Origin of the sequence: Paracoccus pantotrophus (assembly GCF_008824185.1) — a bacterium.
Classification (GTDB): Bacteria; Pseudomonadota; Alphaproteobacteria; order Rhodobacterales; family Rhodobacteraceae; genus Paracoccus; species Paracoccus pantotrophus.
In genome coordinates, this window is the sequence record NZ_CP044423.1 from 57,672 (window position 1) to 113,380 (window position 55,709).

Sequence of the window (55,709 nt, forward strand, 5' to 3'; positions counted from 1 at the left end):
CGACGATGCGGTGGCTGGCATGGCCGCCGACGCCGACGCCGCCGCCCATGACGAAACCCTGCATGAAGGCGACGATGGGCTTGGGATAGTCCTTGATCCGGGCGTTCATGCGGTATTCGTCGCGGAAGAACTCGCGCCCGACCCGGTGGTCGCCCGCAAGCCCGGCGCGATAGACCGCCGCGATGTCGCCGCCCGAGCAAAAGGCGCGCTCGCCCTCGGCGTCGATGACGACCAGCGCCACTTCGGGATCGTCCTGCCATTCGCGCAAGGCGGCGTCGATGGCCAGCGCCATCTCGTGGCTCAGCGCGTTCAGCGCCTGCGGGCGGTTGAAGGTCAGCCGGCCGGCGCGGCGGTCCTTGCGGATGATCATGTCGGATTCGGGCATCTCGGCCATCAGTCACGCTCCGCCAGCAGGGCGCGGCCGATGATCAGCCGCATGATTTCATTGGTGCCTTCCAGGATCTGGTGCACGCGCAGGTCGCGCACGAGCTTCTCGATCCCGTAATCGGCCAGGTAGCCGTAGCCGCCATGCAATTGCAGGCACTGATTGGCGACCTCGAAGGCGCGGTCGGTGACATGCAGCTTGGCCATGGCGCAGAACTTGGTGGCGTCCCGCGCGCCCCGGTCCAGCTTCCAGGCCGCCTGGCGCAGGAAGATGCGCGCCGATTGCAGCGCCGTCTCCATCTCGGCCAGCCGGAACTGCAGCGCCTGGAACTGGTCGAGCGTCTGGCCGAAGGCGCGCCGCTCGCCCATGTAGCGCAGGGTCGCGTCCAGCGCCGCCTGCGCACCGCCAAGCGCGCCGGCCGAGATGTTCAGCCGCCCGCCGTCCAGGCCCGCCATGGCATAGGCGAAGCCGCGGCCTTCCTCGCCGATCAGGTTCTCCTCGGGGATCACGCAATCGTCGAATTGCACCTGCGCGGTCGGCTGCGCCTTCCAGCCCATCTTGTGTTCCAGCGCGCCGAAGCTCAGGCCCGGCGTGCCGGCCTCGACCACCATGGTCGAGATGCCGCGCGGCCCGTCCTGCCCGGTACGCACCATGACCAGGTAGCAATCCGAATAGCTGCCGCCCGAGATGAAGGCCTTGGTGCCGTTCAGCTTCCAGCCGCCCTCGACCCGCTCGGCGCGGGTGCGCAGCGCCGCGGCGTCCGAGCCCGAGCCCGGCTCGGTCAGGCAATAGGAGAACACCGTCTCCATGCTGCACAGGCCGGGCAGCCAGCGCGCCTTGTTCGCGGGGGTGCCGAACTTGTCGATCATGCCGCCGCACATGTTGTGGATCGACAGGAACGAGCCGACCGAGGGGCAGGCCATGGCCAGCGCCTCGAAGACCAGCGTGGCGTCCAGCCGCGAAAGCCCGGTGCCGCCGTGATCCTCGCCGACATAGACGCCGCCGAAACCCAGTTCGGCGGCCTTGTGCCACAGCGCGCGCGGGATGGTGCCCGCCTCTTCCCAGGCGCGGGCATGGGGCGCGATCTCCGCCGTCCCGAAATCCCGGGCCAGATCGAATATCGCCTGCTGCTCTTCGCTCAGCGCGAAATCCATGCTCTCCCCCTCATGTCTTTCGTGTTGATGTGTCTTGTCCGGTCATGGCCGGGAAATGTTGCGCCAGTTTTGCAGGTTTGCGCGAAACGGCGGGGGCGGCAACCGCGCCCCGGCTTCTTTCTTGTCCAAATATCCCGGGGGAGCGTGCCCGGCACCCCGTCGAGGGGTGCAGGGCACGCGGGGGCAGAGCCCCCGCCCGCCCGTTCAATCAGTCCATGGCCTTGAAGTTCAGCGCCACGCCGTCCTTGATGCCCGAGAACCAGCGCGCGGTGACGGTCTTGGTCTTGGTGTAGAAGCGGAAGGCGTCCGGGCCATACTGGTTCAGGTCGCCGAAGGCCGACTTCTTCCAGCCGCCGAAGGTGTAATAGCTCAGCGGCACCGGGATCGGGAAGTTGATGCCGACCATGCCCACGTTCACCCGGCTGGCGAAGTCGCGCGCCGTGTCGCCGTCGGCGGTATAGATCGCCGTGCCGTTGCCATAGTCGTTGTCCATGACCAGGTTCAGCGCATCCTCGTAGCTCTGCGCCCGCACGGTCGAGAGCACCGGGCCGAAGATCTCTTCCTTGTAGATCTCCATGTCGCGGGTCACGTTGTCGAAGAGCGAGGGCCCGCAGAAAAAGCCGTTCTCGTAGCCCTGGATCTTCAGCCCGCGGCCGTCCACCACCAGCTTGGCGCCCTGTTCCACGCCGGAATCGATCAGCCGGCCGATGCGCTCCTGCGCGGCCTTGGTGATGACCGGGCCGAAATCCACGTCCGCGCCGGCGGTATAGGGGCCGACCTTCAGCTTCTCGATCTTGGGGATCAGCCGCTCGATCAGCGCGTCGGCGGTCTTGTCGCCCACCGGCACCGCGACCGAGATCGCCATGCAGCGTTCGCCCGCCGCGCCGAAGCCGGCGCCGACCAGCGCGTCCGCCGCCTTGTCCAGGTCGGCATCGGGCATGATCAGCATGTGGTTCTTGGCGCCGCCGAAGCATTGCGCGCGCTTGCCGTTCGCCGCCGCGCGGCCATAGATATATTGCGCGATCGGGGTCGAGCCGACGAAGCCCACCGCCTGCACGGTCGGATGGTCGAGGATCGCGTCCACGATCTCCTTGTCGCCGTTGACGACCTGCAGCACGCCGTCGGGCAGCCCGGCCTCTTGCGCGAGCTTGGCCAGCATCAGCGAGGTCGAGGGCACGCGCTCGGAGGGCTTGAGGATCATCGCGTTGCCGGCCGACAGCGCCGGGCCCATCTTCCACAGCGGGATCATCGCCGGGAAGTTGAAGGGGGTGATGCCCGCCACCACGCCCAGCGGCTGGCGCATGGAATAAAGGTCGATGCCGGGGCCGGCATTGTCGGTATATTCGCCCTTGAGCAGCGCCGGCGCGCCCATGCAGACCTCGATCACCTCAAGGCCGCGCTGCACGTCGCCGCGGGCGTCGGGCAGGGTCTTGCCGTGTTCGCGCGAGACCAGCTCGGCCAGCGCGTCCATGTTGTCCTGGATCAGCTGGCCGAATTTCATCATCACCCGCGCGCGGCGCTGCGGGTTGGTGGCGGCCCAGGCGACCTGCGCCTTCTCGGCGCTCTTCACGGCGGCGTCCAGCTCGGCCGGGGTGGCCAGCGGCAGGCGGGCGATCACCTCGCCGGTCGCGGGATTGTAGACATCGCTGAAGCGGCCCGAGGTGCCCTTGACCTCTTTGCCGTCGATCCAGTGGCTCAGTTCTTCCATGGGTGCCTCCCGAGGGGTTCAGGTTTCGGAGGGATCATAGACTTGCAGCATTGCCGGAAAAAGAGGAAGTCTGGCAAAAGGGTTTTGCATTTCTGCAAAGGCGACGGGCATGGACTGGGACGACCTGCGCATCTTTCTGGCCGTGGCGCGGGCCGACAGCCTGTCGGGGGCGGGGCGGCGGCTGGGCATCGACGCCTCGACCGTGGGCCGGCGGGTGGCGCGGCTGGAAGGCGCGCTGGGCGCCAAGCTTTTCGTCAAGACGCCGCAGGGCTATGGCCTGGCGCCCGAGGGCGAGCGGCTCTTGCCCCATGCCGAGGCGGTCGAGGCGGCGCTGAGCGGCGCCGAAGAGGCGCTGAGCGGCCCCGGCGACCTGACCGGGCAGCTGCGCATCGGCGCGCCGGACGGCTGCGCCAACTACCTGCTGCCGCAGGTCTGCGCGCGCCTGTCCGAGGCGCATCCGCGGCTGGAGATCCAGATCGTCGCCCTGCCGCGGGTCTTCAACCTGTCCAAGCGCGAGGCGGACATGGCCATCGCCGTCTCGCAGCCGCAGGCCGGGCGGCTGGTGGTGCAGCGGCTGACCGACTACCAGCTGCACCTGGCGGCGCATGAGGACTATCTGCGCGCCCATCCGCCGATCCGCTCGCGCGAGGATCTGCGCGGCCATCGCATGATCGGCTATATCGCCGACATGATCTTCGACCGCGAGCTGGACTACCTGACCGAGACGGGGGCGGAATGGGCGGCGCTGACCTCGAACTCGGTCTCGGTGCAGATGCAGGCGATCCGGGTGGGCGCGGGGCTGGGCATCGTGCATGACTTCGCGATTCCCTTCTGCCCCGGCGTGCGGCGGGTGCTGACCGACCAGGTTTCGCTGACGCGCAGCTTCTGGCTGATCCGGCATGCCGACGACCGCCGCTCGCAGCGGATGAACCGGCTGGCGGATGCGCTGGCGCAGGGCATCCGGGCCGAGGTGGCGCGGCTGCAGGCGCTGGTCATACCTTGATCGCTGCACTGCAACATCGGGCTTGACGCAAGCCGAGGTTGAGGTGACGCTGGGCGCCAGGACGCTTGCGCCAGCCCTGCTTGCGCCAACCCTGAGGAGGAACAGCGATGCTCGTCAACCAGATCCTGTCGATGAAGGCCAGCGGCGAGATTTTCACCGTCGCCCCGGAAACCAGCGTGGCCGAGGCCACCAGGCTGCTTTCGGAAAAGCGCATCGGTGCGATCGTGGTGTCCGAGGATGGCAAGATCCCGCTGGGCATCCTGTCCGAGCGCGACGTGGTGCGCGAACTGGGCAAGCGGGGGGCCGCGATCCTGGAGCAGCCGATCACCGAGCTGATGACCCGCAAGCTGGCGACCTGCACCACCGGCGAGGATGCGCTGGTGATCCTGGACCGCATGACCCAGGGCCGCTTCCGCCACCTGCCGGTGGTGAACGAGCAGGGCGAGATGGTCGGCATCGTCTCGATCGGCGACGCGGTCTCGGCCCGGCTCAAGGAACTGGCGGCGGAAAAAGAGGCGCTGACCGGGATGATCATGGGCAACTGACCCGGCCCGCCCGCCCGCCGCGCGCAAGGCGGGCCGGGCGCATGGTCTTGCATTCCTTGGCGAAACCCTGTTTGACTGCCGGCATTCGGCGAGGAGACGGCAACCCATGCGCATCGGGCTTTACCCAGGCACCTTCGATCCCATCACCCTGGGCCACCAGGACATCATCCAGCGTGCGCTGGAACTGGTGGACCGGCTGGTGATCGGCGTTGCCATCAACCGCGACAAGAGTCCGCTTTTCGCGCTGGAGGATCGCGTCGCCATGGTGCGCGAGGAATGCGACCGCATCGTCGCCAGGCGCGGCGGCGAGATCGTGGTCCATCCGTTCGAGAACCTGCTGATCGACTGCGCCCGCGATGTCGGCGCCACGGTGATCGTGCGCGGCCTGCGGGCGGTGGCCGATTTCGAATACGAGTTCCAGATGGTCGGCATGAACCGGGCCATGGACGACAGCATCGAGACGGTCTTCCTGATGGCCGATGCCCGGCGCCAGGCCATCGCCTCGAAACTGGTCAAGGAGATCGCGCGGCTGGGCGGGGACGTGTCGAAATTCGTCTCGCCCACCGTCCGCGAGGCGCTGATGGCGCGCTTCGCGCGCTAAGGCTTTTTCTTTGCCGCGGGCCTGCTAACCTTCGTCGCATTGACGGAGGAGCAGATGGTATTTACCGATTCGGATCCCAAGCCCATTCCCAGTCCCATCCCCGAGCCCGAGCGGCAGCCGCTGCCCGACCCCTTGCCCGATCCGGGCCCGGACGAGATCCCGCTGCCGGCGGTGATCGGGCTGGAGGCCATTCCGGCGGCGCTGGCGGCGGGCTGGCGGGATTTCCGCCGCGCGCCCGCATTCGGCCTGCTGTTCGCGGCCTTCTATGTCGCGGGCGGGCTGGTGCTGACCGCGGTCGCCACCGCGGCAGGGCAGGAATGGTGGCTGATGCCCTTTATCGTCGGCTTTCCGCTGATCGCGCCCTTCGCCGCCGTCGGGCTTTACGAGGTCAGCCGGCGCATCGAATCGGACCGGCCGCTGATCTGGCGCGAGGTGCTGGCCGTGGTCATCGCGCAAAAGGACCGGCAGGTGCCGTCCATGGCCATGGTCATCCTGCTGATGTTCATGTTCTGGGTCTTTGTCGCCCATACCACCTTCGCGCTGTTCATGGGCGTCTCGGCGCTGACCAACATCACCTCCTCGCCCGAGGTGCTGCTGCAGGGCCGCGGGCTGGTCATGCTGGCGGCGGGCACGGCGATCGGGGCGGGCTTTGCCGCGGTGCTGTTCTCGATCACCGTGGTCGGGCTGCCGCTGATCCTGGACCGCGAGGTGGACCTGATCTCGGCCATCATCGCCAGCTTCCAGGCGGTGGGGGCGAACCTGCCGGTGATGCTGTCCTGGGCCGTGGTCATCGCCGCGCTGCTGTTTCTGGGCATCGTGCCGCTGTTTCTGGGGCTGTTCGTCGCCCTGCCGGTGCTGGGCCATGCCAGCTGGCACATGTATCGGCTGCTGATGCCGGACCCCGAGCCCGAACCATGAAAAACGGCGGCCCGAGGGCCGCCGATCATTGCGGTGACGCCGGGATCCCCAGGATCACTCGGCGTCGTCATTGGCCGCGCGGGCCGGCGGCGGCGCCAGTTTCGGGGTCACGCCATTGGCCAGCGGGTCTTCCTGGCGCTGGACCGAGCCTTCGAAATGGGCGCCGGATTCGATGGCGATGGTCTTGTGGATGATGTCGCCCTCGACCCGCGCGGTGGCGGTCAGGCGGACCTTGAGGCCGCGCAGGCGGCCGACGATGCGGCCGTTCACCACCACTTCCTCGGCGACGATCTCGCCGCGGATGGTGGCGCTTTCGCCGACGATCAGCTGGTGGGCGCGGATGTCGCCCTCGATCGTGCCCTCGACCTGGATGTCGCCCTCGGTCCGGATATTGCCGGTGACGGTCAGGTCGGAGGACAGCACCGAAGGCGCGGTGCGTGCCCGCGGGGCCGCGGCCGGCGGAAGGTCGTAACTCGTGTCAAGGCTGCGCGCCGATTCGGGCTCGGGGGTCGGCTGGGTGCGGGGGCCGGGTTCGGTAACACGGGTCTTAGAAAACATTTTGGGCTGCCTTGATGAAGCTCATGGGATTCACGGCACGGCCGTTCACGCGGACTTCATAGTGAAGATGCGGGCCGGTCGATCTGCCGGTATTGCCCATATCACCGATCTGGCTGCCGCGCGATACCTTTTGGCCCACCTTCACGCGAATCTTGGACAGGTGGCCATAGCGGGTTTCGGTGCCCAGCTCGTGCCGGATCTTGATCAGGTTGCCATAGCCGCGTTGCCAGCCGGCGAAGATCACCGTGCCCTCGGCCGTGGCATAGATCGGCGTGCCGACCGGGGCGGCCATGTCGATGCCCTCATGCGCGCGGCCCCAGCGGCGGCCGAAGGGCGAGGTATAGCGGAAGGCCGATTTCACTGGCATGGCCAGCGGCATCTTCTCGACCGCGATGCGATAGCTGTTCATCTGGTCCAGGGTGATCAGGATCTCGCTGGCCTTGGCCTCGCCCTGGCTGATCTCGGCATTGCCGCTGGAGGAATAGCCGACCGGGTTCAGCGGGCCGCCCTGGCCGACATAGCCGCGGCGCACGGTGCGCAGGATCTCGTCCGGGTTCATGCCGACGCTGCGGAACATGTCGTCCAGCGGCTTGACCGAGACGGTCACGGCGTCTTCCAGCTGCGACAGGATGGCGTCGTTGCGGGCGATGATCTGGTCGCGCTCCAGCGTGACGGCCTCGGCCAGGCGGCGGGCGTCCTCGGCCTGCTGCACCGCCTCGATGCGCTGGCCGGCGGCCTGTTTCAACTCGCCCGCCAGGATGTCCAGCGCGGCCTGCAATTCGGCGGTGCGGGCGGGGCCGGCAGCGCCTTCGGGCGCGGCCAGCGCCTCGGCCTGCTGGCGGGCCTTGACCGCGCCGTGCAGCTCGGCCTGCACCGCGCCCAGGCCGGTTTCCAGCTCGCGGCGCTGCGCCTCGGTTTCCAAAAGCAGAGACTGCATGTGCGAGACCTGGTCCAGCGCCACGGCGAAGCGGTTCTGCGCCGCCACCGCCTCGGCGGCGCGGCGGTCGCGTTCGGCGGACAGATCGGTCAGCCGCGCTTCCAGCGCGCCTTGCGTCAGCCGGGCCTGCTGGCGCACCGAGCCGGCGCCGATCGCGTCGATGACCAGGATCGAGCTGGCGATGATCGTCCAGCCGAAGACCAGCGCGAGGCCGCCCAGGGCAAGAAGCTGCGTGGCCGGACGCAGCCGCAGAAAGCGGGTGGTCTTGTCCGACTTCAGGAATAGGCGCTGTTCTGGCAGCCAGCGCTCAAGCACCGAATTCAGGCTGTGGGTGATCCGCAATGTCCCAGGTCCATGTTGTTTCGGCCGACCTGCCGGGCAAAGGCGGTCATGGCTGCGCACGGATAAATCCGACCTGTGATCAAAGCGCAACAGGGGCGGAGGGTTTATGTGCCGCTTGGGCGGATTGATGCCGATCGCCCCCGCCAGGCGGGTGGATCTGTGCCGGAGCAAAGGCCCCTTTTGATACAACCGTGGATTGCAAGACTGAACCAGTCCAATCAATATGTGAAAGTTTGAAGATAATTTGATGCACTGGTCGGTTCGATCCGCATCCCGCGTGGCGGCGGGGGCTTGCGGCGGCCGGCCAGGATTTCTGCCCATGAATTAGGCAGGCCGGTCCGGCCCAGGGGCAGATCGGGCGATGGCGCGCGGGATTCGCCCCCGGGGCGGCGGAACCGCGCGGCTTGCGGCGGCGTTTGCGGCGGTTTCAGGCGATCTCATAGGGCAGCGGGCCGGGGCGATCCGCCGGGATGCGGATATGGCGGTCCACCGGCGGCACCGAACGCTGGTGGCAGTTCGGCCGCGGGCAGATCCGGCAGGACACGCCGATCGGCTCGAACAGCTGCGGATTGCCGATGTCCAGCCCGTCGGCATAGACCACGTCGCGGGCATGGCTGATTTCGCAGCCCAGGCCGATGGCAAAGCGGCGCACCGGCGCGCCGAAGGCGCCGGCGGGCTTGGACACGTCCCGCGCCAGCAGCAGGTAACGCTTGCCGTCCGGGGTCTCGGCCAGCTGGCGCAGGAAGCGGCCGGGGGTCTCGAAGGCCTGGTGCACGTTCCACAAGGGACAGGCGCCGCCGAAGCGGGCGAATTGCATGCGCGTGGCGGAATGGCGCTTGGTGATGGTGCCGGCCTGGTCGACGCGGACGAAAAAGAACGGCACGCCGCGGTCGCCGCCGCGCTGCAGGGTCGAGAGCCGATGCGCCACCTGCTCCAGAGAGGCGTGGAACAGATGCGCCAGCCGCTCCAGATCGTGCCGTTCGGCCCGCGCGGTGGCCAGGAAGCGGGCATAGGGCATCATCGCCGCGCCGGCGAAGTAATTCGCCAGCCCCAGCCGGGCGATGTCGCGGGCCGAGGCGCTGCGGAACCGCGCCAGTTCCAGCGTCGCCTCCAGGAGGTCGCCGCGCGTCTCCAGTGCCAGCAGGTGCAAGAGCTGGAAGGCTTGCGTGGCGGGCTCGGCGGCGGCGTTCAGGGTGATGCGCTTGCCGTCGCGCAGATAGACCGGGCCGCTGCCCAGCTCGGCCATCACCACCTCGATGCCGCGCTCGGCCAGGGCGGCGATGGCGCGGTCCAGCGGGCGCAACTCGGGGCGGATGCGGGCGAAATGCTCGGCGGCGTGGTCCACCGCGTCGATATAGTTGTCGCAATAGTGGAAGAAGTCGCGCACCTCCTCCCAGGGCGAGGGGGTGGCGTTCTGCGCCCCGGCCCCCAGCGCCTCGTCCAGCGCGGCCAGCCGTTCCTGCCCCTCGCGATGGGCGCGATAAAGGTCCAGGAAGGCGCGCGCCAGCGCCGGCGCATTGGTCGCGGCCAGCCGCAGGTCGGCGCGGGGCGGCGCGCTGTCGAACAGCGGATCGGCCAGCGCCTCGGCCATGTCCATCACCATGCGCTCGGCATCGCCGACCGCCATGGCACCCAGGTCCACCGAGAACTCGGAGGCCAGCTTCAGCAGCACCCCGGCCGAGACCGGGCGATGGTTGTTCTCCATTTGCGACAGATAGGGCAGCGACACGCCCAGCCGGTCGGCAAAGGCGCGCTGGGTCAGGCCGGCGCGGGCCCGCGTCTCGCGCAGGGCGACGCCGGCATAGATCTTTTGTGTGGCCATGCGAGTCCTCTTTGCAAAGCAGCCATACGCTTTGCAAAGGCGTTGCCGCAAGGGGGATCTAGCGGCCGGCGATGACCTGCCTTTCGCGGATCATGACCCAGAGGATGAAGCCGATCGAGGCCAGGGCCGACCCGGCCATGATGACCAGAAGCGGCGCCGCCCCCGATTCGTCGTGCAAGAGCGCGCCGGCCAGCGCCGCCAGCCCGGCGCCGCCCGCCACCGCCATGGCGCCGCCCAGCCCGCTGGCGGTGCCGGCGAGTTCGGGGCGCACGCTCATCATCCCGGCATTGGCATTGGGCAGCACCATGCCGTTGCCCAGCCCCATCAGCCCGACCGCGCCGAAGAAGACCAGCGGCGTCAGCCCGCCCATCAGGTCCACCGCCAGCGCCAGCGCCAGGAAGACCGAGCAGATCAGCGCCCCCGACAGGATCATCCGGTTCATGCCGATGCGGGTCGAGAACCGCGCCGAAAGGTAATTCCCCAGCGCATAGCCGATCGAGGGGCCGGCGAACCAATAGCCGACCTCGGCCGGCGACAGGTGCAGCACCACCTGGCCGACGAAGGGCGCGCCGCCCAGATAGGCATAGAACGACCCGGCGCTGAGCGTCGCCGCCAGCGCATAGCCCCAGAACCGCTGCGAGCGGGCCAGAACCGGATAGGTCGCGACCTGCCGGCGCAGCGGCACGCCGCCACCGCGCGCCGTCTCGGGCAGGTCGAAGGCGCAAAGCGCCATGACCGCCAGCCCGGTCAGGCCCATGGCGACGAAGCTGGCGCGCCAGCCCAGGGTCTCGTCCAGCACGCCCCCCAGCGTCGGCGCGATCATCGGCACCAGCGACATGCCCATGGTGACATAGCCGATCATGCTGGCCGCCTGCTCGGCCGGCACGATGTCGCGCACCACGGCGCGGCTGATGACGAAGCCGGTGGTGGCGACGGCCTGGATCAGGCGGAAGACCATGAACCAGGCGGCATCCCTGGCCAGCAGCGCCCCCACGGTCGCCAGCAGGAAGATCGCAAACGAGCCCAGCACCACCGGCCGGCGGCCATAGCGGTCGCTGATCGGGCCGCAAAGCAGTTGCAGCACCGCGCTGACCCCCAGGAAGGCCGAGACGGAAAGCTGCATGAAGCCGTATTCCACGCCGAAATCCCGCGCCATGGCCGGCAGCGAGGGCAGGAAGATGTTCATGGAAAGCGCCCCGGCGGCCGAGATCGAAACCAGGGTCAGAATGCTTGGCCGGCGGGGAAGGGAGGGGGTCGCGCTGCTCATGCCCGCACCTTTGCCCGGTCGGCGGGCAAAGGCAATCGCCTGTTTACAGGGCTCTGTTTCGCGTCAATGCGCAGAACTGCCGAAATCGTGGAAGATCAGGAAGGCGCCCAGGCAGATGCAGGCAAAGCCCGCCGCCACGTTCCAGGTCAGCCGCTCGCCCAGCCAGGCCCAGGAGAACAGCACGAAGACCGACAGGCTGATCACCTCCTGGATGGTCTTGAGCTGCGCGGCGTTGAAATGGCCGTAGCCGCTGCGGTTCGCCGGCACCTGCAGCACATATTCGAAGAAGGCGATGCCCCAGCTGACCAGGATCACCAGCAGAAGCGGCGCGGCCTTGAATTTCAGATGCCCGTACCAGGCGACGGTCATGAACAGGTTCGACAGGATCAGCAGGCCGATGGTGACGAAGGGCACCGGCAGGTTCATTCAGCGCGATCCCAGCTGCGATGCTTTTCCAGGTTGCCGAAGCGGGTGAAGCGGCCCTCGAAGGACAGCTCGACCGTGCCGATCGGGCCGTGGCGCTGCTTGCCGATGATGACCTCGGCCTTGCCGTGGCAGGATTCCATGACCTGCTGCCAGGTGGCCATCTTGTCGAGGTCGTGGTCGGCGGGCTTTTCGCGCTCGCGGTAATATTCCTCGCGGAAGACGAACATGACGATGTCGGCATCCTGCTCGATCGAGCCGGATTCGCGCAGGTCGGACAGCTGCGGGCGCTTGTCCTCGCGGCTCTCGACCTGGCGCGACAGCTGCGAGAGCGCGATGACCGGGATGTCCAGCTCCTTGGCGACGGCCTTGAGGCCCTGGGTGATCTCGCTGACTTCGTTCACGCGGCTGTCCTTGGCCGAGGCGGCGCGCAGCAGCTGCAGATAGTCCACGATCAGCAGGTCCAGCCCCATGGTGCGCTTGAGCTTGCGGGCCCGCGCCGCCAGCTGGTTGATCGGCAGGGCGGGCGTGTCGTCGATGTAAAGCGGGCAGTTCTGCAGGTCGTGGGCGGCCTTGACGAAGCGGCGGAACTCGTCCTCGGTCATGTCGCCGCGGCGGATCGCCTCGCTGGGCACCTCGGCGGCCTCCGAGAGGATGCGCGCGGCCAGCTGCTCGGCCGACATCTCGAGGCTGAAGAAGCCGACGACGCCGCCCGCCACCGTGCCATGCGTGCCGTCGGGCAGCTCGCCCAGGCGATGCGCCTTGGCGACGTTGAAGGCGATGTTGGTGGCCAGCGAGGTCTTGCCCATCGAGGGCCGCCCGGCCAGGATGATCAGGTCCGAGCGGTTCAGCCCGCCCATCTTGCCGTCCAGGTCGACCAGCCCGGTCGAGATGCCCGACAGCCCGCCGCCGCGGCTGAAGGCGGCATTGGCGGCGTTCAGCGCCCCGGTGACGGCGGCCAGGAAGCTCTGGAAGCCGCGCTCGGCCACGCCCTGCTCGCCCAGCTTGTAGAGAACCTGCTCGGCCTCCTTGATCTGCTCCTCGGCGGAATCGCTGACCGTGACGGTGGCGGCACGCGCGGCGATGTCCTGCCCCAGCCCGATCAGCTCGCGGCGCAGGGCGAATTCGCGGATCATCTGCGCATAATCGCGCGCGGCATGGGACGAGATCGCCGCCCCGGCCAGCCGCGCCAGATAGGCCGGGCCGCCCAGTTCCTTCAGGCCGGCGTCATGCTCCATGAAGGCCTTGATCGTGACCGGGCTCGCCAGGGCGTTCCTGGCGATGCGCTCGGCGCAGATCTCGTAGATGCGGCGGTGGACCGGGTCGTAGAAATGCCCGGCCTGGATGATGCGCGAGACGTGGTCGTAGACCTCGTTATTGGTCAGCAGCGCGCCCAGCAATTGCTGCTCGGCCTCGATCGAGAAGGGCACCGCCTGGGCGGCGGCGGCCTCGGCGATCTCGCCGGGCTTCCTGATTTCGACGGCGCGCAACTCGCTCATCCCATGGTCTCCGACCTTCGACTCGGCTGGGAGCCGTTATCCACCTTATGCGCCCCGCGGTCCATCGGGATATGCTGTGGATAAGCTGTGGACGGAATGCCGCCCCTCGCGCCGGTGGCCAGGGCGGCATGGGTATTTGGGCAACAGAGAAGAATGGAGCGCCGCGCCCGTCTTCTTCGTTCATCAAATACCCATGCGGCCGTGCCGAGAGGCGCCGTGGTTGCGCGTCTGGCGCCGGATCAGGGATGCGCGGCCTGCCAGGCGCGGGGATCGGTCAGGAAGCTTTCGACCTCGGCGAGCGTTGCCTGGTCGTAGAAGCCCTGCGCCTTGGCCTCGGCCAGCACGTCCCACCAGGTGCAGAGATGGTGCAGCCGGACGCCATGGTCGGCCAGGCGCTGCGTGGTTTCCGGGAAGATGCCGTAATAGAAGATGACCGCCGTATGGCCGCAGGTGGCGCCGGTCTCGCGGATCGCGTCGACGAAGCTCAGCTTCGAGCCGCCGTCGGTGGTCAGATCCTCGACCAGCAGCACGCGCTGGCCCTCGGTCATGGCGCCCTCGATGCGGGCGTTGCGGCCGTAGCCCTTGGGCTTCTTGCGCACATAGGTCATCGGCAGTTCCAGCCGCTCGGCCACCCAGGCGGCGAAGGGGATGCCCGCCGTCTCGCCGCCGGCGACGTTGTCGAAGGCGGCGAAGCCCGCCTCGCGCAGCACCGTCGCCGCCAGGAAATCCATCAGCGTCGCGCGGATGCGCGGAAAGCTGATCAGCTTGCGGCAGTCGATATAGGTCGGCCCCTTCAGCCCCGAGGCATAGGTATAGGGCTCGGCGGCGTTGAAATGCACCGCCTTGATCTCCAGCAGCATGCGGGCGGTCAGCCGGGCGATTTCCTCGCGCGGGGGAAAGGGCAGGGTCATGCGGGATCCTCGAGGTGCCAGTAGAGCGGGAAGCCGGGGTCGAAGACGGTGACGGTCTCGTCGCCGGCCGGGATATGGGTCGGATATGCGGCAGGCGTGTCGCGCTTCACCAGGCGGATGCGGTCCTGGTTCGGCGCCATGCCGTAGAAGCCGGCGCCGTGGAGCGAGGCGAAGCCTTCCAGCCGGTCGAGCGCATCCTCCTCCTCGAAGACCTGCGCGAGGATCGACATGGTGTTCGGCGCGGTGAAGCAGCCGGCGCAGCCGCAGGCCGATTCCTTGGCGCGGTCCGGGTGCGGCGCCGAATCGGTGCCCAGGAAGAAACGCGCGTCCCCCGAGGTCGCGGCGCGGCGCAGCGCCAGCCGGTGGGTTTCGCGCTTGGCGACCGGCAGGCAGTAGTAATGCGGCCGGATGCCGCCCGCCAGGATGTGGTTGCGGTTGATGACCAGGTGATGCGTGGTGATGGTGGCGCCGATATCCTCGTTCGCCGCGACGTAATCCACCCCGTCCGAGGTGGTGACATGTTCCATCACCACCCGCAGGCCGGGGGTGGCGCGGCGGATCGGGTCCAGGACGCGGTCGATGAACACGGCCTCGCGGTCGAAGATGTCCACCGCCGGATCGGTGACCTCGCCATGGACGCAGAGCGGGATGCCGGCCTGGGCCATGGCCTCGAGCACGCCGCGCACCTTGTCGAAATCGCGCACGCCCGAGGCCGAATTGGTGGTCGCCCCGGCCGGGTAGAGCTTGACCGCCGAGATGATTCCCTGCGCATGGGCGGCCAGCACATCGGCCGGATCGCTGGTTTCGGTCAGGTAGAGCGTCATCAAGGGACGCAACGTCATTTCCGGGGCCAGGGCGGCGCGGATGCGGTCGCGATAGGCCGCGGCCTGCGCCCCGGTCACCACCGGCGGCACCAGGTTCGGCATGATGATCGCCCGGCCGAAATGGCCGGAAAATGAAGCCACTGCCTGCAGCATGGCGCCATCGCGCAGATGCAGGTGCCAGTCGTCGGGGCGTCGGAGCGTCACGGATTTGGTCATGATTTTCCCTCTATACCGGGTGCGGCAGCAAGGCCATAGGGCAAAGATCCCGTCCACCGGGGCTCTTGGCATTTCGTCGCCATGGGCGCAGCCTTGCCCGCCTGTTGTTCGCTTAAAGGGAATTCGTGATGGGTTTCGGCAAGATGAATTATGCGGCGATGCAGGCGCCGCTGCTGCTGTGGCAGCAGATGGCGCGCATGGCCTGGGAATCGCAGATGGTCATCGCCCTGCGGACGGCGGGGATGATGGGGCTGTTGCGCCAGGACGCGGCCGAGCCGCAGCGCATGGTGGTCGAGAAGGCCGATGCCGCCTCCGAGGCGCTGCATGCCGCGCTGCGCGCCGCCGGGCGGGGCGAGCGGGCTGACCGGGTGATGGCGGCGGCGCTGCGGCCCTATCGCAAGCGCACCCGCGCCAATGTGCGGCGCCTTTCGGGCAAGGACTGACGGGCGACCGGCCAGGCCGGCCCGCCGGAAAGGAAGAACGCGCCCCGGCGAGGGCGCGTTTCGGTTTTCGGATCGAGCCCTTGCGGGTTCAGATGCGGGTTCAGATCAGCTTGCCCATGGCGACCGCGGTGTCGGACATGCGGTTCGAGAAGCCCCATTCGTTGTCATACCAGGTCAGGATGCGGCACAGCTTGCCCTCCATCACCTTGGTCTGGTCCATGTGGAAGACCGAGCTGTGGCTGTCGTGGTTGAAGTCCGAGGAGACCAGCGGCTCGTCGGTATAGCCCAGGATGCCTTTCAGCGGGCCGTCGGCGGCGGCGCGGATGGCCTGGTTGATTTCCTCGACCGAGGTGTCGCGGGCGGCTTCGAAGACCAGGTCCACGACCGAAACGTTGGGCGTCGGCACGCGGATCGCCACGCCGTCCAGGCGGCCCTTGAGTTCGGGCAGCACCAGGCCCACGGCCTTGGCCGCGCCGGTCGAGGTCGGGATCATCGACAGCGCCGCGGCGCGGGCGCGGTAGAGATCCTTGTGCATGGTGTCCAGCGTCGGCTGGTCGCCGGTATAGCTGTGGATCGTGGTCATGAAGCCGCGGGCGATGCCGATGCTGTCATTCAGCACCTTGGCCACCGGCGACAGGCAGTTGGTGGTGCAGCTGGCGTTCGAGACGACGATGTCGTCCTTGGTCAGCGTGTCGTGGTTCACCCCGAAGACGATGGTCTTGTCGGCATTGTCGCCGGGGGCCGAGATCAGCACCCGCTTGGCGCCGGTCGACAGGTGCGGCTGCACCTTTTCCTTGGAGGCGAAGATGCCGGTGCATTCCATGATGACGTCGATGTCGCCCCAGGGCAGTTCGGCCGGGTTGCGGATCGCGGTGACCTTGATCGGGCCGCGGCCGACGTCGATCGAATCGCCCGAGACCTTGACCTCGGCGGGGAAGCGGCCATGGACCGAGTCGTAGCGCAGCAGATGCGCATTGGTTTCGACCGGGCCCAGGTCGTTGATCGCCACGACCTCGATATCATTGCGCCCCGATTCGATGATCGCGCGCAGCACGTTCCGACCGATCCGGCCAAAGCCGTTGATCGCTACCTTGACAGCCATAGGTTTCCTCCGCCGCTGATGATGTTCGCGCTGCAAATAGCCCGCATCGCCGGGGAAATGCAAATGCCTGCGAGCGGAAGGGGCGGAAACCGGGCCGAAAGGGCCATGCCGGGGCATTGTTGCGACATATGGTCGCTGCCGCGGCGTCCGGCCGGCGGCGCGGATGTCTGGCGCCGGCGGGGCGGGCCGCCTGCCGCGAGGGCCGATGCTGCAGAGCGGCGAATCGCCGCGCCGGGCGCCTCAGCGCCAGAAGCTGAGATATTCGATCAGGCCGGCGAATTCCTTGCCCAGGAACAGCGGCAGGTTCCAATGCAGCACCAGCGCATCCGCGGCGAAAAGGCCCAGGATCAGAAGCCCCAGCACCAGCGCGATCCGATTTGTCATGCCATCCGTCCCGTCCTTGCCGTTTTCCTGGCCCGCCGTCCCCTGGCCCGCCGTCCCCTGGCGCGATGCGCCGCTCCCGCCCCCTGCTAGGGCAGAGGCCGGGGCCGGGCAAGCCTTTGCGGCTGGCCGCCGGACGCGGTGCCGCGATCGGCGAGGGCACCAGCGCCGGGCGGCCTTGACGCGATGTGCCGGACGGCCCGGCCGTCGCGTGCCACGGGCCCGGTTGCCATGCGGTCCCGGTTGCCGTCTGCCATGTGCCGGCAGGCGGCGCGCCCGGCCTGCCTGGATGCCGTGCCGGGTGACCCGGACCGGATGCCGCGCCGGGCGGCCTGCTGCTGCGCGAAGCCGATGCGGTACGATGCCGTGCGGGGCGACCCGTGCGGCGCGTGGCGGCCCGGGGCCGCGTCGGGTGGTCGGCGAGGCCGCGGCGCGTGGCGGCGGCCTTGCCACGGCCTGCCGGATCGCGGGTGCCGGCGCCCATCAGCCGGGCGGGGCTTGCGGTTCTTCCTCCTCTCCCTCCTCCTCGGTCTCCTGGGCGATCAGGAACAGGTCGCCCGCCGCCTCCATGCGGCGGATCGTGACCACGACCTGGTCCATCGCCTCCTCGGCATCGCGGGCCGAGACCTTGCCGAGCGCCTCGATCTCTTCGCGCATCGATTCGGCCAGGCGCGAGGAAATGCCGCCGAGCAGGAAATCCACGGTCTCGCGCGCCGGGCCGCGGGCGCCGGCCAGCGCCTTGAGCAGCACGGGATTGTCCACCTCGCGCAGGATGCGGGCGATGTCGCGCCGGTCGATGCGGCGCGGGATATGCGCCCAGGTGAAGATGGTCTTGCGCACCTCGCCGGCAAAGGCGGCATCATCGTCCTCGAGCCCGGCCAGGACGCTGTCGCGCATGCTGGAGGGCGAGAAGTTCAGGATCGCGCCGACCTTTTCGCCGGCCTTGCCCTCCAGCGCCGGCTGCGGCACGGCGTCGGCGGCCTGGATCAGCGCCCGGCCGATGCGTTGCAGCGCCTCGGGGGTGATGCCGCCGGTCAGCGACATGGCATAGGCGATCTGGCGGGCGCGTTCCTGGTCCAGCAGGCCGAACACCTCGGCCGCGCGCGGCACCGGCAGTTTCGAGAACATCACCGCCCCGATCTCGACCGCTTCGGTCCGGGCCAGTTCGGCCAGGAGCGCGGGCGGCAGGGCGGCGATGCTGTCCCAGGGATCGCCGGCCCCGTGCAGCGCCGCCATGCGCCGCAGCTGGTCGGTCGTATCGGGCGAGAGATGGCCGTCGAGCAGGTCCAGGGTGCCGTCGATGTCGCCCGGAAAGGACAGGCCGACCGCCTCCAGCCGGTCGCAGAACTCGGCCACGATGGCATTGCGCGTCTCGCGGTCGATCATGCCCATCAGCGCCATTTCCTGCGCCAGGTCGGTCTGCAGTTCGGGCGGCAGCCGGGCCAGGTCGATATCCCCGCCCTCGGCCAGCACCAGCCGCACGATCACCGCCGCCTTTTGCCGCGGACTGAGCCCCGCCGTCGCCCCGAGCGCCGGAACACCCATGGATTGCCCCCGATTCCAAACCTGTCGGGGGCAATCTGGCAGGGAAAAGCGAACAGGCGGTTAATGCGCGCCGTTTTCCCCGAAGACCCGGGCGAAAATCGTGTCCACATGCTTGGTGTGATAGCCGAGGTCGAACTTCTCCTCGATCTCGGCGGGGGAAAGCGCGGCCGTCACCTCGGCGTCGCCCAGCAGCTCGGTCTTGAAATCGGCGCCCTGTTCCCAGACCTTCATGGCGTTGCGCTGCACCAGGCGATAGGCGTCCTCGCGGCTGACGCCGGCCTGGGTCAGGGCCAGAAGCACGCGCTGCGACATGACCAGCCCCTTGAACTTGTTCATGTTCTTCAGCATGTTCTCGGGGTAGACCACCAGCTTTTCGATCACGCCGGCCAGGCGGTTCAGGGCGAAGTCCAGGGTGATCGTCGCATCCGGGGCGATGCCGCGCTCGACCGAGGAATGGCTGATGTCGCGTTCGTGCCACAGCGCCACGTTCTCCATCGCCGGCACCACGGCCATGCGCACCAGGCGGGCCAGGCCGGTCAGGTTCTCGGTCAGGACCGGGTTCCTTTTATGCGGCATGGCCGAGCTGCCCTTCTGGCCGGGGCTGAAATATTCCTCGGCCTCCAGCACCTCGGTGCGCTGCATGTGGCGGATCTCGATGGCGATGTTCTCGATCGAGCTGGCGATCACGCCCAGCGTGGCAAAGAACATCGCATGGCGGTCGCGCGGGATGACCTGGGTCGAGATCGGCTCGGGCGAGAGGCCCATCTTGGCGCAGACATGTTCCTCGACCGCCGGGTCGATATTGGCGAAGGTGCCGACCGCGCCCGAGATGGCGCCGGTCGCCACCTCTTCGCGGGCGCGCAGCAGGCGTTCGCGGCCGCGCGCCATCTCGGCGTAGAAGCGGGCGAAGGTCAGGCCCATGGTGGTCGGCTCGGCATGGATGCCGTGGCTGCGGCCGATGCGCACGGTGTCCTTGTGCTCGTAGGCGCGTTTCTTCAGCGCGGCCAGCACCTTGTCCATGTCGGCCAGCAGGATGTCGGCGGCGCGCACCAGCTGCACGTTCAGCGTGGTGTCAAGCACGTCCGAGCTGGTCATGCCCTGGTGGACGAAGCGCGCCTGCTCGGCGCCGATATGCTCGGCCAGGTGGGTCAGGAAGGCGATGACGTCATGCTTGGTCACGGCCTCGATCTCGTCGATGCGGGCGACGTCGAATTCGACGTCCTTGGCCTTCCAGACGGCCTCGGCATTCTCGCGCGGGATCACGCCCAGGTCGGCCTGGGCGTCGCAGGCATGCGCCTCGATCTCGTACCAGATGCGGAACTTGGTCTCGGGCGACCAGATGGCGACCATTTCGGGACGGGCATAGCGCGGGATCATGCGGGGCTCCTTGGGTTTGCCGGGGTTTTAGCGACAAGGCCCCGCACCCGCAACCGCAGCCGGCAGGGGCACGGCGGCCCCTGCACGGCCGCTGCCGATTCAGGCCAGGACCAGCGGCTGGCCGTTCTGCGCATGGCGCTGCGCCAGCTTGCGCGCCTTGCGCCCCGAGGCCAGCATCCGCGCCCCCTCGGGGGCATGGCTGCGCGCGGCCAGTTCGGGGAAGATGGCAAGGATTTCCCCGACCGCCGGGGCGGGCAGGGCGGCAAGGGCCTGCGGGCCCAGATAGAGCGATTCGGTCGCGGCGCCGTTGGCCCGGACCACCTCGTGCCGGTCGAAGAGGATATGGACATATTCCACCTCGGCCAGGTCTGTGGCGCGCTCGACGCCCTCGATCTGCAAGAGCTGCTTGGCGGCGACCAGGATCTCGTCGGTGCCGAACATCCGCTGCGCGATGCGCGAGCGCAGCAGGATCCGGTGCTGCGGCGAGACGGTCAGGTTCGCCGAGGGCATGTTCGGCCCCAGTGCCCCGGCCTTGATGCGGACGGGCATCAGCCGGGCGTCATGGGCGGCCAGCCGGTCGGCGGCAAAGCGGCGGCGGCCGATCCAGCGGACCGGCTGCGGGCCGTGGTCGGCCGTCAGCACCAGATCGCCCACCGACAGGCATTCGACCGGAACCGGGCCATCGGGCGTGTCGATCAGCGTGCCGGCGGTGAAGCAGGGAAAGACGTCGTCGTCGTCAAGGACCAGCGTGCCGGCGGGATTGTAGGCGATGTTGACCACCAGCGTGTCAAGCAGGTTCTGCACCGCTGACAGAACCGGGCCGGTCAATACACCGCCGAGGTCCGAGATGTTCACATTCGCAAGATTGATTTGCTGTCCAAGGATGGTGCCGGTGATCTTGACGCCGATATGGTCCTTGTCCAGGGGCTGGTCGGAGACGAAATAGGTGTCCTCGCCGTCCACGACGAAAGAGCCGTTGATCGGGTTCAGTTGCACCTTGAGCTGGGCAACCAATGGAACGCCCACGCTGGCCGCTGCCGAGGACAGCGTGCCGGTGCCTGCGAAGGTGCCGCCCGACAGCAGCGGATTGCCCTCGCCATCCACCAGCGAGACATCGTCGCCCCGGCGCAGCGTGGTGGCCTGCGAGGCATCCACGTCATATTGCGCAAATTGGGTCGAGCCGGCGAGTCTGTTCAGCAGGAGATTGCTGCCGAGACTGAGAACCGGGGTCGCGGCCTCCAGGTCGATGGTCGCATCAGGTATTTCAGTGAAAAAAGGCATTCTAGGATCCTGTAGCAGGCCGGGTCTTGCCCATGCCGGAGGCTGAAAGCAGGCATCCGCCGATCAGGGGGCCGGTGGCTGCCGCGCGCCATACAAAAGACGGTTCGCAGGGCATGGCAAGGGGCAAGCGCGGTTCCGCGCCCAGATTCTCGCATTTTTTCAGACAAATTGATCCTTTTCGCGCTTTTGCCGGGTCCGACGGATCGGACCGGTCCGCTGGCCTGCATCTGCGGCCGGCGGGCTCTTGTCACGAAAGGGGCAGCGCATGGGTCAAGGCGATGGGTCCGGCCTTTGGCTGACCCGGCCTCGGCCGGTGGCGCCCCGTGTTCGACGCCATCAGCGTGCGGCACCGTGGCGGCCTTGCGCGCGGGCCAGGCGTCGCTGCGCCTGGGCGTGACCGGTGCTTCGGCGCCGCATCGCGGGCGGGAAGGCGGTCCTGCGGCGGCGGCATGGCGGACGGCCCGCGCCGCCCGCTTTGCGGCGGCCCGTCCCGCCCCAGGGCAAGGCCTTGGAGACCGCGGCGTCGCAGATCCTGCCGGTGATGCGCCGGATCGCCGCTTGTTGCCCTTGATCCGAATGAAAAAGCCGCCCCGAAGGGCGGCTTTCCGTCGCTGTCCCAGCCGTTCAGCAGCTGTAATACATCGCGTATTCGATGGGATGGGGGGTATGCTCATAGGCATAGACCTCTTCCCATTTCAGCTTGATGTAGCCTTCCAGCTGGTCGCGGGTGAAGACATCGCCGGCCAGCAGGAAGTCCATGTCCTTCTCCAGTTCCTCCAGCGCCTCGCGCAGGCTGCCGCAGACGGTCGGGATCTCGGCCAGCTCCTCGGGCGGCAGGTCGTAGAGATCCTTGTCCGAGGCCGGGCCGGGGTCGATCTTGTTCTTGATGCCGTCAAGGCCGGCCATCAAGAGCGCCGCGAAGGCCAGGTAGGGGTTCGCGGCCGGATCGGGGAAACGGGCCTCGACGCGCTTGGCCTTGGGCGATTCGGTCCACGGAATGCGCACGCAGCCCGAGCGGTTGCGGGCCGAATAGGCGCGCAGCACCGGGGCCTCGAAGCCGGGGATCAGCCGCTTGTAGCTGTTGGTCGCCGGGTTGGTCAGCGCATTGAGCGCCTTGGCGTGCTTGAGGATGCCGCCGATGAAATACAGCGCCTCCTGGCTGAGGTCGGCATATTTGTCGCCGGCGAACAGCGGCTTGCCGTCCTTCCAGATCGACATGTTCACATGCATCCCCGAGCCGTTGTCGCCCTTCATCGGCTTGGGCATGAAGGTCGCGGTCTTGCCATAGGCGGCGGCGACGTTGTGGATGACGTATTTGTATTTCTGGATGTTGTCGGCCTGCTCGACCAGCCCGCCGAAGATCATCCCCAGCTCGTGCTGGGCGGTGGCGACCTCGTGGTGGTGCTTGTCGACCTTGATGCCCATGCGCTTCATGGTCGAGAGCATCTCGCCGCGGATGTCCTGGGCGGCGTCGATCGGGTTCACCGGGAAATAGCCGCCCTTGTGGGCCGCGCGATGGCCGAGGTTGCCGTCCTCGTAGACGGTGTCGGTGTTCCAGGCGGCATCGACCGAATCAAGCTCGAACGAGACCTTCTGCGGCGTCACCGAATAGCGCACGTCGTCGAACAGGAAGAACTCGGCCTCGGGGCCGAAATAGGCGGTATCGCCGATTCCGCTGGATTTCAGATAGGCCTCGGCCTTCAGCGCGGTGCCACGCGGGTCGCGGGCATAGGGCTCGCCCGTGTCGGGCTCGACGACGTTGCAATGCACGCAGAGCGTCTTTTCGGCATAGAACGGGTCGATATAGGCCGAGGCGGCGTCCGGCATCAGCTTCATGTCGGACTGGTCGATCGACTTCCAGCCGGCGATCGAGGAGCCGTCGAACATGAAGCCTTCCTCGAAGAAGTCCTCGTCCACCAGGTCGGCGACCAGGGTCACGTGCTGCAGCTTGCCCTTGGGATCGGTGAAGCGGACGTCGACATATTCGACCTCTTCCGTCTTCATCAGATCCAGAACGTCCTTGACTGTCATTGGGATCCTTCCTCCATCAGTCTGCCCGGCGCCGCCGCGGGGCAAGGGTCATCGGTTTCTTTGTGCGGGTCGGGCGGGATCAGACCGCGTCGTCGCCGGTCTCGCCGGTGCGGATGCGGATGGCCTGTTCGACCGGGATGATGAAGATCTTGCCGTCGCCGATCTTCTCGGTGCGCGCGGCCGAGACGATGGCATCGACGGCGGCCTCGACCAGGTCGTCGGGCAGCACCATCTCGATCTTCACCTTGGGCAGGAAGTCCACGACATACTCCGCGCCGCGATAAAGTTCGGTATGGCCCTTCTGCCGGCCGAAGCCCTTGACCTCGGTGACCGAGAGACCCTGGACGCCGACTTCCTGAAGCGCCTCTTTCACATCGTCCAGTTTGAAGGGCTTGATGATGGCTTCGACTTTCTTCATCGCCTGATCCTTCTCTCGCGACTTGCCTGCGACCTGATTGGCGGGTTTGATGATGCGGGTAAATGGGGCAGGGCCCGGATCGCGCGGCGGATCGCATCTGCCCGGCCGATATGCGCATATTTCGTGCAGCAAGATTATAATTTAGGCAGACAGCATGCTTCACGGCACCGAAATCCTGACGACCGCCCAAATGCGCGCCATCGAATCCGCCGCCATGGCCAGCGGGCAGGTGACGGGCGCGGAACTGATGGAGCGCGCCGGCCGCGCCGTCGCCGGCCAGATCCGGCTGCGCTGGGCCAGGCCGGGCCTGGTGGCGGTGCTGTGCGGACCGGGCAACAACGGCGGCGACGGCTATGTGGTGGCGCGGCTTTTGCACCAGGCGGGCTGGCAGGTGCGGGTGCTGGGGATGGAAAACCGGCCGGGGCCGGATGCGGCGCGGATGAAGGCCGAATGGCAGGCGCTGGGCCCCGTCCTGCCCCTGACCCAGGACGCCCTGCGCGCCGGGCCCGATGCGGATGTCTATGTGGATGCGGTCTTCGGCACCGGTCTCACCCGCCCGCCCGAGGGCGAGATTGCCGCGATCCTGGACTATCTGGGCGGTTCGGGTGGGGATTGGGCGTTCTTCCGCGAGCGGCTGGTGGCGGTGGACTGCCCCAGCGGGCTGTGCCTGGACAGCGGCGCCTTTCCCGGCCGGCCGCGCGAGCCCGGCGATTTCGACCTGCGCGCCCGCCTGACCGTCGCCTTCGACAGCCCCAAGCCGGGGCACCTGCTGGAGCGCGGGCCGGAATGCTGCGGCGAGCTGGTCATCGCCGATATCGGCCTGGCGGCGTGGCGGATCCGCCAGCCGAACGAGGGCGCGACCCCGTCAAGCATCACCCGCTTTCCCGCCGTCGAGGCCCTCTGGCCCGGTTTCGCCGTTCCCGATTCGCGCCGGTACCCGATGGCCGCCCGCCGGCAGGCATCCTGGCTGCGCAAGCAGGAGGCCGGCAGCGGCCACAAGTTCAGCCACGGCCATGCGCTGATCGTCGCTGGGGGGCCGGCCAGGGGCGGGGCGGCGCGCCTCTCGGCCCGCGCCGCGCTGCGTATCGGTGCCGGGCTGGTGACGCTGGCGCCGCCGGCCGAGGCCCTGCCGGAGCATGCCGGCCCGCCCGATGCGCTGATGCGCCGAGGCGTCGACGATCCGGCCGCGCTGCGGGACATGCTGGCCGACCCGCGGGTCAACGCGCTCTGCATCGGTCCCGGCTGCGGGGTCGAGCGCGCGGCGGCGCTGCTGCCCGCGATCCTGGGCGCGGGGCGGGCGACGGTGCTGGATGCCGATGCGCTGACCGCCCTGTCGCGCGACCCCGGCCTGATGGCGCTTTTGCACGAAAACTGCGTGCTGACCCCGCATGCGGGCGAATTCGGGCGCGTCTTTCCCGACCTTGCCGAGCGCCTCGAGCATCCGCGTCCGCCCGCCGCGGGTGGCCGCGACCAGGCCTCCGATCCGGCGCGGATGGCGCGGCGCCTGGCGGAACTGGCCGCTTATCGCGAGGCGTTGGCGAAAATGCGCGGGCCGCTCTATTCGCGCCTCGACGCCGCCCGCGACGCTGCGGCGCGCTGTGGCGCGGTGGTGCTGCTGAAGGGCCCCGACACGGTGATCGCCGCCCCCGACGGGCGCGCGCGCATCCATTCCGCCTTCGATGTTCCCTGGCTTGCCACCGCCGGTGCCGGCGACGTGCTGGCCGGGATCATCGCCGGCCTGCTGGCCCGCGGCCTGCCGGCGCTGGACGCCGCCAGCCTGGGCACGCTGGTCCATGCCAGGGCCGCGCGCCATGTCGGCCCCGGCCTGATCGCCGACGACCTGCCCGAGGCGCTGCCCGCGGTGCTGCGCCGGCCGGGGGGATGAAATTACCGCTCGCATGTGAAGCGCGGCTTTGCTAGAGAACGCGCCGTTGCGGGTGTGGCGAAATTGGCAGACGCACCAGATTTAGGTTCTGGCGCCGCAAGGCGTGGGGGTTCAAGTCCCTCCACCCGCACCATTCCCGCGTGAGGCGGATCGCCGCAGGAAGGCCGGTACGCCGGGCGGGTTTCCCCGCGGAATCGCGCTGTTGCCCGCGGGTCTGCCTTGGTCCCCTGTCCGGCCGGGCCTGGCCGCTTTGATCCCTATCAAAGCCTGCCGCCTCGAAATGTGCCCTTACGATGTGGCAATTGTCCGAGGATGGAAATGACCCGACTTTTCATGATTCTGCTGTCGATCAGCCTGACCACGCTTGCCGGGATCGGCGTGATCATCGTCCTGGCGATGGGATTTTACGATCTGCGCGCCATTCTCCTGGCTGCCGCCGGGGGCGCGGTCATCGCCTTGCCGATCACCTGGTATGTCGCGATGAAGCTGCGGGACACCATGGGCTAGCGCGGATTCGACTTAGTCCGGGTCATATCCGGCGGGCTCGAAGTAGTTCCGGCATTCCTCGGGGGTGAAGGCGGATAGACAGTCGGCGACGGCTGACCAGAGATCGTCAACGGTTCTGGTAGCGACCTTTCTGAGCAGTGCCTTGAGCTTGGAGAAAGCCATCTCGATGGGGTTGAAGTCCGGCGAGTATGGCGGGCGGAACAGGAGCCGTGCTCCAACTTTTTCGATGGCGTCGCGCACGCCGCTGATCTTGTGGGCGGGCAGATTATCCATGACCACGACATCCATGACCACGACGTCGCCGGGGCGCAGCTCGGGTGCGAGCACCTGCTCGGCATAGGCGAGGAAGGCTGGTCCGTTCATTGGCCCATCGAGCAGAGCATCGGTGCCGCCATGCCAGATAGCCGCAGGCCCGCGGTAAAGGTGGTGGTCTTCCAATGTCCGTGTGGAATGGGCGCCCGGCATCGCTCGCCACATGGCGCTCGTCCTCGCAGCCGCGCCATCTTCGTGGATGCCGCGGTCTCATCGATGAAGATGAGCCTCTCGGGATCGAGATCGAGCTGGCCGTCGAACCAGGCTATGCGGCGGCGCAAGACATCGGGACGCTGCTGCTCTGAGGTATGCGCCGTCTTTTTTTGGCCGTCTTTTTTTGAATGTGATGCCGCGCCGGTCAAGAAACAGCCAGACCGTCGAGGGCGCCACCCGCACGCCGCGCTCGCCAGCAAGGCGCTCGCCGATCTCAGCAAGAGTGATGTCCGGTGTCTTCTCGATGAGGCCCGGAATGAAGGCCGCGTGCGTATCAAGCTTCGAGCGCGACGGCTGTCCCTGCTTGCGCGCTTCCATCTCGCCGGTCTCGCGATAGCGGCGATACCAGGCCCCGGCCGTCGAGATGCCGATGCGGAAGCGTCGTGCCGCCTCCCGCGTCGAAACCCCATCTTCGATCGCTGCAATTACCCGACCGCGAAGGTCTCCGCTCAGGCTCCTCGTCTCAGGCTCCTCGTCATCATCTCCTCCTGGCAAATCACAGGAGCAGTGAATCAGACATTGTTCATCGCGTGAATCCTCAAAGCGACCCGGTGTTCGTCAAATTCGCTCTAGACGACGTCTTCATTTGATTGATCCAGGCCATGGCGCATGCGCGGTCTGTGAAGGCTTTGAAGGATCCGACGATCTTCTCGCTTCCAAGGGCGATGCGTCGGAAGCGTTGGTCCGGCTGTGGTTGGGCTTGATCTGGGCGGTGGCCCGCATCTCCTCGGCGATGAACCGGCACAGGGCATCGGTGTCGCATCCGATATCTGCGATGACATGGCCGATGCCGGTGAGGCCGCAGATCAGCCCTTTCGCCTGCGGGCTGTCGGCCCAGTGGCCGGGCGTGATCGTGACCCGGATCGGCCGGCCGAACGCGTCCGCGGCCGCATGGGGTTGCGTCGTCAGCCCGCCGCGGGACCGGCCGATGGCGTGGGCCTCAAGCCCCCTTCTGCGAGGTCGCGTCGGCATGGACCTTCGAGATCGTCGCCTCGATCAGCACCCATTCGGAAGCGGGACCGGCGCCCAACGCCTTGAAAAGCCGTTCCCATGCCTCGGCGCGGTCCACCGCCGGAACCAGGTGCGGACCGTCTGCCAATGTCCCGGCGCCGGTGGCGGGTCGCGCCAGGGCTAAGCGCCCCGTGCCAGCCAGAGGATCGCGTCCGTGAACGGCCGGTCGTCGGCACCGCTGCGGCCCCGAGCACCGGCCTTGCCGGGCAGCAGCGGCCCGATTCGCTCTCATCGCCCGTCAGTCAACGTTCGCCTGCTCAAGATCGCCTGCGGCTTTCGATCTTGAATCAGAAACGGAAACGCCTGGAAATCCTCGGATGAAGACGCCGCCCACCCCTCAATAGATGTAGCGGATCTGCTCGGCCCAGAACCTTTCGATCCGGCGCCATTGCAGGTTCACCGCCTCGATCGGCGGGTCGTCCAGCACGCCGGACAGTTCCAGCCCTTCGGCATGGCGGGCGAACAGCCGCGCCACGCAATCGCGCACCTCTTGCCCTGCCGGGGTCAGTCGCACCCGGACCGCGCGGCGGTCCATCTCGCAGCGTTCATGGTGGACATAGCCCAGCTCGACCAGCTTCTTGAGATTGTAGGAGACGTTCGAGCCCTGATACATCCCGCGCGAACGCAGCTCGCCCGCCGTCACCTCCGACGTGCCGAGATTGTAGATCAGCAGCGCCTGCACCGGCGTCAGGTCCGAGCGGCCCAGCCGCTCGAACTCGTCCTTGACCAGGTCCAGCAAAAGCCGATGCAGCCGCTCCAGCATTTGCAGGCTTTCCAGATAGGCGTCGGCCCGGTTGGTCCGCGGCGGCACGGGCCGCAGGGCCGGCACCGTGTGGGCAGAGCTGCGCTGTTGCATAAGCGGGTTCCGTTCTTGGCCTCGTTTCCGCCACCATGGCGCAGATTTGCCAATCTTCGGTTAATCGCCGTGCAGTTTGCTAAAATTGCGCCTATTTCCGTGCCAGCCGCTGATGGGCAAAACCCGCCACGCGGTCCAGGATGGGCAGCAGCGCCTGCGGTCCGGGGCGGGCGTCGCCCAGCCGGGCGGTGATCCAGGGATACAGATCCTGGTCGTTTTCGCTCAGCAGCGCCTCGTAAAGGTCCAGCTCCTCGGGGCTCAGCCCATCAAGCTCGCTGTCCGAGAAGGGGCCCAGGATCAGGTCCATCTCCTTGGTGCCCCGCCGCCAGCTGCGCATCCGCAGCCGCTTCAGCCTTGCTTCGTTCTCGTCCACGCTTGCCCCCGGCTTGCCTGTCCGCGGCGCCGCCCCTATGACGGGACAGCCAGCCGCAGGATGAATTCGATGAGCTTTTTGTCGCAGACGCTCGCCCGCGTCAAACCCTCGCCCACCATCGCCATCACCACCCGCGCCCGCGAGCTTGCGGCCGAGGGGCGGGACATTATCGGCCTGTCCGCCGGCGAGCCCGATTTCGACACGCCTGCCCATATCCGCGAGGCGGCCAAGGCCGCCATCGACGCCGGCCATACCCGCTATACCGCGGTGGACGGCATCCCGGAACTGAAACGCGCCATCTGCGACAAGTTCGCGCGGGAAAACGGGCTGGACTATGCGCCCGCGCAGGTGACGGTCGGCACCGGCGGCAAGCAGGTGCTTTACAACGCGCTGATGGCGACGCTGAATCCGGGCGACGAGGTGATCATCCCGGCGCCCTATTGGGTCAGCTACCCGGACATGGTGCTGCTGGCCGGCGGCACGCCCGTGGTGGTCGAGGGCGCGATGCAGAACGGCTATCGCATCACCCCCGAACAGCTGGAGGCCGCGATCACGCCGCGGACGAAATGGCTGATCCTCAATTCGCCCTCGAACCCCACCGGCGCGGGCTATGCCGTCGAACACATGCGCGCCCTGACCCAGGTGCTGATGCGCCACCCGCAGGTCTGGGTGCTGGCGGATGACATATACGAGCACCTGGTCTTTGACGATTTCCGCTTCGTCACGCCGGCGCAGGTCGAGCCGGGGCTGAAATCGCGCACCCTGACCATGAACGGCGTCAGCAAGGCCTATGCGATGACCGGCTGGCGCATCGGCTATGGCGCCGGCCCCGAGGAACTGATTCGCGCCATGGCCAAGCTGCAGTCGCAATCGACCTCGAATCCCTGCTCAATCAGCCAATATGCCGCGCTGGCCGCGTTGCAGGGGCCGCAGGACTACATCGCCGAAAGCCGCGCCGTGTTCCAGCGCCGCCGCGACCTGGTGGTCGCGGGGCTGAACGCCTGTCCCGGCATCGACTGCCCGGTGCCGCAGGGGGCGTTCTATGTCTATCCCTCGATCGCGGCGCTGATCGGCAAGACCTCGGCCGGCGGCACGCAGATCGTGGATGACGAAGCCTTCGCCACCGCGCTGCTGAACGAGACCGGGGTGGCGGTGGTCTTTGGCGCGGCCTTCGGGCTCTCGCCGCATTTCCGCATCTCCTATGCCACCTCGGACGCGGTGCTGGCGGATGCCTGCGCCCGCATCAGGGCCTTCTGCGAGGGGCTGCGCTGAGCGAAGCGGCGGGGCCGGAACCCCGCCGCGCCCGCCCTAGTTCACGAAAAGCTGCGGCTTGGTCAGGCTTTCGGGGCGCAGGATGGCGTCCAGACGCTCTTTCGGCAGCAGGCCCTTTTCCAGCACCAGCTCATAGACGCCGCGGCCGGTCAGATGCGCCTCGGTCGCAAGCTCGGTGGCGGCGGCATAGCCGATATAGGGGTTCAGCGCCGTGACGATACCGATCGAGCGGCGCACGGTTTCCTTCAGCACGTCGCGATTGGCGGTGATGCCGCGCACGCAATTATGCTCCAGCGTGTTGCAGGCCGCGATCAGGTGGCTGACCGAGCGGAACATGCTGTAGGCGATCACCGGCTCGAAGGCGTTCAGCTGCAACTGCCCGCCCTCGGCGGCCATGGTGATGGTCATGTCGTTGCCGATCACCTCGAAGGCGACCTGGTTGACCACCTCGGGGATGACCGGGTTCACCTTGCCCGGCATGATCGAGGAGCCGGCCTGTTTCGCCGGCAGGTTGATCTCGTTCAAACCGGCCCGCGGCCCCGAGGACAAGAGCCGCAGGTCGTTGCAGATCTTCGACAGCTTGACCGCCACGCGCTTGAGCACGCCCGAGACCTGCACGAAGGCGCCGCAATCCTGCGTCGCCTCGACCAGGTCGGGGGCGGTGACGACCGGGATCACCGTGATCTCGGCCAGCCGCGCCCGCACCCGCTCGGCATAGTCGGGATGGGTGGTGATGCCGGTGCCGATGGCGGTGGCGCCCAGGTTGATCTCGCAGATCAGGGCGGCCGCCTCGGCCAGGCGCAACTCGTCCTCGCCGATGGTGATGGCGAAGGCGTTGAATTCCTGGCCCAGGGTCATCGGCACCGCCTCTTGCAGCTGGGTGCGGCCCATTTTCAGGATCTCGGCAAATTCCGCACCCTTCTCGGCAAAGGCGCCGCGCAGCGAGGCCAGGGCCGCGATCACGTTCTGCAAGCCCCGCCACGAGGCCAGCCGCAACGCCGTCGGATAGACGTCGTTGGTCGATTGGCTCATGTTCACATGCTCGTTGGGGTGCAGGTATTGGTACTCGCCCTTGGCATGGCCCATGATCTCCAGCGCACGGTTGGCGATCACCTCGTTGGCATTCATGTTGGTCGAGGTGCCGGCGCCGCCCTGGATCTGGTCCACGACGAACTGGTCGTGCAGCCGGCCGGCGCGGATCTCCTCGCAGGCGGCCACGATGGCGTCGCGGCGCTCGGCCGAGAGCAGCCCCAGATCGGCATTGGCCAGCGCCGCCGCCTGCTTGATCGCGGCCAGGGCGCGGATCAGTTCGGGAATTTCGCCGATCGGCCGGCCCGAGATCGGGAAATTCTCGACGGCGCGCAGGCTGTGGACGCCCCAATAGGCGTCGGCAGGCACCTCGCGGTCGCCAAGCAGGTCGTGTTCGATGCGGGTCTTGGTCATGTTCACCTCGGGCACAGGCGCGCCGCCCGCCGGGGCGGCGGTGCGGGCGCGATGCGCATTTCTGTCGGATCTGTTGCGATGGCAGGGCGTTCGCGCGCCCCGTGTGTCAAAGATTTAGGCAGGATCGCGCGTATTTTCCAATGCGAAGTCGCGCTGGGTTATTCCGATCCTGCATAACCTTCGCCCAGCTCGCGCGCGGCCTGCCAGACCCGGCCGGTGATGCCGCGCCCGCGCGCGGCATTGCGGTAAAGCCGGATCTCCATCGGCAGTTCGGGGGCCACGACCTCCAGCCGGCCGGTCGCGATCTCGGCCTCGACCAGGCGGCGGGGCAGCCAGACCAGGCCATGCCCGGCCACGGCCATGCTTTTCATCGCCTCGGCCATGCTGGCTTCGTCGGTATGGGCGACATAGACCCTGGGCGCGCCGGGCTGGGCCAGCGCGATGCGCGCCATGGCGTTCAGGAACGAGCCGCGCGAATATTTCAACATCGGCATGCCCTCGGTCAGCCATTCCTCGGGCCAGCCCGGACGGGCGACGGCGACCAGGCTGTCATGGCCCACCACCAGATGCGGATAGCCCGAGGGGTCCAGCGGGATGTTCACCTGCGGATGGGCATAGGTCAGGAAGAAGTCATAGCCGCCCTCGGTCAGCGCCTCGATGCAGCGGTCGAAATTCTCGGGCTTGACGCGGCTGGTCATCTGGCCCGCCGCCGCCTTCAGCCGCATCAGCCAGCCGGGCAGGAAGGTCACGGTCAGGCTGTGCAGCGCCACGAAGGAAATCTCGCCGCCGCGGCTGCGGGCATGGTCGCGGAACTCGGCGCGGCGGGCATGGATCATGCGCACCACCTCCTCGGCCGTTTCGCGAAACAGCACGCCCTCGGGCGTCAGCGTCACCGGATAACTGTCGCGCGACAGCAGGTCGGTGCCGAGCCATTCCTCCAGCGCGCGGATGCGGCGGCTGAAGGCGCTCTGCGTGACGCCGCGCAGCTCGGCCGAGCGCGAGAAGCTGTGCGTCTCGGCCAGGCTCAGGAAGTCCTCAAGCCATTTCAGATCCATGCGCCCTCCCTTTTGCGTCGCTTTAGCCGAGCCGTCGCCCGCGCGCCATGCCCGACTGCCCGCCGGGCTGCTGCCCTGGCGCGCGATGGCCGTGGCTTGGCGGGACCGCGGCATCGGCCGGCGCCGTCCGGGTGGCGGCGATCCGGCCTGAACGCTTGGCCCAGGCCGGAAAGCCCGGTTTTCTGGCGGGCATCAGCCAGGGAAAGGGCGCATGGACGACGGGACGACGGTGACGGTGGCCGAGTTTGGCCGGACGGTCGAATCGCTGTTCACGCGCGCCGGCTTCAACGCCCAGCAGGCCGATGCCATCGCCCGCATCATCACCGCCGCCGAACGCGACGGCGCGAAATCGCATGACATCTATCGCATCGAAGACTGCCTGCGCACCCTGGCGACCGGCAAGGTCTCGCCCGATGCGCGGCCGGAGCTGATCGACGAGGGCAGCGCCGTGATCCGGGTCGAGGCCGGCGCCGGCTTTTCCCCCGCCGCCTTCAAGCTGGGCCTGCCGGTGCTGGCCGGGTGGGCCGACAAGCCGGGGCTGGCGGTGCTGGCCGTCGACGGTTGCGTGCATAGCTCGGCCCTCTGGCCCGAGGTCGAGACGCTGGCGGCGCGCGGCCTTGCCGGGCCTGCCATGGCCCAGCCGCAGAAAGGGCCGGTGCCCTGGGCGCAGGGCCGCCCCGCCCAAACCGCCGCGGGCTTTTCGGTCATGCCGGAAATTGCGCGGCCGGCGGGTGGGCCTGCCGCATGGCGGCAAGCCAGCCCCGAATCGCGGCCAGCGATTCGGGCTCGTCCAGGAAGGGGACATGCGCGCGGCCGGGCACCTCGGCCAGGATCATCCCCGGCTGCCGGCATTGCATCTCGATCGCGGTATCATGCGACAGCAAGTCCGAATTGGCGCCGCGGACCAGCGCCAGGGGCAGCCCCTGCGTGGCGTCGAACAGCGGCCACAGATCGACCTCGGGTCCGTCGAAGGCGGCCAGGAACGCATCGCGCAGGGCAGGGTCGTAATTGATGCGCAGGCCGGCGGGCGTCTCGACGTAATGGTGCCGGGCTTCCTCAAGCCATCGGCTTGCCGGCACGCCGGCAAAGCCGGGCATGAGCGCGGGCAGGCGCTGCGCCATGTCCTCCAGGCTTTTCGCGGCCGGGTTCCGGCCGACATAGTCGAAGATCCGCTCCAGCCCGCTGCGCTGCAGGACCGGGCCGACATCGTTCAGGCACAGGCCCAGGAGCCGGTCGCGCGCCGTCGCGGCCAGCAGCATGCCGATGAGCCCCCCGCGCGAGGTACCCAGCACCGCCACCCGCGCGATGCCCAGGTGATCCAGCAGCGCCAGCGCGTCCCGCGCCTCTTGCGGGACGGTATAGCTGTCGGCACCGGTCCAGTCCGAATCGCCGCGGCCGCGGTAATCCGGCCGGATCAGCCGCACGCCGGTCAGATGCGGCACCAGATAGTCGAAATCCCGCCCCGTCCGGGTCAGCCCCGGCAGGGCCAGGACCGGCAAGCCCTCGCCCTCGTCGCGATAGGCCAGCCGGGCGCCGTCCTCGGCCCGGAAGAAGCGGACGGGCATCACAGGTTTTCCGATTGCGGCATGCCCAGCACGTGATAGCCGCCATCGACCAGCACGATCTCGCCCGTGGTGCAGGCGCCCCAGTCCGAACACAGCCAGACCGCCGTGCCGCCGATCGCCTCCAGCGTGGCATTGGCGCGCATGGGCGCGTTCGCCTCGGTATGGCGATAGGTCTTGCGGGCGCCGCCGATGGCCGCGCCGGCCAGGGTCTTCATCGGGCCGGGGCTGATCGCATTGACGCGAATCCCCTCGGGGCCCAGGTCGTTGGCCAGGTAGCGGACCGAGGATTCCAGCGCGGCCTTTGCCACCCCCATGACGTTGTAGAACGGCGTGACCCGGTTCGAACCGGCATAGGTCAGCGTGATGATCGAGCCGCCATGCGTCATCAGGGGCTGCGCCCGCCGGGCCAGGTCGATCAGCGAATAGCAGGAAATCGTCAAGGAATTCTTGAAATTGTCGCGGGTCGTATCGATGAAGCGCCCGGTCAGCTCGTTCTTGTCGGAATAGGCTATGGCATGGACCAGGAAATCCAGCCCGCCCCAGCGCGACCGGATCGCCGCAAAGGCACGGTCGAGCGAGTCGTCGTCCAGCACGTCGACATCCATCAGGAAGTCCGAGCCCAGCGATTGCGCCAGCGGCGCGACCCGTTTGCCGAAAGCCTCGCCCTGATAGGAAAAGGCCAGTTCCGCGCCCTGATCCGCCAGCGCCTTCGCAATCCCCCAAGCGATCGAGCGGTCATTCGCGACCCCCATCACCAGGCCGCGTTTGCCTTTCATCAATTCGCCCATGGCTTAACCTTTTCTTGGTTTATTCGCGGTATTTCGACATGACCAGCGTGGCATTGGTGCCGCCAAAACCGAAACTGTTGGAAAGGACGCTATCGAAATCGACATCATCCATGCGCGTCTGCGCGATCTCCGCGGGGCGGATCTCGGGATCCAGCTCGGTGATGTTGGCCGAGGCGGCGATGAAGCCCTGCTGCATCATCAAGAGCGAATAGATCGCCTCATGCACGCCGGTCGCGCCCAGCGAATGCCCGGTCAGCGACTTGGTCGACGACACCGGCGGCACCGCGCCCTCGCCGAAGACCCGGCGCAGCGCCTTGATCTCGCCCACGTCGCCCACCGGGGTCGAGGTGCCATGCGCATTGACATAGCTGACGCGCCGCCCCTCGGGCAGGGTGGACAGCGCCAGCCGCATCGAGCGCTCGCCGCCCTCGCCGGAAGGCGCGACCATGTCATAGCCGTCGCTGGTCGCGCCATAGCCGGTGACCTCGGCATAGATGCGGGCGCCGCGGGCCAGGGCGTGGCCCAGTTCCTCCAGCACCACCACGCCGGCACCGCCGGCGATGACGAAACCGTCGCGGGTCGCGTCGAAGGGCCGCGAGGCGGTCTGCGGCGTGTCGTTATACTTGGACGACATCGCCCCCATGGCATCGAAGAGGCAGGACAGCGTCCAGTCCAGCTCCTCGCCGCCGCCGGCGAAGACGATGTCCTGCTTGCCCATCTGGATCAGCTCGGCGCCGTTGCCGATGCAATGCGCCGAGGTCGAGCAGGCCGAGGTGATCGAATAGTTCACGCCCTTGATCCTGAAGGGCGTGGCCAGGCAGGCCGAATTGGTCGAGGACATGCAGCGCGTGACCATGAAGGGGCCCATGCGCTTGGGCGCGCCCTTCTCGATCACGGTGCGATGCGCCTCGAACAGGTTGGCGGTCGACGGCCCGCCCGAGCCCATGACCAGGCCCGAGCGTTCGTTCGAGACATCCTCGGGCGAGAGCCCCGCATCCTCGATCGCCTGCTGCATGGCGATGAAGTTATAGGCCGCGCCCGCGCCCATGAAGCGCAGGTTGCGCTTGTCGACATGGTCCTCGAGCACGATCTGCGGCATGCCGTGGACCTGGCTGCGAAAGCCGTGCTCGGCATATTCGGGGGCGAAGACGATGCCCGAGCGGCCGGCGCGCAGGCTTTCGGTGACCTCGGTGGCATTGTTGCCGATGGGAGAGACGATGCCCAGCCCGGTGATGACGACACGGCGCATGGCGTGCTCCTTGTTCATGTGTCAGGCGGCCGACAGGGCAACCTTCATGTCCTTGACCTCGTAGATGGTTTCGCCGTCGGCCTCGACACGGCCGTCGGCGACGCCCATGGTCAGGCGACGGGTCTGGACCGCCTTGGTGAAATCGACGAAATAGCGCAAGAGCCTGCGGTCGGGCCGGACCATGCCGGTCAGCTTGACCTCGCCCACGCCGAGCGCGTAGCCGCGCCCCTGCCAGCCGCGCCAGCCCAGGTTGAAGCCGGTCAGCTGCCACAGCCCGTCAAGGCCCAGGCAGCCGGGCATGATCGGATTGCCGGGGAAATGGCAGGCAAAGAACCACAGGTCGGGACGGATGTCGAATTCGGCGACGACATGGCCCTTGCCATGCGGGCCGGCATCGGCGGAAATCTCGGTGATGCGGTCCATCATCAGCATCGGCGGCTCGGGCAATTGGGCATTTCCGGGGCCGAACAACTCGCCACGGGCGCAGGCCAGCAGATCTTCCTTGTCAAAGCTGGTCCGTGTCATCGTCATGCGTGTGGGTTCCCCTGATCCGACGTTGCGTTATCTGCTGTGGCTGCTGCCGGGCAAGGCCCGCGCCAAACTTGCCTTCGGGTCTATCATTCCGTCCCGGCAAGGCGCAAGGGCGCAGGTTTTGCGGGTTTTTGCGGTGGATGGGCCGGCGGTTGCGCAAGACGGAAGCGCGGCGGACGATTTGCCGCAACCCTGCTGCCCGGCAGAGGGGATTGGCCTTGTACGGCTTGGCCGGCACCGCAGCCGGGGGCTTTGCGCCCCCGGACCCCCGCAGGATATTTATGCAAGAAAGAACTGGGCGGCGGGATGTCGCGCCCCGGCTTCTTCCATGTCCAAATATCCTGGGGGAGCGCGGAACGCGCGGGGGCAAAGCCCCCAGCCCTGCAGCGGCCGCGACATCTGCCTGCGGAACAGGCGGTCAGCCGGCCTGTTCCGCGGCCAGCTCGCGGGTCCGGCGGGCGATCAGGGCGATGCCCGGCGCGATGTCGTCCTCGCGGATCGAGGAATAGCCCAGCCGGAAGAAGGCGCAGGGCTGCGGCGGGGTTTCGAAAAAGACTTCGCCCGGTTCGATCAGCACGCTGTCCTCTTGCAGCCTTGCGGCCAGGACGGTGCTGTCGATGCCGGCCGGTCCCTCGACCCACAGGCTCGATCCGCCCGAGCGCGCCGCCCCGGCGATGCGCAGCCCGGTGGCCGCCAGCGCCTGCTCCATCAGCGCGCGGCGGCGTTTCAGCGCGCCGCGCAGCCGCACGATATGTGCGTCGTAATGGCCGAGCGCCAGGAAATAGGCGGTGATCCTTTGCAGATGGTTCGGCGGGTGGCGCAGCATGATGGCGCGCAGCGCGCGGGCCCGCGCGATGAAGGGCGCCGGCGCCACCATGTAGCCGATGCGCAGCCCCGGAAACAACGATTTCGAGAAGCTGCCGACATAGATCACCCGCCCCGAGCGGTCGAGCGATTTCAACGCCGGCGCGGGGGGCGCGAGATAGGACATCTCGAAATCGTAATCGTCCTCGACGATCAGGAAGTCATGCGCGGCGGCGCGGGCCAGCAGGTCGCGGCGCCGCGCCAGCGGCATGGTGGCGCCGGTCGGGATGTTGTGGCTGGGCGTCACGATCACCAGCCGCGTGCCCTGCGGCAGCAGCTCGGGGTTCAGCCCGCCCTCGTCCACGTCGAGGAAGGTGGTCGGGCTGTGGGCGCGGCGCAGGGTTTCGGCGAAATCGGGATAGCCCGGATCCTCGGTCACCGCCAGCCGGTCGCCCCGCGCCAGCAGCTCGACGGTGATGAAGAGCGCGTTCTGCGCGCCCAGCGTCACCAGCACCTCGTCCGGCTCGGCCTGGATGCCGCGCCGGGGCAGGGAATGCGAGCAGATATAGTCGATCAGCATCGGGTCGTCGGCGCCATAAAGATCCGAGGCCAGCTCGCCGAAATCCCGCGTCCCCCAGGCCCGGCGGGCGCAGTCGCGCCAGGCGTTGTGGTCAAACAGCGCCGGGTCGCTTTGCCCGTAGATGAAGGGATAGCGGAAATCGCGCCAGTTCGCCGGCTTGCGGATCACCCGCTGGCGCGGCAGCTCGCCCGCAAGCCAGCTGTCCCAGTCGAGCGCGGTTTCATGCGGCAGCGGTTCCTGCACCTTCAGCCGGCGGTGCGGCACGGTGGCGGCGACCATGACGCCGGAGCGCGGCCGCGTCTCCAGATAGCCCTGGCTGATCAGTTCCTGATAGACCAGCGTCACCGTCATGCGCGAGATGCCCAGCGTTTCGGCCAGACCCCGCGACGAGGGCAGCCGGGTGCCAGGCCGTGCGCGGGTTTCCAGGATTGCCCGCACGATGGCCGCCGCCAGCCGCGCTTGCAGCGTCCCTGCCTCGCTGTCGCGCAGGAAGAACATCTCGACGGGAATCCGGTCGCTCATCTGGACTTATCTTTGCTTTCAACTGGACATATCGTTGTGCCCCGCCACCTGCAACATTTTGTCGCAAGAAGCAGCCATGCAGAGCTGCAAGCCAACAGAGAAAGGGCTGAGCCCAAGGGCTCGGCCGCGTCGGAAGACCAACAATCGAAAGACAGGGAGTCACGACAATGACCAATATGAACCGGGCCGGAATCTTCCTGGCCGCGATGACGCTTGGCGCCGGCCTCGGCCCGGCCCCGGCCCATGCCGAGACCACCGTGGTCGTGGGCTACCAGCAGATCGTCGGCCCCTTCATCGCCGCCATCGCCGACGGCCGGCTGGACGCCGCCGCCAAGGAGGCGGGCTACAAGATCGACTGGCGGCAGTTCTCGTCCGGGGGCGACATCTCGACCGCGCTGGCCTCGGGCAACGTGCCGGTGGGGGTGATCGGCTCGACCGGGATCGCCGCCGCGGCGACGCGGGGGGTGGAGTTCGAGCTGTTCTGGATCCTCGACAATATCGGCAAGTCCGAGGCGCTGGTCGCCCGCAACGGCTCGGGCATCGAGGCGCCGGGGGATCTGACCGGCAAGAAGGTCGCCGTGCCCTTCGTCTCGACCGCGCATTTCCACCTGCTCGTCGGCATGGACCAAGTCTGGAAGATCGACCCGCGCGGCGTCAACATCCTGAACATGAAGCCGCCGCAGATCCTGGCCGCCTGGCAGCGCGGCGACATCGATGCCGCCTATGTCTGGCCGCCGGTGCTGACCGAGCTGATGAAGGAAGGCACGGTGATCGCCGACAGCGAACAGATCGGCGCGGCCAGCGTGCCGACCTTTGACGGGCTGGTGGCGGACAAGAAATTCGCCGCCGAGAACCCGGAGTTCATGGTCGCCTTTACCAGGGCGCTGGCCGGGGCCTATGCCGATTACAACGCCGACAAGGCGGCCTGGACCGAGGATTCGCCGCAGGTCGCAGGCATCGTCAAGACCATCGGTGGCGATGCCGCCGGCACGATCGAGGCGCTGAACATGCTGTCCTTTCCCGACGCGGCCGAGCAGGCATCCGAGACCTGGCTGACCGGCGGCGCGGTCCGCGCGCTGGGCGAAAGCGCCCGCTTCCTGGTCGAGCAGAAGCAGATCGACGCCGCGCTGGAGGATTACGCGCCCTTCGTGAACCCGAGCTTCGCCCAGGCCGCGGCACAATAGGCGGCCGGCCCCCTCGGGGCCGCATCCCGCCTGCCTGTAACCCCTTTCTCGGAAAGACCGCTGATATGCAGACATTGAAAGTTTCCGACGTCAGCCTGATCTACCCCGGCCACCACAAGGGTGCCCCGGTCACCGCGCTGAAAGGCGTGAACCTGGAGGTCAAGAGCGGCGATTTCGTCGTGGCGCTGGGCGCCTCGGGCTGCGGCAAGACCACGCTTCTGAACCTGATGGCCGGGTTCATGGCGCCCTCGGCCGGGCAGATCACCCTAGGCGGGCGGCCGGTCACCGGCCCCGGTGCCGACCGTGGCGTGGTGTTCCAGAAACACGCGCTGCTGCCCTGGCTGAACGTGATCGACAATGTCGAGTTCGGCCTGAAGCTGCAGGGCGTGGACGCCAGGACGCGGCGCGAGCGCGCGGTGAAAAACCTGGCGCTGGTCGGGTTGCAGGATTTCCACAAGCACATGATCTATCACCTCTCGGGCGGCATGCAGCAGCGCGTCGGCATCGCCCGCGCCCTGACCTGCGACCCGGCCATGCTCTTGATGGACGAGCCGATGGCGGCGCTGGACGCGCTGACCCGCGAGACGGTGCAGGAACTGCTGCTTCAGATCTGGCAGCAGACCGACAAGATGTATTTCTTCATCACCCACAGCGTCGAGGAGGCGCTGTTTCTCGGCTCGCGGCTGATCGTCATGTCGCCGCGGCCGGGCCGCATCACCCACACCTACGAGCTGGACTTCAACCGCCGCTTCCTGGCCGAGGGCAATGCCCGCGCCATCAAGTCCAGCCCCGATTTCATCGAGATGAGGGAGCAGATCCTTGGCATCATCTATGGCGACGAACGCGCCGGCGAGCGGGAAAAGATCCATGCTTGACCGGCTGACGAAAGCACGCCCGGCCCGGCCCGGCGTATCCTATGGCGCCCCCGGCGACGGCTCCAGCGCGCTTATCAGCCTGGCCACGGCGGTCGCGCTGATCGCGCTGTGGTTCCTGGTCACCGGCATGGGCTGGGTCAGGCCGCTGTTCCTGCCCTCGCCCGCCGCGGTCTGGGGCAAGTTCGTGCTGGCCGCGACCGAGGGCGTGTCGAACTCGACCCTGGCCCAGCACACGCTGGCAAGCCTCGGCCGGGTGCTGGGCGCCTTCTTCCTGGCGCTGGCCATCGCGGTGCCGGTCGGCATCCTGATGGGGGTGAACCGGGTGATCCGCGGCCTGCTGGATCCGGTCATCGAGTTCTACCGCCCGCTGCCGCCCTTGGCCTATCTGCCGCTGATCATCATCTGGCTGGGCATCGGCGAGTTTCCCAAGGTCTTTCTGATCTTCCTGGCGATCTTTGCCCCCATGGCCATCGCGGCGCGCGCCGGCGTGCGCTCGGTCTCGATCGAGCAGATCCATGCCGCCTACGCCATGGGCGCCAGCAAGCTGCAGGTGATCTTCCACGTCATCCTCAAGGCCGCGCTGCCCGAGATCTTTACCGGCATGCGCATCGGCATCGGCGTGGGCTGGACGACGCTGGTCGCGGCCGAGATGGTCGCCGCCCATCGCGGCCTGGGCTTCATGGTGCTGAACTCGGCCGAATACCTGGCCAGCGACGCCGTGATCATGGGGATCATCGTGATCGGTATCCTGGCCTTTGCCTTCGACCTGCTGATCCGCCGCATCGAGCGGGCACTGATCCCCTGGAAGGGCAAGGTCTGATCCCGCCCCGGACCTGACCCGCCACCATTCACCGCAAACGTCCCGGAGGCGCGCCTGCGCGCCGCCGACCGGGAAAGGAGTATCCACCGATGACCCGCAAACTGACCGCCGACGACCTGAAGGCCACCTTCGACGCCTTCAACCGCCACGACATCGACGGCGTGATGACCCATTTCGCCGAGGACTGCGTGTTCTACACCGTCGCCGGCGAGCATGAATACGGCAACAAGGTCGAGGGCAAGGCGGCCATCGCCAGGGCCTTCGAGGCGGTCTGGACCACGATGCCGGACGTCGAATGGGCCGATCACACGCATTTCCTGTCCGAGGACGGCAGCCGCGGCGTCTCGCAATGGACCTTCCGCGCCACCAACCCGGACGGCAGCCGGACCGAGGTGCAGGGCGTCGACCTGTTCCGCATCGCGGGCGGCCGGATCGTCGAGAAGCAGGCGATCCGCAAGCAGCGCCCGGCCATCCCCGCCTCTGCACCCGCCCTTGTCGAGAAATGAGGCCCGCCATGCAGGCGATCGAGAAACGAGCGGGCGCCCAGCCCTACGACCCGTTCTACGACCCCATCACGGCCCGCAGCCTGGGCCCGCGCAGCGATTACGCGCCGACCTACTGGATCGGCACCGCCGGCACCCCGCCGCCGGATGACGGCCCGGTCACGGGCGACATGGATGCCGATGTGGTGGTGATCGGCTCGGGCTATACGGGCCTGTCTTGCGCGCTTCACCTGGCCAAGATGCACGGCATCAAGGCCGTGGTGCTGGAAGCGAACGGCGTTGCCTATGGCTGCTCGACCCGCAACGGCGGCCAGGCCCAGATCAGCTCGGGTCGGCTCAAGCGCAGCCAGTGGATCGAACGCTGGGGCCTCGAGGTGGCGAAGCGCCTGCATGCCGAGGTCTGCGAGGCCTTCGATCTGTTCCGCGGCCTGATCCGCGACCATGCGATCGACTGCGATCCGCAGGATGGCGGGCATTACTATATCGCCCACAAGGCCAGCGTGCTGCCGGCCCTGGAAAGCGAGGCGGCGCTGCTGCGCGACACCTTCGGCTACGATGCCCGCATGATCTCGCGCGACGAGCTGCATGCCGAGGTGGTGCGCGACCAGGAGGCGCATGGCGCCATGTGGGAGGCGGACGGCGTCGGTATCCATGCCGCGAAACTGGCCTTCGGCTATCTGCGCGTCGTCCGCGAACTGGGCGCCAGGGTGCATGTCGACAGCCCGGTGCAGGGCTGGGACTACCGGAACGGCCTGCATCACCTGCGCACGCCGGGCGGCACGGTGCGCGCCAAGCGGGTGGCGGTGGCGACGGCGGCCTATGCGCCGCGCAGCCTGCATCCGCGGCTTCGGGACCGGCTGATGCCGATCATGTCGAACAGCATCGTTACCCGCGTGCTGACGCCCGACGAACTGGAAGCGGTCGGCATCCAAAAACGCTCGCCGCTGACCGACACCCGGACGCTGCGGCATTACTACCGGCTGCTGCCCGACAACCGGCTGCAGATCGGCTCGCGCGCCGCGATTACCGGCCGCGATGCCGCGAACCCGGCGCATCTGGACGCGCTGCGCGAGGGGATGGCCCGCAAGTTCCCGGCCCTGCGCGGCATCGCGCTGGACTACAGCTGGTGGGGCTGGGTGGATGTCAGCCACGACATGATGCCGCGCATCACCGGCCTGCCGGACCTGCCCGGCGCCTTCTACGCCTTGGGCTACGGCGGCAACGGCGTGATGTATTCCGCCATGGCCGGGCGGCGCATGGCGCAGCTGGTCGCCGGCGAGGCGGTGCCCGACCTGCCGATCTTCAACACCGAACTGCCGCATGAGGGCTGGCGGACGCCGTTCCGGCGCCTCGGCCAATGGGGCCTCTACAAACTCTATCACTTCCGCGACGAGCGCAAATAAGGAGCCATCGCCATGAAAATGACCACCGAGGAAGCTTTCGTCAAAACCCTCCAGCTGCACGGGATCGAGCATGCCTTCGGGATCATCGGCTCGGCGATGATGCCGGTGTCCGACCTGTTCCCCAAGGCGGGCATCACCTTCTGGGACTGCGCGCACGAGACGAATGCCGGGATGATGGCGGACGGGTTCACCCGCTCGACCGGCAAGATGTCGATGGCGATCGCGCAGAACGGCCCCGGCGTGACCGGCTTCGTGACGCCGGTCAAGACCGCCTACTGGAACCACACGCCCCTGCTGCTGGTCACGCCGCAGGCGGCGAACCGCACCATCGGCCAGGGCGGTTTCCAGGAGATGGAGCAGATGCGCATCTTCGCCGATTGCGTCTGCTACCAGGAAGAGGTGCGCGACGCCTCGCGCATCCCCGAGGTCTTGAACCGGGTGATCATGCAGGCCTGGCGCAACTCGGCCCCGGCGCAGATCAACATCCCGCGCGACTTCTGGACCCAGGTCATCGACGTGGAACTGCCGCAGGTCGTGGGTTTCGAGCGTCCCGCGGGCGGCGAGCAGGCGGTGACCGAGGCGGCCAGGCTGCTCAGCGAGGCGCAGTTCCCGGTGATCCTGTCGGGCGCCGGCGTGGTGCTGTCGGGCGCCATCCCGGATCTGGTCCGGCTGGCCGAGCGGCTGGATGCGCCGGTGTGCTCGAACTACCAGCACAATGACAGCTTCCCCGGCTCGCACCCGCTGGCCATGGGCCCCTTGGGCTATAACGGTTCGAAGGCGGCGATGGAGATCATCGCCAAGGCCGATGTGGTGCTGGCGCTGGGGACGCGGCTCAACCCGTTCTCGACCCTGCCGGGCTATGGCATCGACTATTGGCCCAAAGAGGCGAAGATCATCCAGGTCGACATCAACGCCGACCGCATCGGGTTGACCAAGAAGGTCACCGTCGGCATCCAGGGCGACGCGGCCAAGGTGGCGCGGGGGATCCTGGCGCAGCTTGCCCCCCAGGCGGGCGATGCCGGCCGCGCCGAGCGCAAGGCGCTGGTCGCGCAGACCAAATCCCGCTGGGCGCAGGAACTGTCGAGCCTCGACCACGAGGAGGACGATCCCGGCACGGTCTGGAACGCGGATGCGCGCAAGCGCGACGCCGGGCTGATGAGCCCGCGCCAGGCCTGGCGGGCGATCATGCAGGCGGTGCCGAAGGAGGCCATCGTCAGTTCGGACATCGGCAACAACTGCGCCATCGGCAACGCCTATCCCAGTTTCGAGGCGGGGCGGAAATACCTGGCGCCGGGGCTGTTCGGCCCCTGCGGCTACGGCTTCCCGGCGATCCTGGGCGCCAAGATCGGCAATCCCGACGTGCCGGTGATCGGCTTTGCCGGCGACGGCGCCTTCGGCATCTCGATGAACGAGATGACCGCCTGCGGCCGCGACGATTGGCCGGCGATCACCATGGTGATCTTCCGCAACTACCAATGGGGGGCGGAAAAGCGCAACACGACGCTGTGGTACGACAACAATTTCGTCGGCACGGAACTGGACCGCGACACCTCCTATGCCAAGATCGCCGAGGCCTGCGGGCTGCGGGGCGTGCAGGTGAAGAGCCAGGACGAACTGACCGCGGCGCTGCACGATGCGGTCGAGCGGCAGATGAAGAACCGCGAGACCACCTTCATCGAGGTGCTCTTGAACCAGGAACTGGGCGAGCCCTTCCGCCGCGACGCGATGAAGAAGCCGGTGGTTGTGGCCGGCATCGACCCGGCCGACATGCGCCCGCAGCAGGGCGCGGCCTGACCGGGGGGAGGCGGCGGAAGGCAGCGGCGCTCCCTGCCTTTCACCGTTTCCCAAATACTCCCGGGGGGCGCGCGCAAGCGCGGGGGGCAGAGCCCCCTTCGGCGGCCCGGTGCCACCCGCGACCCCCATGACATCGCCCGGCGCGCGGCAAGCGCCCCGGCCCATCCCCGCATCCCGGTGAGGACGATGATTTCCACCATGATCCCTTCGCGCGGCCTGATCGAGGAAGCCTTTCCGGGCTTCGCCGTCTCGGCCCTGGTCGCGGCCACGGCGCAATTCCTGTCGGATCATTACGGCGCCCCCGCCATGCTGCTGGCGCTGCTCCTGGGCCTGGCGCTGAACTTCCTGGCCGAGGACGGCACCCGCACCGCCCCCGGCATCGCCTTTACCGCCCGCACCGTTCTGCGGCTGGGGGTGGCGCTTCTGGGCGCGCGCATCTCGGCCGGCATGCTGGCGGCGCTGGGGCCGGGCGCCATCGCGCTGGTGGTGGCGGGCGTGGTGCTGACCATCCTGTTTGCCCTTGCCGCCAGCCGGCTGGTCGGCCGCGGCTGGCGCTTTGCGCTCTTGACCGGCGGCTCGGTGGCGATCTGCGGCGCCTCGGCGGCCATGGCCATCGCCGCCGTTCTGCCGCGGTACGAGAAATCCGAGCGCGACCTGGTCTTCACCGTGCTGTCCGTTACCGTGCTTTCGACCGTGGCCATGGTGTTTTACCCGATGCTGGCCGGGCTTTTCGGCTTCACGGCGCGCGATTCCGGCGTCTTCCTGGGCGGCACCATCCATGACGTGGCCCAGGTGGTCGGCGCCGGCTTTTCCATCGGCCCCGAGACGGGCGAGACCGCGACACTGGTCAAGCTGATCCGCGTTTCCATGCTGGCGCCGGTGGTGCTGTGCTTTTCGCTGGCGATCCGGGCGCGCGGGCTGGCCGATGCCGATGGCGGCAAGGCGCCGCCGCTCTTGCCGGGCTTCGTCATCGGCTTTCTGGCGCTGGCGGGGCTGAACAGCCTGGGGCTGATCCCGCAGGGGGTCTCGGATTTCGCCGGCCAGCTTTCTCGCTGGGCGCTGCTGATCGCCATTGCCGCGGTCGGCATCAAGACTTCGCTCGGCAAGATGCTCGAGGTCGGCACCGGCGCCATCGCGCTGATCCTGGCCGAGACCGTGTTCCTGGCCGTCTTCGTCACCGCCGGCCTGCATCTTTTGGGGTAACGCCATGAAACCGCTCGACCGCATCCACGAGACCGCCAGGGCGCTGGATCGCCACATCATCCTGGCCGAGGGCGACGACCCGCGCGTGGCCGAGGCCGCCCGCCGGCTGCTGGCCGAGGGGCTGGCCCGCGTCACCCTGATGGGCGGGCCCCGGATCCCCGGCGCCGGCCGCATCGACCCGGCGGGCGCGCCGGACCTGGCGGAACTGGCCGACCACTGGCACCGGCTGCGCGCGGCCAGGGGCATGACCGCCGAGCGCGCGCGCGACGAGATGCGCGACCCGATCCGCCAGGCGGCGATGCGGGTGCGGCTGGGCCAGGCCGACGGCACGCTGGGCGGCGCCGTCGCCACCACCGCCGATACCGTCCGCGCCGCGTTGCAGATCATCGGCCGGGCGCCGGATGCGGGGATCGTGTCCAGCTTTTTCCTGATGCTGTCCTGCGGACCCGATGCGCCGATCAAGGGCGGCATGATCTTCGCCGATTGCGGGCTGGTGATCCAGCCCGATGCGCAGGAACTGGCCGCCATCGCGCTTTCGGCCGCCGCAAGCTGCCGCCGGCTGCTGGCCGAGGAGCCGCGGGTGGCGCTTTTGTCCTTCTCGACCGCGGGTTCGGCCGATCACCCGAGCCTTGGCCGCATCCGCGAGGCGCTGGCGCTGATCCGCGCCGCCGCCCCCGAGCTGGAGGTGGACGGCGAGATGCAGTTTGACGCGGCGCTGGACGAGGCGATCCGGACCAGGAAGGCGCCGGCAAGCCGGCTGTCGGGGCGGCCGAACGTCTTTGTCTTTCCCGACCTGGCCGCGGGCAATATCGGCTACAAGATTGCCGAGCGCCTCGGCGGCCTTACCGCCATCGGACCCATCCTCCAGGGCCTCGCTAAACCCGCCAACGACCTGTCGCGCGGCTGCTCGGTGCAGGACATCGTCGACGCGGCCGCCGTCACCGCGGTTCAGGCAGGCCAGGGCATGCAGGCCGCGGCGCGATAGGGCGGCGGCGCTGCGGCCGATCCCCTGCGCTCAGCGCCCGGCCGGGGCGGCATAGACCGCCGACCAGAAGCGGGTCCGGCCATCCGCGCCGGTGGCATGGCCGATGCCGAACTGCCGCAGCTGCGGGATCAGGATATTGGCCAGATGCCCGCTGGAGCTGTTCCATTCCCCCAGCACCTGTTCGGTGCCATAGGGCCCCGCGGCGATGTTCTCGGCGGTGATGCGCGGCGCATATCCCAGCGCCTTGAGCCTTTGTGCCGGGCCGCTGCTGCGGCTGCCGGCATGGCTCATCCGGCCGCGCTGCGCCATGTCGCAGGCATGGGCGGCGGCGGCCTGCGACAGCAGGGCATCGGCCTGAAGCGCCGGCAGCCCGGCCCGGCTGCGCGCGCGGTTGGTCGCGTTCAGGCCGGATTGGACGACCTGCGGGCTGGGGGCGCTGCACTCGACCAGGCCCGGCGACGAGACCTGTATGTCATGGCCCTTGTCCGGGCCTGCGGTCGGCGTCGCGGTGCAGGCGGCAAGCAGCAGGCAGGCTGCAAGCGCCTTGCCTCGGGGGGCGGGATCCGGTGCGGCATGGTGTTTTCCTCCTGGTGCGATGGAAGAACGCCTGCGGCACGACTGGAAAAACCTTGACGAAAGCACGATCGAAATGCGGGTCGCGGCAGCCTTGAACGGGGTTGCGCCGGCGATCTTCGGACACGTTATGCGTGTATAACCACCCTGGGCGGACATTGTTCCGGCTCCGCGGCCCGGCGCTGCACAATGCCGCCTGCCGGAGGTTCGTCCCGTCCTGGATAGCCGTTCGCCGCGCTGTGCCGGCGCTGCCTGGCACGGTCTCGCACCGGGTCTGTGCGGATTTCCGGCAGGCCACCGGGTCGGAGGCCGGCAGTCGCATCTTCGCGACATCGACGCGGCGGTAGGCTGCGTGGGCACGCTCCGGGACAATGCTTGCCAGGATGCCTCGGCCGTCCCGGTCGCCGGGGCCGAGGCCCTGTTTCGCGCCTGTGCGGCGGCGGGGACGCGTCGGGCGCTGCGTTTCCCGGTCATTGCGGTGGACCGGCATCAGGTCTCGGCCTTTCCAGCCGGCAAGCGGCTGGGTGGCCGGCGGGTTGATCCGCGGGCTGGCGACCCTGATACCGGGCCATTGCAGGCGGTGACGCTGGAGGAGGTCGCCGGCACCATGGCGCTTTTCGTCCGGCCCGGCCGCGCGGCATGTCCGGCTGTTCCGGCTGCGGCCCGCCTTCGGCTTTCCGGCCTGTGCCGCCGTCCCTGGCATCTTCCGGCGGGTGATCGCCCGGCCCGGATGGCTCAGGCGAACAGCAGGGACAGGCCGCGGATGAATGCCCAGATGACGCCCCAGATGATGGCAAAGGCCAGGATGGCCAGCAGGCCGCCCCCGACGATCCACAGCCCGTCCCGCTCCAGCACGCCAAGCGCGAGGATGGCGAGGGCCAGCGCCGGCAGCATGTTGCCGAGCGGGATCGGCAGCAGCAGCACGATCGAAAGTCCCAGGCAAAGCCCGCCCACCAGCCGCACCGCCAAGGGTGAGGACAGGGGCAGGATGCGGGGGATGAGCAGCCTTTCGGCCCGGACCAGGGCGGGCGCGCAGCGCGCGAGGATCGCCGCGAAATCCGCGCGCGGCAGCGACCGCTGGGCGATGAAGCGCGGCAGCCAGGGCCTTTGGCCCAGCATCATCTGGAACGAGAGATAGACCAGCGGCAGGCCCAGGATGCCCGAGGTGCCCGGCGGCATGGGCAGGATGTTAGGAAAGGCGAACAGCAGCAGAAGCCCGGCGGTCGCACGCCCCTCCAGCAGGATCAGCAGGTCGGTGACGCTGAGCCTGTCGCGGCTGGTGTCGCCGGCGATTCGGGTCAGCACGTCCGAAAGATGCTCACGCCGCCAAGGCGGGCCGTTTCCCGGCCGCAGATCCTGGTTCCCGGCCGCCGGACCGGGATCGGGATCGCCGGAAGGCGGGCCTTTGCCTTGTGCAGGCATTCGGTCTCCTGACGGTTGCCGCGGTTCGGTGGTTCTATCTTGGGACAGGCGGCCGGGGTTTCAAGACGCCTTGTCCGGAAATGCCCGGCCCGGCTGTCGCCCCCCGCCAGCGGCTTGCCGGACGGGTTGCCCGGAAGGCGCGCGGCGCCGGAGTTGCCGCCTTGCGCCGGGGTATTTGGGAAACGGTGAAAGCGCCGGCGCTGCCGTCCTTCAGCCCGGCAGGGCGGCCAGTTCATGCGCCCAGGGCGGGTCGGCGCCGGGGCGCGAGACGGTGATCGCCGCCGCGCTTGTGCCGAGCGCGAGCGCCTGGGCGATGGATTCCGGCGCCAGCGTCTCCAGCCCCTGGCGCGTCAGCACCCCGGCGCGGTCCAGCGCGGCCAGGACGCCGGCATTGAAGGTGTCGCCGGCGCCGATCGTGTCGGCGACCTCGACCCGCACCGCCCGGGCAGAGAGCGGCGCGCCCGACCAATGCGCGCGCGCGCCGGCCGAACCGCCGGTCTGGAAGACCACCCGCGGCCCGCGGGACAGGATCGCGGCGGCGGCCTCCTCGAAGCTTGCGCCCGGCATCAGCCAGTCGAGGTCGTCGCCCGAGAGCTTGACCAGGTCGGCCATGGCGATGAGCCGGTCGAGCCGGGCGCGATAGGCCGTCTCGTCGGCGATGAAGAAGGGGCGGATGTTGGGGTCCAGCATCACCGGCACGCGGTGGCGCACGCGCTCCACCAGCGCCTCGACGGCGGCGCCGCAGGGGTCCGGCACCAGGCTGATGCCGCCGATGAACAGCGCCGAGACGGTATCGGGGATCTCGGGCAGGTCTTCGGGGGCGAACATGCGCCCGGCCGAGCCCTCGTCATAGAAGGAATAGCGTGCCTCGCCACCGGTCAGGGTCACGAAGGCCAGTGTGGTCAGCCGGTCGCTGCGCGGGCAAAGCCCGGTATCCACCCCGGCCTCGGCCAGCGGGCGCAGCAGCGTCTCGCCGAACGTGTCGCGCGAGATCGGCCAGAGATAGCCCGTCTGCGCCCCCATGCGGCCGAGCGCGATGGCGGTGTTGTAGACCGCGCCTCCGGGCAGCGGCCGGTAATTGGCGCCCTCGGGCACCATGTCGATCAGCGATTCCCCGGCGCAAAGGATCATGGCCCTCCCCTTCCTTCGTCAGCCCGTTCCTGTCTCCTGATAGCGGTAACTGTCGGCGATGGAAATATCCTGCGTGATCGGGGCCGCGCCGATGCGGATGAAACCGCCGCGCTCGTTCAGCCACAGCGCCGCCAGAAGCAGCGCCAGCGCCAGCAGCACGGCAAGGGCGATCTTCCAGGCAGACCAGGGCCGTTCGCCCTGCACGCGGCCGGACTGGCCGTTGACCACGAAACGATAGCTCTTGCCGTTGTAGCGATAGGCGGCGGTCCAGACCGGCAGCAGGATATGCTTGAAGGTCTCGTTCGCGAAGCGGGTCTCGATGCCGGTGACGCGCTGTTCGTTGCCGCCGATGGCGCGGCGCACGTCCATGGCGATTACCCCGGCCATTTCCTGCCGGGCGATGTCATGGCCGGAGCCCAGCGGGATCGTATAGCCCTCGGCCAGGAAACCGGCGAGGTATTCGGGCCGGTAGGGCACCAGATGCGACAGATCCCAAGGCGTCAGCGCATCGGTGATGCGGCGCGGCAGCGAGGTCGAGGCCAGCACCAGCACATCGTCGAAATTCCGCGCCACCTGGCCCGAAACCGGGGTCCAGCGCGTCTTGCGCACCTGCTGCGCCACCCGCTGCTGGCGGCCGTTCACCATCTGCGTGACATAGACGGTTTCGTAATACCAGTCGCCGCGGGCGCCGCTGTAGCGCGAGGCGGTGTCGGCGTCGAAGGTCCAGAAGGGCGAATAGACCCCGCTCATCTTCTTGCCGCGCCGGGCATAGGCGGTCAGGCCCGTCGGCGCGAACCAGAGCCCCTTGAGCCAGTCCTCGAGCGCGGCTTTCGCCTGCGCCTCGGTGATGACGAAGGGCAGCACGCCCTGCGGCTTGATGTGGCGCGTCGTCCCGGTGTCGGTGACGACGGCGGTGGCGCAGAACGGGCAGGCCGAGGCGTGGCGGTCGCTGGTGATCTCGACCTTGGCGCCGCAATTCGGGCAGGAAAGGGTGCGTATCGTCTCGGTCAGGTCGCTGTGCCGGTCCAGCGACAGCCCGTGTTCCAGCGGCAGTTCCTGCAATTGCGGCGCCTTGTGCCCGCCGTCCCATTGCAGCGCCCGCCCGGTCGCCGGGTCGAGCAGGATGGCGCTTTCGCCCCATGGCCCCTGCTGCGCCTGGCGCGAGGGCGCGCGGGCGGGGCCGGGGCCGATATGGCTTTCATGCCCGCAATAGGGGCAGACCAGGCTTTGCTGGCCCGGCGAGAATTCCAGGCTGGCGCCGCAATTCTCGCAAGGATAGCGGTATTCCGAGGGCGGGGTCGGCATTCCGGCGGCTTACTCCGCCTTCGGGATCGGCGGCGGGGGCGGCGGCGCGACGGTGAAGAGCTGGGCGAGTTCGGCGACCTCCTCGGCCGGTTTCCAGCCGTCCTGGCCGGGGGTCCAGACCAGCGTTTCGCGGGTGAAGCCGCCCTCGCGCACCAGGCGGCCGAGATGGGCGCGGCCATAGGGGCCGTCGGCCTGGCCGTTCACGGCGATGTGCCAGACGGTTTCGGGATGCAGCGGCGGCGGGGTCTGCGGCGCCTGCTGCTGGGGCACGGCGCCCCAGGGGCCGCGCTGCGCCATGGCGGCGCCCATGCCCGCGCCAAGCCCGGCGCCGATGCCCGCGCCCATTCCCGCCCCCATGCCGCCGGGCTGGTTCGAGGCGTTCAGCATCGCCTCGGATGCGGCATATTGGCCGAAGCGGTTCAGGTCGCCGACGATGCCCATCGAAGTGCGCTTGTCGAGCATCTTTTCCACCTCGTCGGGCAGGCTGATGTTCTCGATGTAGAATTCCGGGATGGCCAGGCCATAGGCGGCGACGGTCGGGCCGATCGCCTTGGCGACCATCTGGCCCAGATCGCCGGTATTGGCCGCCATGTCCAGCACCGGGATGCCCGAGCCGGCGATCATGCGCGAAAACTCCTGCACGATGATGTTGCGCAGCTGGAAGCTGATCTCGTCGCGGGTGAATTCGCCGTCGGTGCCGACGATCTCGGTCATGAAGCGGCCGGGGTCGGTCACGCGCATGGAATAGGTGCCGAAGGCGCGGATGCGCACCGGGCCGAATTCCGGGTCGCGCGCGATCACCGGGTTCCTGGTGCCCCATTTCAGGTCGTTGAAGCGGGTGGTGTTGACGAAATAGATCTCGGACTTGAAGGGGCTGCGGAAGCCGTGGTCCCAGTGCTGCAACCGGGTCAGGACCGGCAGGTTGTTCGTCTCGAGCATGTAGAGGCCGGGCTGGAACACGTCCGCCAGCTGCCCCTCGTGGATGAAGACGGCGGCCTGGCCCTCGCGCACGGTCAGCTTGGCGCCGTATTTGATCGCCTTGCCGACGGTCGGGTAGCGCCAGACCATGGTGTCGCGGGTGTCGTCGGTCCATTCGATGATCTCGATGAACTCGCCGCCGAGAATGTCGAAGATGCTCATGGGGGCTGCCTTTCGCTCTGCGGGACGCCTGCCTGCGATAGTGCCCCGCAGCCGCCCGGCGTCAAGACCCGAGCGGCGGGCCTATGCTTCGGTGTCCAGCAGTTCGCGGGCGATTTGCAGCACGATGGGGCGGACCTCGGCCTCGGTCATGCCGGGGCGCAGCCGGGCATCGTAGAGGATCTGCAGCAGCAGCTCGTCATGCCGGGTCAGATAGGCGAATTCCTCGTTGTCGTTGAAGATCGAGGGGCGCGCGCGGGGGCTGTCATTGGCCAGCCCCATGCCCTGCGCCAGTTCCTCGTGCATGCAGGACCGGCGCATGCGCGGCGGCAACTCCGCCCGGATCAGCGCCACCGCCTGCGCATAGACCGGGGAATTGCCGTTGGAATAGGCGAAGACCGTGCAATAGTTCTGCGGCGCCAGATCGCGCAGGGCGGCGATGTCGCCGGGCGGGATGCCGGGCACCAGCGCGGCCAGGCGCGGGCCGATGGCGCGGCGCTCGTCCTCGTTCAGGATCAGCACGGTGACATTGCCGGCGCCGCCGGTCAGCGCGACCGGATGGCCGCTGATGCGGGCAAGCCGGGCGGCGAAGCCAGCGATCTCGGCGCGGTCGCGGGCGCGCTGGTCGGGGGCGACCGAATCGCCGAATTCCAGCCGCAGCGCCACCGGCTGCTGCCAGCGCCGCAAGGGCGCCGGCGTCGGGCGCGAGACCAGCTTGCCGCCCTCGCGCACATATTCGTCGTAAAGCGCGACCTCGATGAAGGTGTCGGCCAGCTTTTCCGGCGTCAGCGCGATTTCGTCGCCGCTGTCAGTGCGCAGCCTGCCGCGGGCGATCAGCGCCTGCTCGACCCCGGCAAGATAGTCGCGCATGTTGCGGCTGGCGGGCGAGGCGGCGGCGGCCTCGGCGCGCGCCTTGGCGGCACGGGCGCTTTCCGCGCGCTCGCGGCGCAGCGCCGCCAGGTCGACCGGCGGGTCGGGGCGTTCGGGCGGCGGCGGTGCCTCGACCGCGGGGGGCGGCGCCTCGGCCGGCGGCTCCGGCGTACAGGCGGCAAGCAGCGCCAGCGCCGCGAGGGCTGCGGAAAGAGGCAGGTGGGATCGGGCTGGCAGGGTCACGGCGTCTTGGCTGCGGGGGTTGCGGATCGGGCGCCGGCCGAGGCGAGCGTCTTGCGCAACTCGGCCTCCATCGCCTTGAGGTCTTCCTCGGCGGCGGCGCGCCGGGTGCGGCCCTCGTCGGCGATGCGCAGGCTGTCCTCGATGGTCGAGATCAGCTCGGCATTGGCGGTGCGCACCGCCTCGATGTCGAAGACGCCACGCTCCATCTGGGTGCGGATCTGGGCATTGGCCTCGCGCAGGTTCTTGGCGTTGGCGGTCAGAAGGTCGTTGGTCAGGTCGTTCGCCTCCTTGACCGCGCGGGCGGCTTCGGCGCTGCGCTGGATGGTGACGGCCTGGGCCAGCTGCGTCTCCCACAGCGGCACGGTGTTCACCAGCGTCGAATTGATCTTGGTGACCAGAGACTTGTCGTTTTCCTGCACCAGCCGGATCGAGGGCAGCGACTGCATCGTCACCTGCCGCGTCAGCTTGAGGTCGTGGACCCGCCGCTCCAGGTCGTCGCGGGCCGAGCGCAGGTCGCGCAGCTCCTGCGCCGCCATGACCTTGTCGTTCTCGGCCGCGGATTCGACGGCGGCTTCCCGGGCGGGGATCTCGTCGCGGTCGATCTGGGCCAGCTTCTCTTCGCCCGCGGCGATATAGAGCGCCAGTTCGTCATAGAAGTTCAGCGTGCGCTGATAAAGCAGGTCCAGCGACTTGATGTCCTTGAGCAGCCGGTGCTGGTGCTGGTCCAGGTCCATGGCGATGCGGTCGATCTGGCCCTGCACCTCCTCGTAATTCGCCACGAACTTGGCGAAGGGTGCGGCGCGGCCCAGCAGCCTTTCCCACCAGCTGCGCTCGCGCCGCACGTCGAGTTCGCTGACGGAAAAGCCGCGGATGGTGGTCACGATCTCGCGCAGCGATTCGCCGGCCGGGCCAACGTCCTTGTTCTTGACATCCGCCAGCATGGCCTGGCTGATTTCCTGCAATTCGTTCTGGGCGCGGGCGCCGAAATGCACGATCGAGCCCGAATCGCGGATGTCGACCTCGGCCATGCGCTTGCGGATTTCCTCGGCGACGGCGGGTTCTGCCTCGGTCAGCGTCGGCGCGGCGGCGGGGGGTTCGGGCAGGACGACCGCGGTCACGGTCTGGATTTCGTCCAAGGCAGCTTGGGCGCTGGCCTGCGTCTGGTTGGTCATCCGGCTTCGTCCTTTCGTGATGGAACAAGGGCCCGGTTGCAGAATAGGCCGTTTGCCGCCGAGTTCAACGAGAGGTCGGTGCGAAGGTTCCCTTTGCCCGCGCCGGTGTTGCCATCCTGCCGGGGCGGTCGCGGCGCCCATGTGCCGCGTGCGGCGCATCGCCGCGAACCCGCGCATGAAAAAAGGCGGCCCCGCCAAGCGGGACCGCCCTGCACCGCCCACCCGGCGAGGCGCTACTGCGGCTTGACCAGCACCAGGTCGTTCGGCCGCCTCTGGCTTTCGGGCAGGGCCAGGTAGCGGTCGTAATCCGGGACGCTGATCAGCCGCGCCGCGTTGCCCTCGCGCGCGGCCCGCAGGTTCTGCGCGCTGCTCCGCTCCAGATCGCCCAGCGTCGTCGCCAGCGCCGAGGCCAAAAACAGCGATTTCGCCTCG

The 55,709-nt window shown here is 68.3% G+C and carries 51 protein-coding genes, 1 tRNA gene and 3 pseudogenes (2 of these 55 cut by a window edge); 18 read left to right on the forward strand and 37 right to left on the reverse strand.

Annotation, left to right across the window (positions count from 1 at the left end):
* From ESD82_RS00295 to ESD82_RS00305, 3 genes are all read right to left on the reverse strand, one after another.
* Positions 1–394 carry the 5' end (the start) of an enoyl-CoA hydratase/isomerase family protein gene (locus tag ESD82_RS00295; RefSeq protein ID WP_244314471.1) on the reverse strand. The gene continues 629 nt to the left of window position 1, outside the view, so the window shows 394 of its 1,023 coding nt (coding positions 1–394); its start codon is at positions 392–394; its stop codon lies off the left edge, out of view.
* Entirely contained in the window at positions 394–1,539 is a 1,146-nt protein-coding gene (locus tag ESD82_RS00300) for an acyl-CoA dehydrogenase family protein (protein ID WP_147428581.1), read from the reverse strand. The genes ESD82_RS00295 and ESD82_RS00300 overlap by 1 nt, the downstream gene beginning before the upstream one ends.
* A 208-nt stretch (positions 1,540–1,747) precedes the next feature.
* Complete coding sequence (locus ESD82_RS00305; protein WP_147428579.1) at positions 1,748–3,247, reverse strand: CoA-acylating methylmalonate-semialdehyde dehydrogenase; 1,500 nt, start codon at positions 3,245–3,247, stop codon at positions 1,748–1,750.
* Between the two features lie 109 nt (positions 3,248–3,356).
* Between ESD82_RS00305 and ESD82_RS00310 the strand changes: the two genes are divergently transcribed.
* The 4 genes from ESD82_RS00310 to ESD82_RS00325 all read left to right on the forward strand — a co-directional run bounded on the left by ESD82_RS00310 (position 3,357) and on the right by ESD82_RS00325 (position 6,314).
* Entirely contained in the window at positions 3,357–4,250 is an 894-nt protein-coding gene (locus ESD82_RS00310; protein WP_147428577.1) for a LysR family transcriptional regulator, read from the forward strand.
* Between the two features lie 107 nt (positions 4,251–4,357).
* Positions 4,358–4,795, forward strand: coding sequence for a CBS domain-containing protein (locus ESD82_RS00315; protein WP_024843741.1), 438 nt, complete (start codon positions 4,358–4,360; stop codon positions 4,793–4,795).
* A gap of 106 nt (positions 4,796–4,901) precedes the next feature.
* On the forward strand, positions 4,902–5,396 hold the full coding sequence (gene coaD / locus ESD82_RS00320) for a pantetheine-phosphate adenylyltransferase (protein WP_024843742.1): 495 nt from the start codon (positions 4,902–4,904) through the stop codon (positions 5,394–5,396).
* A gap of 54 nt (positions 5,397–5,450) precedes the next feature.
* On the forward strand, positions 5,451–6,314 hold the full coding sequence (locus tag ESD82_RS00325; protein WP_081750460.1) for a DUF2189 domain-containing protein: 864 nt from the start codon (positions 5,451–5,453) through the stop codon (positions 6,312–6,314).
* A gap of 54 nt (positions 6,315–6,368) precedes the next feature.
* On the opposite strand, the gene ESD82_RS00330 is transcribed toward ESD82_RS00325, so the two are convergent.
* The 8 genes from ESD82_RS00330 to pyrC all read right to left on the reverse strand — a co-directional run bounded on the left by ESD82_RS00330 (position 6,369) and on the right by pyrC (position 15,113).
* Positions 6,369–6,872, reverse strand: coding sequence for a bactofilin family protein (locus ESD82_RS00330; RefSeq protein ID WP_147428575.1), 504 nt, complete (start codon positions 6,870–6,872; stop codon positions 6,369–6,371).
* Complete coding sequence (locus ESD82_RS00335) at positions 6,862–8,151, reverse strand: M23 family metallopeptidase (RefSeq protein WP_024843745.1); 1,290 nt, start codon at positions 8,149–8,151, stop codon at positions 6,862–6,864. Before ESD82_RS00335 ends, ESD82_RS00330 begins: the two co-directional genes overlap by 11 nt.
* 427 nt (positions 8,152–8,578) lie before the next feature.
* Positions 8,579–9,973, reverse strand: coding sequence for a helix-turn-helix domain-containing protein (locus ESD82_RS00340; protein ID WP_024843746.1), 1,395 nt, complete (start codon positions 9,971–9,973; stop codon positions 8,579–8,581).
* Positions 9,974–10,031: 58 nt separating this feature from the next.
* Positions 10,032–11,240 (reverse strand): multidrug effflux MFS transporter, encoded by a 1,209-nt coding sequence (locus ESD82_RS00345; protein ID WP_024843747.1) that lies wholly within the window; start codon positions 11,238–11,240, stop codon positions 10,032–10,034.
* Positions 11,241–11,303: 63 nt separating this feature from the next.
* Positions 11,304–11,666, reverse strand: coding sequence for a DMT family protein (locus tag ESD82_RS00350; protein ID WP_024843748.1), 363 nt, complete (start codon positions 11,664–11,666; stop codon positions 11,304–11,306).
* A complete protein-coding gene (locus ESD82_RS00355) occupies positions 11,663–13,162 on the reverse strand; it encodes a replicative DNA helicase (RefSeq protein WP_024843749.1) in 1,500 nt (499 codons plus the stop codon). Before ESD82_RS00355 ends, ESD82_RS00350 begins: the two co-directional genes overlap by 4 nt.
* A gap of 239 nt (positions 13,163–13,401) precedes the next feature.
* Positions 13,402–14,073 carry an orotate phosphoribosyltransferase gene (locus ESD82_RS00360; RefSeq protein ID WP_024843750.1) on the reverse strand — a complete coding sequence of 224 codons (672 nt, stop codon included), beginning with the start codon at positions 14,071–14,073 and terminating at the stop codon, positions 13,402–13,404.
* Positions 14,070–15,113 carry a dihydroorotase gene (gene pyrC / locus ESD82_RS00365; RefSeq protein WP_024843751.1) on the reverse strand — a complete coding sequence of 348 codons (1,044 nt, stop codon included), beginning with the start codon at positions 15,111–15,113 and terminating at the stop codon, positions 14,070–14,072. Before pyrC ends, ESD82_RS00360 begins: the two co-directional genes overlap by 4 nt.
* A gap of 128 nt (positions 15,114–15,241) precedes the next feature.
* Between pyrC and ESD82_RS00370 the strand changes: the two genes are divergently transcribed.
* The gene (locus ESD82_RS00370; protein WP_051419482.1) at positions 15,242–15,556 is read left to right on the forward strand and encodes a hypothetical protein; all 315 of its coding nucleotides are present in this window, start codon (positions 15,242–15,244) and stop codon (positions 15,554–15,556) included.
* A gap of 100 nt (positions 15,557–15,656) precedes the next feature.
* Here ESD82_RS00370 and gap read toward each other — a convergent pair whose 3' ends face one another.
* The 7 genes from gap to ESD82_RS00400 all read right to left on the reverse strand — a co-directional run bounded on the left by gap (position 15,657) and on the right by ESD82_RS00400 (position 23,691).
* Complete coding sequence (gene gap / locus ESD82_RS00375) at positions 15,657–16,658, reverse strand: type I glyceraldehyde-3-phosphate dehydrogenase (RefSeq protein WP_024843753.1); 1,002 nt, start codon at positions 16,656–16,658, stop codon at positions 15,657–15,659.
* 240 nt (positions 16,659–16,898) lie between these two features.
* The gene (locus ESD82_RS21660; RefSeq protein ID WP_024843754.1) at positions 16,899–17,042 is read right to left on the reverse strand and encodes a hypothetical protein; all 144 of its coding nucleotides are present in this window, start codon (positions 17,040–17,042) and stop codon (positions 16,899–16,901) included.
* 480 nt (positions 17,043–17,522) lie between these two features.
* Positions 17,523–18,584: a flagellar motor switch protein FliG gene (locus ESD82_RS00380; protein ID WP_024843755.1), complete on the reverse strand. Its 1,062-nt coding sequence runs from the start codon at positions 18,582–18,584 to the stop codon at positions 17,523–17,525.
* 60 nt (positions 18,585–18,644) lie between these two features.
* Positions 18,645–19,961 carry an adenylosuccinate lyase gene (gene purB / locus ESD82_RS00385; RefSeq protein WP_024843756.1) on the reverse strand — a complete coding sequence of 439 codons (1,317 nt, stop codon included), beginning with the start codon at positions 19,959–19,961 and terminating at the stop codon, positions 18,645–18,647.
* A 99-nt stretch (positions 19,962–20,060) separates the two neighbouring features.
* Complete coding sequence (locus ESD82_RS00390) at positions 20,061–21,242, reverse strand: Hint domain-containing protein (protein ID WP_147428574.1); 1,182 nt, start codon at positions 21,240–21,242, stop codon at positions 20,061–20,063.
* A 624-nt stretch (positions 21,243–21,866) separates the two neighbouring features.
* Positions 21,867–23,273 (reverse strand): type I glutamate--ammonia ligase, encoded by a 1,407-nt coding sequence (glnA, locus tag ESD82_RS00395; RefSeq protein ID WP_024843758.1) that lies wholly within the window; start codon positions 23,271–23,273, stop codon positions 21,867–21,869.
* 79 nt (positions 23,274–23,352) lie between these two features.
* Positions 23,353–23,691, reverse strand: a complete 339-nt coding sequence (locus tag ESD82_RS00400) for a P-II family nitrogen regulator (RefSeq protein ID WP_024843759.1) — start codon at positions 23,689–23,691, stop codon at positions 23,353–23,355.
* Between the two features lie 154 nt (positions 23,692–23,845).
* Between ESD82_RS00400 and ESD82_RS00405 the strand changes: the two genes are divergently transcribed.
* The 3 genes from ESD82_RS00405 to ESD82_RS00415 all read left to right on the forward strand — a co-directional run bounded on the left by ESD82_RS00405 (position 23,846) and on the right by ESD82_RS00415 (position 26,083).
* The gene (locus ESD82_RS00405) at positions 23,846–25,576 is read left to right on the forward strand and encodes an NAD(P)H-hydrate epimerase (protein WP_147428573.1); all 1,731 of its coding nucleotides are present in this window, start codon (positions 23,846–23,848) and stop codon (positions 25,574–25,576) included.
* A gap of 48 nt (positions 25,577–25,624) precedes the next feature.
* Positions 25,625–25,709: transfer RNA gene (locus ESD82_RS00410), tRNA-Leu, on the forward strand.
* Between the two features lie 185 nt (positions 25,710–25,894).
* Positions 25,895–26,083 (forward strand): hypothetical protein, encoded by a 189-nt coding sequence (locus ESD82_RS00415; protein ID WP_024843761.1) that lies wholly within the window; start codon positions 25,895–25,897, stop codon positions 26,081–26,083.
* A 12-nt stretch (positions 26,084–26,095) separates the two neighbouring features.
* Here the strand turns inward: ESD82_RS00415 and ESD82_RS00420 are convergent.
* The 4 genes and pseudogenes from ESD82_RS00420 to ESD82_RS00435 form a co-directional block, all read right to left on the reverse strand.
* Positions 26,096–27,103 (reverse strand): annotated as a pseudogene (locus ESD82_RS00420) (IS630 family transposase).
* A 43-nt stretch (positions 27,104–27,146) separates the two neighbouring features.
* Positions 27,147–27,841: pseudogene (locus ESD82_RS00425) on the reverse strand (IS5 family transposase).
* 115 nt (positions 27,842–27,956) lie between these two features.
* On the reverse strand, positions 27,957–28,475 hold the full coding sequence (locus ESD82_RS00430; protein WP_028710773.1) for a MarR family winged helix-turn-helix transcriptional regulator: 519 nt from the start codon (positions 28,473–28,475) through the stop codon (positions 27,957–27,959).
* A gap of 91 nt (positions 28,476–28,566) precedes the next feature.
* The gene (locus tag ESD82_RS00435; RefSeq protein ID WP_051419801.1) at positions 28,567–28,812 is read right to left on the reverse strand and encodes an FAD assembly factor SdhE; all 246 of its coding nucleotides are present in this window, start codon (positions 28,810–28,812) and stop codon (positions 28,567–28,569) included.
* Positions 28,813–28,917: 105 nt separating this feature from the next.
* Here ESD82_RS00435 and ESD82_RS00440 point away from each other — a divergent pair, with 105 nt between their 5' ends.
* Positions 28,918–30,120: a pyridoxal phosphate-dependent aminotransferase gene (locus ESD82_RS00440; RefSeq protein ID WP_147428572.1), complete on the forward strand. Its 1,203-nt coding sequence runs from the start codon at positions 28,918–28,920 to the stop codon at positions 30,118–30,120.
* A gap of 36 nt (positions 30,121–30,156) precedes the next feature.
* On the opposite strand, the gene aspA is transcribed toward ESD82_RS00440, so the two are convergent.
* Together aspA and ESD82_RS00450 are read right to left on the reverse strand one after the other, a co-directional pair.
* Positions 30,157–31,563 (reverse strand): aspartate ammonia-lyase, encoded by a 1,407-nt coding sequence (aspA, locus tag ESD82_RS00445; RefSeq protein ID WP_028710771.1) that lies wholly within the window; start codon positions 31,561–31,563, stop codon positions 30,157–30,159.
* A 158-nt stretch (positions 31,564–31,721) separates the two neighbouring features.
* Positions 31,722–32,618 carry a LysR family transcriptional regulator gene (locus ESD82_RS00450; protein WP_024845529.1) on the reverse strand — a complete coding sequence of 299 codons (897 nt, stop codon included), beginning with the start codon at positions 32,616–32,618 and terminating at the stop codon, positions 31,722–31,724.
* Between the two features lie 211 nt (positions 32,619–32,829).
* On the opposite strand from ESD82_RS00450, the pseudogene ESD82_RS00455 reads away from it, so the two are divergent.
* A pseudogene (locus ESD82_RS00455) lies at positions 32,830–33,225 on the forward strand (Ldh family oxidoreductase); the annotation flags it as partial.
* Positions 33,226–33,322: 97 nt separating this feature from the next.
* On the opposite strand, the gene ESD82_RS00460 reads toward ESD82_RS00455, so the two are convergent.
* From ESD82_RS00460 to pdxR, 5 genes are all read right to left on the reverse strand, one after another.
* The gene (locus ESD82_RS00460; protein ID WP_147428571.1) at positions 33,323–34,183 is read right to left on the reverse strand and encodes an alpha/beta fold hydrolase; all 861 of its coding nucleotides are present in this window, start codon (positions 34,181–34,183) and stop codon (positions 33,323–33,325) included.
* Positions 34,183–34,971, reverse strand: coding sequence for an enoyl-ACP reductase FabI (locus ESD82_RS00465; RefSeq protein ID WP_024845525.1), 789 nt, complete (start codon positions 34,969–34,971; stop codon positions 34,183–34,185). The genes ESD82_RS00460 and ESD82_RS00465 overlap by 1 nt, the downstream gene beginning before the upstream one ends.
* A gap of 19 nt (positions 34,972–34,990) precedes the next feature.
* Positions 34,991–36,220 carry a beta-ketoacyl-ACP synthase I gene (gene fabB, locus ESD82_RS00470; RefSeq protein ID WP_147428569.1) on the reverse strand — a complete coding sequence of 410 codons (1,230 nt, stop codon included), beginning with the start codon at positions 36,218–36,220 and terminating at the stop codon, positions 34,991–34,993.
* Positions 36,221–36,241: 21 nt separating this feature from the next.
* Complete coding sequence (gene fabA / locus ESD82_RS00475) at positions 36,242–36,751, reverse strand: bifunctional 3-hydroxydecanoyl-ACP dehydratase/trans-2-decenoyl-ACP isomerase (protein ID WP_024845523.1); 510 nt, start codon at positions 36,749–36,751, stop codon at positions 36,242–36,244.
* A 418-nt stretch (positions 36,752–37,169) separates the two neighbouring features.
* Positions 37,170–38,657 (reverse strand): MocR-like pyridoxine biosynthesis transcription factor PdxR, encoded by a 1,488-nt coding sequence (gene pdxR, locus ESD82_RS00480; protein ID WP_024845522.1) that lies wholly within the window; start codon positions 38,655–38,657, stop codon positions 37,170–37,172.
* A gap of 167 nt (positions 38,658–38,824) precedes the next feature.
* Here pdxR and tauA point away from each other — a divergent pair, with 167 nt between their 5' ends.
* The 8 genes from tauA to ESD82_RS00520 all read left to right on the forward strand — a co-directional run bounded on the left by tauA (position 38,825) and on the right by ESD82_RS00520 (position 47,424).
* Positions 38,825–39,841: a taurine ABC transporter substrate-binding protein gene (gene tauA, locus ESD82_RS00485; RefSeq protein WP_147428567.1), complete on the forward strand. Its 1,017-nt coding sequence runs from the start codon at positions 38,825–38,827 to the stop codon at positions 39,839–39,841.
* Between the two features lie 65 nt (positions 39,842–39,906).
* The gene (locus ESD82_RS00490; protein WP_024845520.1) at positions 39,907–40,716 is read left to right on the forward strand and encodes a taurine ABC transporter ATP-binding protein; all 810 of its coding nucleotides are present in this window, start codon (positions 39,907–39,909) and stop codon (positions 40,714–40,716) included.
* A complete protein-coding gene (locus tag ESD82_RS00495; RefSeq protein WP_024845519.1) occupies positions 40,709–41,536 on the forward strand; it encodes an ABC transporter permease subunit in 828 nt (275 codons plus the stop codon). Before ESD82_RS00490 ends, ESD82_RS00495 begins: the two co-directional genes overlap by 8 nt.
* Before the next feature lie 89 nt (positions 41,537–41,625).
* Positions 41,626–42,042, forward strand: coding sequence for a nuclear transport factor 2 family protein (locus ESD82_RS00500; protein WP_147428565.1), 417 nt, complete (start codon positions 41,626–41,628; stop codon positions 42,040–42,042).
* Between the two features lie 8 nt (positions 42,043–42,050).
* Positions 42,051–43,442 carry an NAD(P)/FAD-dependent oxidoreductase gene (locus tag ESD82_RS00505; protein WP_147428563.1) on the forward strand — a complete coding sequence of 464 codons (1,392 nt, stop codon included), beginning with the start codon at positions 42,051–42,053 and terminating at the stop codon, positions 43,440–43,442.
* A gap of 12 nt (positions 43,443–43,454) precedes the next feature.
* Positions 43,455–45,236: a sulfoacetaldehyde acetyltransferase gene (xsc, locus tag ESD82_RS00510; protein WP_147428561.1), complete on the forward strand. Its 1,782-nt coding sequence runs from the start codon at positions 43,455–43,457 to the stop codon at positions 45,234–45,236.
* A gap of 186 nt (positions 45,237–45,422) precedes the next feature.
* Positions 45,423–46,439 carry a YeiH family protein gene (locus tag ESD82_RS00515; RefSeq protein ID WP_147428559.1) on the forward strand — a complete coding sequence of 339 codons (1,017 nt, stop codon included), beginning with the start codon at positions 45,423–45,425 and terminating at the stop codon, positions 46,437–46,439.
* Between the two features lie 4 nt (positions 46,440–46,443).
* Entirely contained in the window at positions 46,444–47,424 is a 981-nt protein-coding gene (locus tag ESD82_RS00520; protein WP_024845514.1) for a phosphate acetyltransferase, read from the forward strand.
* A gap of 30 nt (positions 47,425–47,454) precedes the next feature.
* On the opposite strand, the gene ESD82_RS00525 is transcribed toward ESD82_RS00520, so the two are convergent.
* The 8 genes from ESD82_RS00525 to ESD82_RS00560 form a co-directional block, all read right to left on the reverse strand.
* Entirely contained in the window at positions 47,455–48,066 is a 612-nt protein-coding gene (locus tag ESD82_RS00525) for a CAP domain-containing protein (RefSeq protein ID WP_244314472.1), read from the reverse strand.
* Between the two features lie 666 nt (positions 48,067–48,732).
* Positions 48,733–49,419: an exopolysaccharide biosynthesis protein gene (locus ESD82_RS00530; protein ID WP_024845512.1), complete on the reverse strand. Its 687-nt coding sequence runs from the start codon at positions 49,417–49,419 to the stop codon at positions 48,733–48,735.
* Positions 49,420–49,629: 210 nt separating this feature from the next.
* Positions 49,630–50,550, reverse strand: coding sequence for a carbohydrate kinase family protein (locus tag ESD82_RS00535; RefSeq protein WP_147428557.1), 921 nt, complete (start codon positions 50,548–50,550; stop codon positions 49,630–49,632).
* Positions 50,551–50,568: 18 nt separating this feature from the next.
* Positions 50,569–51,855: a zinc ribbon domain-containing protein gene (locus ESD82_RS00540; RefSeq protein WP_147428555.1), complete on the reverse strand. Its 1,287-nt coding sequence runs from the start codon at positions 51,853–51,855 to the stop codon at positions 50,569–50,571.
* Positions 51,856–51,864: 9 nt separating this feature from the next.
* Complete coding sequence (locus ESD82_RS00545; protein WP_147428553.1) at positions 51,865–52,995, reverse strand: SPFH domain-containing protein; 1,131 nt, start codon at positions 52,993–52,995, stop codon at positions 51,865–51,867.
* An 81-nt stretch (positions 52,996–53,076) separates the two neighbouring features.
* Complete coding sequence (locus tag ESD82_RS00550; RefSeq protein ID WP_024845508.1) at positions 53,077–54,105, reverse strand: DUF2927 domain-containing protein; 1,029 nt, start codon at positions 54,103–54,105, stop codon at positions 53,077–53,079.
* Complete coding sequence (locus tag ESD82_RS00555) at positions 54,102–55,277, reverse strand: toxic anion resistance protein (RefSeq protein ID WP_024845507.1); 1,176 nt, start codon at positions 55,275–55,277, stop codon at positions 54,102–54,104. Before ESD82_RS00555 ends, ESD82_RS00550 begins: the two co-directional genes overlap by 4 nt.
* 233 nt (positions 55,278–55,510) lie before the next feature.
* Positions 55,511–55,709, reverse strand: partial view of a hypothetical protein gene (locus tag ESD82_RS00560; protein WP_147428551.1) — the final stretch only. 254 nt of this gene lie beyond the right edge of the window; 199 of the gene's 453 nt are visible here — the last part of the coding sequence; the start codon falls outside the window, past its right edge; the stop codon is at positions 55,511–55,513.

Coding starts and splice junctions, on each gene's coding strand:
- ESD82_RS00330 (WP_147428575.1), bottom strand. CDS start 6,872: ATGTTTTCTAAGACCCGTGTTACCGAACCCGGCCCCCGCACCCAGCCG.
- xsc (WP_147428561.1), top strand. CDS start 43,455: ATGAAAATGACCACCGAGGAAGCTTTCGTCAAAACCCTCCAGCTGCAC.
- ESD82_RS00325 (WP_081750460.1), top strand. CDS start 5,451: ATGGTATTTACCGATTCGGATCCCAAGCCCATTCCCAGTCCCATCCCC.
- ESD82_RS00505 (WP_147428563.1), top strand. CDS start 42,051: ATGCAGGCGATCGAGAAACGAGCGGGCGCCCAGCCCTACGACCCGTTC.
- ESD82_RS00460 (WP_147428571.1), bottom strand. CDS start 34,183: ATGCCCGTCCGCTTCTTCCGGGCCGAGGACGGCGCCCGGCTGGCCTAT.
- ESD82_RS00405 (WP_147428573.1), top strand. CDS start 23,846: ATGCTTCACGGCACCGAAATCCTGACGACCGCCCAAATGCGCGCCATC.
- ESD82_RS00540 (WP_147428555.1), bottom strand. CDS start 51,855: ATGCCGACCCCGCCCTCGGAATACCGCTATCCTTGCGAGAATTGCGGC.
- ESD82_RS00380 (WP_024843755.1), bottom strand. CDS start 18,584: ATGGGTGTTCCGGCGCTCGGGGCGACGGCGGGGCTCAGTCCGCGGCAA.
- fabA (WP_024845523.1), bottom strand. CDS start 36,751: ATGACGATGACACGGACCAGCTTTGACAAGGAAGATCTGCTGGCCTGC.
- tauA (WP_147428567.1), top strand. CDS start 38,825: ATGACCAATATGAACCGGGCCGGAATCTTCCTGGCCGCGATGACGCTT.
- aspA (WP_028710771.1), bottom strand. CDS start 31,563: ATGACCAAGACCCGCATCGAACACGACCTGCTTGGCGACCGCGAGGTG.
- ESD82_RS00520 (WP_024845514.1), top strand. CDS start 46,444: ATGAAACCGCTCGACCGCATCCACGAGACCGCCAGGGCGCTGGATCGC.
- ESD82_RS00555 (WP_024845507.1), bottom strand. CDS start 55,277: ATGACCAACCAGACGCAGGCCAGCGCCCAAGCTGCCTTGGACGAAATC.
- ESD82_RS00370 (WP_051419482.1), top strand. CDS start 15,242: ATGGGTTTCGGCAAGATGAATTATGCGGCGATGCAGGCGCCGCTGCTG.
- ESD82_RS00435 (WP_051419801.1), bottom strand. CDS start 28,812: ATGCGCAGCTGGCGGCGGGGCACCAAGGAGATGGACCTGATCCTGGGC.
- ESD82_RS00530 (WP_024845512.1), bottom strand. CDS start 49,419: ATGCCTGCACAAGGCAAAGGCCCGCCTTCCGGCGATCCCGATCCCGGT.
- purB (WP_024843756.1), bottom strand. CDS start 19,961: ATGATCCCGCGCTATGCCCGTCCCGAAATGGTCGCCATCTGGTCGCCC.
- ESD82_RS00415 (WP_024843761.1), top strand. CDS start 25,895: ATGACCCGACTTTTCATGATTCTGCTGTCGATCAGCCTGACCACGCTT.
- pdxR (WP_024845522.1), bottom strand. CDS start 38,657: ATGAGCGACCGGATTCCCGTCGAGATGTTCTTCCTGCGCGACAGCGAG.
- glnA (WP_024843758.1), bottom strand. CDS start 23,273: ATGACAGTCAAGGACGTTCTGGATCTGATGAAGACGGAAGAGGTCGAA.
- coaD (WP_024843742.1), top strand. CDS start 4,902: ATGCGCATCGGGCTTTACCCAGGCACCTTCGATCCCATCACCCTGGGC.
- ESD82_RS00495 (WP_024845519.1), top strand. CDS start 40,709: ATGCTTGACCGGCTGACGAAAGCACGCCCGGCCCGGCCCGGCGTATCC.
- ESD82_RS00515 (WP_147428559.1), top strand. CDS start 45,423: ATGATTTCCACCATGATCCCTTCGCGCGGCCTGATCGAGGAAGCCTTT.
- ESD82_RS00545 (WP_147428553.1), bottom strand. CDS start 52,995: ATGAGCATCTTCGACATTCTCGGCGGCGAGTTCATCGAGATCATCGAA.
- gap (WP_024843753.1), bottom strand. CDS start 16,658: ATGGCTGTCAAGGTAGCGATCAACGGCTTTGGCCGGATCGGTCGGAAC.
- ESD82_RS00305 (WP_147428579.1), bottom strand. CDS start 3,247: ATGGAAGAACTGAGCCACTGGATCGACGGCAAAGAGGTCAAGGGCACC.
- ESD82_RS00355 (WP_024843749.1), bottom strand. CDS start 13,162: ATGAGCGAGTTGCGCGCCGTCGAAATCAGGAAGCCCGGCGAGATCGCC.
- ESD82_RS00345 (WP_024843747.1), bottom strand. CDS start 11,240: ATGAGCAGCGCGACCCCCTCCCTTCCCCGCCGGCCAAGCATTCTGACC.
- ESD82_RS00350 (WP_024843748.1), bottom strand. CDS start 11,666: ATGAACCTGCCGGTGCCCTTCGTCACCATCGGCCTGCTGATCCTGTCG.
- ESD82_RS21660 (WP_024843754.1), bottom strand. CDS start 17,042: ATGACAAATCGGATCGCGCTGGTGCTGGGGCTTCTGATCCTGGGCCTT.
- ESD82_RS00535 (WP_147428557.1), bottom strand. CDS start 50,550: ATGATCCTTTGCGCCGGGGAATCGCTGATCGACATGGTGCCCGAGGGC.
- ESD82_RS00340 (WP_024843746.1), bottom strand. CDS start 9,973: ATGGCCACACAAAAGATCTATGCCGGCGTCGCCCTGCGCGAGACGCGG.
- ESD82_RS00450 (WP_024845529.1), bottom strand. CDS start 32,618: ATGGATCTGAAATGGCTTGAGGACTTCCTGAGCCTGGCCGAGACGCAC.
- ESD82_RS00430 (WP_028710773.1), bottom strand. CDS start 28,475: ATGCAACAGCGCAGCTCTGCCCACACGGTGCCGGCCCTGCGGCCCGTG.
- ESD82_RS00490 (WP_024845520.1), top strand. CDS start 39,907: ATGCAGACATTGAAAGTTTCCGACGTCAGCCTGATCTACCCCGGCCAC.
- ESD82_RS00360 (WP_024843750.1), bottom strand. CDS start 14,073: ATGACCCTGCCCTTTCCCCCGCGCGAGGAAATCGCCCGGCTGACCGCC.
- fabB (WP_147428569.1), bottom strand. CDS start 36,220: ATGCGCCGTGTCGTCATCACCGGGCTGGGCATCGTCTCTCCCATCGGC.
- ESD82_RS00315 (WP_024843741.1), top strand. CDS start 4,358: ATGCTCGTCAACCAGATCCTGTCGATGAAGGCCAGCGGCGAGATTTTC.
- ESD82_RS00500 (WP_147428565.1), top strand. CDS start 41,626: ATGACCCGCAAACTGACCGCCGACGACCTGAAGGCCACCTTCGACGCC.
- ESD82_RS00300 (WP_147428581.1), bottom strand. CDS start 1,539: ATGGATTTCGCGCTGAGCGAAGAGCAGCAGGCGATATTCGATCTGGCC.
- ESD82_RS00400 (WP_024843759.1), bottom strand. CDS start 23,691: ATGAAGAAAGTCGAAGCCATCATCAAGCCCTTCAAACTGGACGATGTG.
- ESD82_RS00390 (WP_147428574.1), bottom strand. CDS start 21,242: ATGCCTTTTTTCACTGAAATACCTGATGCGACCATCGACCTGGAGGCC.
- ESD82_RS00310 (WP_147428577.1), top strand. CDS start 3,357: ATGGACTGGGACGACCTGCGCATCTTTCTGGCCGTGGCGCGGGCCGAC.
- pyrC (WP_024843751.1), bottom strand. CDS start 15,113: ATGACCAAATCCGTGACGCTCCGACGCCCCGACGACTGGCACCTGCAT.
- ESD82_RS00465 (WP_024845525.1), bottom strand. CDS start 34,971: ATGGGCGAATTGATGAAAGGCAAACGCGGCCTGGTGATGGGGGTCGCG.
- ESD82_RS00440 (WP_147428572.1), top strand. CDS start 28,918: ATGAGCTTTTTGTCGCAGACGCTCGCCCGCGTCAAACCCTCGCCCACC.